This window comes from Actinopolymorpha singaporensis, from assembly GCF_900104745.1.
Classification (GTDB): Bacteria; Actinomycetota; Actinomycetes; order Propionibacteriales; family Actinopolymorphaceae; genus Actinopolymorpha; species Actinopolymorpha singaporensis.
Map to the genome: position 1 here is coordinate 624,808 of NZ_LT629732.1, position 57,671 is coordinate 682,478.

General features: G+C 71.9%; 51 protein-coding genes, 1 tRNA gene and 1 pseudogene (2 of these 53 only partly in view). 33 read left to right on the forward strand and 20 right to left on the reverse strand.

The features are described 5' to 3' along the window. Positions 1-1,204, forward strand: partial view of an RNA degradosome polyphosphate kinase gene (locus tag BLU27_RS02865; RefSeq protein ID WP_092650302.1) — the 3' portion only. The gene continues 953 nt to the left of window position 1, outside the view; the window shows 1,204 of its 2,157 coding nt (coding positions 954-2,157); the start codon falls outside the window, past its left edge; the stop codon is at positions 1,202-1,204. Between the two features lie 53 nt (positions 1,205-1,257). Then, the gene (locus BLU27_RS02870; protein ID WP_092650304.1) at positions 1,258-2,154 is read left to right on the forward strand and encodes an NUDIX hydrolase; all 897 of its coding nucleotides are present in this window, start codon (positions 1,258-1,260) and stop codon (positions 2,152-2,154) included. Between the two features lie 15 nt (positions 2,155-2,169). Here BLU27_RS02870 and BLU27_RS02875 read toward each other — a convergent pair whose 3' ends face one another. Beyond that, a complete protein-coding gene (locus tag BLU27_RS02875) occupies positions 2,170-2,613 on the reverse strand; it encodes a VOC family protein (protein ID WP_092650306.1) in 444 nt (147 codons plus the stop codon). Between the two features lie 358 nt (positions 2,614-2,971). On the opposite strand from BLU27_RS02875, the gene pstS reads away from it, so the two are divergent. Genes pstS through pstB form a run of 4 tightly spaced genes read left to right on the forward strand, consistent with a single transcriptional unit; the run spans position 2,972 to position 6,794 of the window. After that, a complete protein-coding gene (gene pstS / locus BLU27_RS02880; protein WP_092650308.1) occupies positions 2,972-4,087 on the forward strand; it encodes a phosphate ABC transporter substrate-binding protein PstS in 1,116 nt (371 codons plus the stop codon). An 8-nt stretch (positions 4,088-4,095) separates the two neighbouring features. Then, a complete protein-coding gene (gene pstC / locus BLU27_RS02885; protein ID WP_092650310.1) occupies positions 4,096-5,085 on the forward strand; it encodes a phosphate ABC transporter permease subunit PstC in 990 nt (329 codons plus the stop codon). Beyond that, positions 5,082-5,996, forward strand: coding sequence for a phosphate ABC transporter permease PstA (gene pstA, locus BLU27_RS02890; RefSeq protein ID WP_092650312.1), 915 nt, complete (start codon positions 5,082-5,084; stop codon positions 5,994-5,996). The genes pstC and pstA overlap by 4 nt, the downstream gene beginning before the upstream one ends. A 21-nt stretch (positions 5,997-6,017) precedes the next feature. Further along, positions 6,018-6,794, forward strand: coding sequence for a phosphate ABC transporter ATP-binding protein PstB (pstB, locus tag BLU27_RS02895; protein ID WP_092650313.1), 777 nt, complete (start codon positions 6,018-6,020; stop codon positions 6,792-6,794). Between the two features lie 16 nt (positions 6,795-6,810). Here pstB and BLU27_RS02900 read toward each other — a convergent pair whose 3' ends face one another. The 4 genes from BLU27_RS02900 to BLU27_RS02915 all read right to left on the reverse strand — a co-directional run bounded on the left by BLU27_RS02900 (position 6,811) and on the right by BLU27_RS02915 (position 9,334). Then, the gene (locus tag BLU27_RS02900; RefSeq protein WP_092650315.1) at positions 6,811-7,806 is read right to left on the reverse strand and encodes an inorganic phosphate transporter; all 996 of its coding nucleotides are present in this window, start codon (positions 7,804-7,806) and stop codon (positions 6,811-6,813) included. A 44-nt stretch (positions 7,807-7,850) separates the two neighbouring features. Next, a complete protein-coding gene (locus BLU27_RS02905) occupies positions 7,851-8,468 on the reverse strand; it encodes a DUF47 domain-containing protein (RefSeq protein WP_092650316.1) in 618 nt (205 codons plus the stop codon). Between the two features lie 180 nt (positions 8,469-8,648). Next, the gene (locus BLU27_RS02910; protein ID WP_092650318.1) at positions 8,649-8,975 is read right to left on the reverse strand and encodes a DUF202 domain-containing protein; all 327 of its coding nucleotides are present in this window, start codon (positions 8,973-8,975) and stop codon (positions 8,649-8,651) included. Between the two features lie 20 nt (positions 8,976-8,995). Further along, entirely contained in the window at positions 8,996-9,334 is a 339-nt protein-coding gene (locus BLU27_RS02915) for a YidH family protein (protein ID WP_092650320.1), read from the reverse strand. Between the two features lie 149 nt (positions 9,335-9,483). Here BLU27_RS02915 and BLU27_RS02920 point away from each other — a divergent pair, with 149 nt between their 5' ends. The 3 genes from BLU27_RS02920 (at position 9,484) to BLU27_RS02930 (ending at position 14,176) form a co-directional block, all read left to right on the forward strand. Then, on the forward strand, positions 9,484-10,824 hold the full coding sequence (locus BLU27_RS02920; RefSeq protein ID WP_092650322.1) for a C1 family peptidase: 1,341 nt from the start codon (positions 9,484-9,486) through the stop codon (positions 10,822-10,824). A gap of 280 nt (positions 10,825-11,104) precedes the next feature. Continuing rightward, a complete protein-coding gene (fdhA, locus tag BLU27_RS02925) occupies positions 11,105-12,334 on the forward strand; it encodes a formaldehyde dehydrogenase, glutathione-independent (RefSeq protein WP_092650324.1) in 1,230 nt (409 codons plus the stop codon). A 153-nt stretch (positions 12,335-12,487) separates the two neighbouring features. Beyond that, positions 12,488-14,176: a carboxylesterase/lipase family protein gene (locus BLU27_RS02930; RefSeq protein WP_197681647.1), complete on the forward strand. Its 1,689-nt coding sequence runs from the start codon at positions 12,488-12,490 to the stop codon at positions 14,174-14,176. A 1-nt stretch (position 14,177) separates the two neighbouring features. On the opposite strand, the gene BLU27_RS02935 is transcribed toward BLU27_RS02930, so the two are convergent. Beyond that, a complete protein-coding gene (locus BLU27_RS02935; protein WP_157728178.1) occupies positions 14,178-15,224 on the reverse strand; it encodes a phosphotransferase family protein in 1,047 nt (348 codons plus the stop codon). A 113-nt stretch (positions 15,225-15,337) separates the two neighbouring features. On the opposite strand from BLU27_RS02935, the gene BLU27_RS02940 reads away from it, so the two are divergent. From BLU27_RS02940 to BLU27_RS02955, 4 genes are all read left to right on the forward strand, one after another. Continuing rightward, the gene (locus BLU27_RS02940) at positions 15,338-16,660 is read left to right on the forward strand and encodes a sensor histidine kinase (RefSeq protein ID WP_092650328.1); all 1,323 of its coding nucleotides are present in this window, start codon (positions 15,338-15,340) and stop codon (positions 16,658-16,660) included. Between the two features lie 33 nt (positions 16,661-16,693). Further along, on the forward strand, positions 16,694-17,332 hold the full coding sequence (locus BLU27_RS02945; RefSeq protein WP_092650330.1) for a response regulator transcription factor: 639 nt from the start codon (positions 16,694-16,696) through the stop codon (positions 17,330-17,332). Between the two features lie 143 nt (positions 17,333-17,475). Next, on the forward strand, positions 17,476-18,327 hold the full coding sequence (locus BLU27_RS02950; protein WP_241827750.1) for an ATP-binding cassette domain-containing protein: 852 nt from the start codon (positions 17,476-17,478) through the stop codon (positions 18,325-18,327). Next, entirely contained in the window at positions 18,324-19,097 is a 774-nt protein-coding gene (locus tag BLU27_RS02955; protein WP_157728179.1) for an ABC transporter permease subunit, read from the forward strand. The genes BLU27_RS02950 and BLU27_RS02955 overlap by 4 nt, the downstream gene beginning before the upstream one ends. Positions 19,098-19,160: 63 nt before the next feature. Here BLU27_RS02955 and BLU27_RS02960 read toward each other — a convergent pair whose 3' ends face one another. After that, on the reverse strand, positions 19,161-20,249 hold the full coding sequence (locus tag BLU27_RS02960; protein WP_172804852.1) for a zinc-binding dehydrogenase: 1,089 nt from the start codon (positions 20,247-20,249) through the stop codon (positions 19,161-19,163). A gap of 159 nt (positions 20,250-20,408) precedes the next feature. Here BLU27_RS02960 and BLU27_RS02965 point away from each other — a divergent pair, with 159 nt between their 5' ends. Further along, positions 20,409-21,626, forward strand: coding sequence for a GNAT family N-acetyltransferase (locus BLU27_RS02965; RefSeq protein ID WP_157728181.1), 1,218 nt, complete (start codon positions 20,409-20,411; stop codon positions 21,624-21,626). Between the two features lie 4 nt (positions 21,627-21,630). Here the strand turns inward: BLU27_RS02965 and BLU27_RS02970 are convergent, their stop codons facing one another. Beyond that, positions 21,631-22,614, reverse strand: a complete 984-nt coding sequence (locus BLU27_RS02970; protein ID WP_092650337.1) for an alpha/beta fold hydrolase — start codon at positions 22,612-22,614, stop codon at positions 21,631-21,633. 262 nt (positions 22,615-22,876) lie between these two features. Next, complete coding sequence (locus tag BLU27_RS02975) at positions 22,877-23,854, reverse strand: 1,4-dihydroxy-2-naphthoyl-CoA synthase (RefSeq protein ID WP_092657084.1); 978 nt, start codon at positions 23,852-23,854, stop codon at positions 22,877-22,879. Between the two features lie 233 nt (positions 23,855-24,087). On the opposite strand from BLU27_RS02975, the gene BLU27_RS02980 reads away from it, so the two are divergent. Together BLU27_RS02980 and secD are read left to right on the forward strand one after the other, a co-directional pair. After that, positions 24,088-24,660, forward strand: coding sequence for a hypothetical protein (locus BLU27_RS02980; RefSeq protein WP_092650339.1), 573 nt, complete (start codon positions 24,088-24,090; stop codon positions 24,658-24,660). 83 nt (positions 24,661-24,743) lie between these two features. Continuing rightward, positions 24,744-27,155, forward strand: a complete 2,412-nt coding sequence (secD, locus tag BLU27_RS02985; protein WP_092650341.1) for a protein translocase subunit SecD — start codon at positions 24,744-24,746, stop codon at positions 27,153-27,155. Positions 27,156-27,222: 67 nt separating this feature from the next. Here secD and BLU27_RS02990 read toward each other — a convergent pair whose 3' ends face one another. Further along, on the reverse strand, positions 27,223-28,482 hold the full coding sequence (locus BLU27_RS02990; protein WP_241827751.1) for an NADPH:quinone reductase: 1,260 nt from the start codon (positions 28,480-28,482) through the stop codon (positions 27,223-27,225). Between the two features lie 69 nt (positions 28,483-28,551). Then, a complete protein-coding gene (locus BLU27_RS02995) occupies positions 28,552-29,418 on the reverse strand; it encodes an SDR family oxidoreductase (RefSeq protein WP_092650345.1) in 867 nt (288 codons plus the stop codon). A 112-nt stretch (positions 29,419-29,530) separates the two neighbouring features. Here BLU27_RS02995 and BLU27_RS03000 point away from each other — a divergent pair, with 112 nt between their 5' ends. After that, positions 29,531-30,439: an aldose 1-epimerase family protein gene (locus BLU27_RS03000; RefSeq protein WP_197681648.1), complete on the forward strand. Its 909-nt coding sequence runs from the start codon at positions 29,531-29,533 to the stop codon at positions 30,437-30,439. Between the two features lie 130 nt (positions 30,440-30,569). Further along, positions 30,570-31,700: a DNA polymerase III subunit beta gene (gene dnaN / locus BLU27_RS03005; RefSeq protein ID WP_092650349.1), complete on the forward strand. Its 1,131-nt coding sequence runs from the start codon at positions 30,570-30,572 to the stop codon at positions 31,698-31,700. On the opposite strand, the gene BLU27_RS03010 is transcribed toward dnaN, so the two are convergent. After that, a complete protein-coding gene (locus BLU27_RS03010; RefSeq protein WP_241827752.1) occupies positions 31,667-32,269 on the reverse strand; it encodes a TetR/AcrR family transcriptional regulator in 603 nt (200 codons plus the stop codon). The genes dnaN and BLU27_RS03010 overlap by 34 nt on opposite strands. Before the next feature lie 354 nt (positions 32,270-32,623). Here BLU27_RS03010 and BLU27_RS03015 point away from each other — a divergent pair, with 354 nt between their 5' ends. Then, positions 32,624-34,189 (forward strand): MDR family MFS transporter, encoded by a 1,566-nt coding sequence (locus BLU27_RS03015; protein ID WP_092650353.1) that lies wholly within the window; start codon positions 32,624-32,626, stop codon positions 34,187-34,189. On the opposite strand, the gene BLU27_RS03020 is transcribed toward BLU27_RS03015, so the two are convergent. Continuing rightward, positions 34,178-35,041, reverse strand: coding sequence for a protein phosphatase 2C domain-containing protein (locus BLU27_RS03020; protein ID WP_092650355.1), 864 nt, complete (start codon positions 35,039-35,041; stop codon positions 34,178-34,180). The two genes, BLU27_RS03015 and BLU27_RS03020, sit on opposite strands and share 12 nt — an antisense overlap. Before the next feature lie 168 nt (positions 35,042-35,209). Here BLU27_RS03020 and BLU27_RS03025 point away from each other — a divergent pair, with 168 nt between their 5' ends. After that, on the forward strand, positions 35,210-36,007 hold the full coding sequence (locus tag BLU27_RS03025) for a class I SAM-dependent methyltransferase (protein WP_092650357.1): 798 nt from the start codon (positions 35,210-35,212) through the stop codon (positions 36,005-36,007). Here the strand turns inward: BLU27_RS03025 and BLU27_RS03030 are convergent, their stop codons facing one another. Beyond that, a complete protein-coding gene (locus BLU27_RS03030; protein ID WP_092650359.1) occupies positions 36,008-36,661 on the reverse strand; it encodes a DUF1707 SHOCT-like domain-containing protein in 654 nt (217 codons plus the stop codon). It lies immediately after the preceding gene. A 72-nt stretch (positions 36,662-36,733) separates the two neighbouring features. Here BLU27_RS03030 and BLU27_RS03035 point away from each other — a divergent pair, with 72 nt between their 5' ends. Beyond that, positions 36,734-38,137, forward strand: coding sequence for an FAD-binding oxidoreductase (locus BLU27_RS03035; RefSeq protein WP_092650361.1), 1,404 nt, complete (start codon positions 36,734-36,736; stop codon positions 38,135-38,137). Between the two features lie 58 nt (positions 38,138-38,195). On the opposite strand, the gene BLU27_RS03040 is transcribed toward BLU27_RS03035, so the two are convergent. The 3 genes from BLU27_RS03040 to BLU27_RS03050 form a co-directional block, all read right to left on the reverse strand. Beyond that, a complete protein-coding gene (locus BLU27_RS03040) occupies positions 38,196-38,798 on the reverse strand; it encodes a hypothetical protein (RefSeq protein ID WP_092650363.1) in 603 nt (200 codons plus the stop codon). Positions 38,799-38,992: 194 nt separating this feature from the next. After that, positions 38,993-41,152, reverse strand: a complete 2,160-nt coding sequence (locus BLU27_RS03045) for a catalase (protein WP_092650365.1) — start codon at positions 41,150-41,152, stop codon at positions 38,993-38,995. Between the two features lie 115 nt (positions 41,153-41,267). Then, positions 41,268-41,681 carry a DUF3224 domain-containing protein gene (locus BLU27_RS03050; RefSeq protein WP_092650366.1) on the reverse strand — a complete coding sequence of 138 codons (414 nt, stop codon included), beginning with the start codon at positions 41,679-41,681 and terminating at the stop codon, positions 41,268-41,270. 171 nt (positions 41,682-41,852) lie between these two features. Here BLU27_RS03050 and BLU27_RS03055 point away from each other — a divergent pair. The 8 genes and pseudogenes from BLU27_RS03055 to BLU27_RS03090 all read left to right on the forward strand — a co-directional run bounded on the left by BLU27_RS03055 (position 41,853) and on the right by BLU27_RS03090 (position 51,261). After that, a tRNA-Sec gene (locus BLU27_RS03055) sits at positions 41,853-41,947 on the forward strand. A gap of 63 nt (positions 41,948-42,010) precedes the next feature. Beyond that, positions 42,011-43,399 (forward strand): L-seryl-tRNA(Sec) selenium transferase, encoded by a 1,389-nt coding sequence (gene selA / locus BLU27_RS03060; protein WP_092650367.1) that lies wholly within the window; start codon positions 42,011-42,013, stop codon positions 43,397-43,399. A gap of 12 nt (positions 43,400-43,411) precedes the next feature. Next, a complete protein-coding gene (gene selB / locus BLU27_RS03065; protein WP_092650368.1) occupies positions 43,412-45,289 on the forward strand; it encodes a selenocysteine-specific translation elongation factor in 1,878 nt (625 codons plus the stop codon). A 53-nt stretch (positions 45,290-45,342) separates the two neighbouring features. Continuing rightward, a complete protein-coding gene (locus BLU27_RS31380; RefSeq protein ID WP_092650370.1) occupies positions 45,343-45,909 on the forward strand; it encodes a molybdopterin-binding domain-containing protein in 567 nt (188 codons plus the stop codon). 12 nt (positions 45,910-45,921) lie between these two features. Then, positions 45,922-48,657 (forward strand): annotated as a pseudogene (gene fdh / locus BLU27_RS03075) (formate dehydrogenase); the annotation flags it as partial. Further along, positions 48,657-49,604 carry a 4Fe-4S dicluster domain-containing protein gene (locus tag BLU27_RS03080; RefSeq protein WP_172804853.1) on the forward strand — a complete coding sequence of 316 codons (948 nt, stop codon included), beginning with the start codon at positions 48,657-48,659 and terminating at the stop codon, positions 49,602-49,604. The pseudogene fdh and the gene BLU27_RS03080, both read left to right, overlap by 1 nt. Beyond that, complete coding sequence (gene nrfD, locus BLU27_RS03085) at positions 49,601-50,608, forward strand: NrfD/PsrC family molybdoenzyme membrane anchor subunit (RefSeq protein ID WP_092650376.1); 1,008 nt, start codon at positions 49,601-49,603, stop codon at positions 50,606-50,608. The genes BLU27_RS03080 and nrfD overlap by 4 nt, the downstream gene beginning before the upstream one ends. Then, complete coding sequence (locus BLU27_RS03090) at positions 50,608-51,261, forward strand: nucleoside/nucleotide kinase family protein (protein WP_092650378.1); 654 nt, start codon at positions 50,608-50,610, stop codon at positions 51,259-51,261. The genes nrfD and BLU27_RS03090 overlap by 1 nt, the downstream gene beginning before the upstream one ends. Here the strand turns inward: BLU27_RS03090 and BLU27_RS03095 are convergent. From BLU27_RS03095 to BLU27_RS03105, 3 genes are all read right to left on the reverse strand, one after another. Further along, the gene (locus tag BLU27_RS03095; RefSeq protein ID WP_092650380.1) at positions 51,256-52,266 is read right to left on the reverse strand and encodes an MIP/aquaporin family protein; all 1,011 of its coding nucleotides are present in this window, start codon (positions 52,264-52,266) and stop codon (positions 51,256-51,258) included. The two genes, BLU27_RS03090 and BLU27_RS03095, sit on opposite strands and share 6 nt — an antisense overlap. A 72-nt stretch (positions 52,267-52,338) precedes the next feature. Further along, positions 52,339-53,484 carry a cytochrome P450 gene (locus BLU27_RS03100; RefSeq protein ID WP_092650382.1) on the reverse strand — a complete coding sequence of 382 codons (1,146 nt, stop codon included), beginning with the start codon at positions 53,482-53,484 and terminating at the stop codon, positions 52,339-52,341. Beyond that, the gene (locus BLU27_RS03105; RefSeq protein ID WP_092650384.1) at positions 53,481-54,164 is read right to left on the reverse strand and encodes a class I SAM-dependent methyltransferase; all 684 of its coding nucleotides are present in this window, start codon (positions 54,162-54,164) and stop codon (positions 53,481-53,483) included. The genes BLU27_RS03100 and BLU27_RS03105 overlap by 4 nt, the downstream gene beginning before the upstream one ends. Positions 54,165-54,288: 124 nt before the next feature. Between BLU27_RS03105 and BLU27_RS03110 the strand changes: the two genes are divergently transcribed. The 4 genes in view from BLU27_RS03110 to BLU27_RS03125 are tightly spaced (at most 26 nt apart) and all read left to right on the forward strand, a layout consistent with a single transcriptional unit that may run on beyond the window. Further along, positions 54,289-55,866, forward strand: coding sequence for a serine hydrolase domain-containing protein (locus BLU27_RS03110; RefSeq protein ID WP_157728183.1), 1,578 nt, complete (start codon positions 54,289-54,291; stop codon positions 55,864-55,866). 26 nt (positions 55,867-55,892) lie between these two features. Continuing rightward, positions 55,893-56,498 carry a GNAT family N-acetyltransferase gene (locus BLU27_RS03115; RefSeq protein WP_241827754.1) on the forward strand — a complete coding sequence of 202 codons (606 nt, stop codon included), beginning with the start codon at positions 55,893-55,895 and terminating at the stop codon, positions 56,496-56,498. A gap of 1 nt (position 56,499) precedes the next feature. Next, on the forward strand, positions 56,500-57,402 hold the full coding sequence (gene sigJ, locus BLU27_RS03120) for an RNA polymerase sigma factor SigJ (protein ID WP_241827755.1): 903 nt from the start codon (positions 56,500-56,502) through the stop codon (positions 57,400-57,402). Further along, positions 57,399-57,671, forward strand: the 5' portion of a protein-coding gene (locus BLU27_RS03125; protein WP_241827756.1) for a carboxymuconolactone decarboxylase family protein. 213 nt of this gene lie beyond the right edge of the window; only the first 273 of its 486 coding nucleotides appear in the window; its start codon is at positions 57,399-57,401; its stop codon lies off the right edge, out of view. Before sigJ ends, BLU27_RS03125 begins: the two co-directional genes overlap by 4 nt.

A 57,671-nucleotide genomic window follows, 5' to 3' on the forward strand; every position in this document is an offset into this window, starting at 1 on the left:
CGCGATCGCCGACGTGGACCGGGCGGAGCTGAAGTTCCCCGCGTTCGTGCCGGTGACCCACCGGGACCTCGCCGAGGTGGAGAGCTCACATCCGCCGGACGTGTTCTCCGCCGTACGCCAGCGGGAGGTGCTGCTGCACCACCCGTACGACTCGTTCTCCACCAGCGTCCAAAGGTTCATCGAGCAGGCCGCCGCCGACCCGCACGTGCTCGCGATCAAGCAGACCCTCTACCGCACCAACGAGGAGTCGCCGATCGTCGACGCGCTGATCGACGCCGCCGAGGCCGGCAAGCAGGTGCTGGTGGTGGTGGAGATCAAGGCCCGGTTCGACGAGGAGGCCAACATCCGCTGGGCCCGGCAGCTGGAGCAGTCCGGCTGTCACGTCGTGTACGGCCTGATCGGGCTGAAGACCCACTGCAAGCTGGCCCTCGTCGTCCGTGAGGAACCCGACGGGCTGCGCCGCTACGCCCACATCGGCACCGGCAACTACAACCCCAAGACCGCCCGGCTGTACGAGGACCTCGGGCTGCTCAGCAGCGATCCCGTGCTCGCCGCCGACCTGAGCGCGTTGTTCAACACGCTGTCGGGGTACGCCCGCACCACCGAGTACGACCGGCTGCTGGTAGCGCCGCGCTCGGTGCGTACGTCCCTGATCGAGCGGATCCGGCGGGAGGTGGCCCACCACCGCGCCGGCCGGCCCGCCCGCATCCGGTGGAAGGTCAACGCGCTGGTCGACGAGGCGGTGATCGACGCGCTGTACGAGGCGTCCCGGGCAGGCGTCCCGATCGACCTGTGGATCCGCGGAATCTGCGCACTGCGGCCAGGAGTGCCCGGCCTGTCCGAGACGATCCGCGTCCGCAGCGTCCTCGGGAGGTTCCTGGAGCACTCCCGGATCTTCTGGTTCGCCAACGGCGGTGACACCGACGTCTGGATCGGGTCGGCGGACATGATGCACCGCAACCTCGACCGCCGGGTGGAGGCGCTCGCCCGGGTCACCCAGGACGACCACGTGACCGAGTTGACCAGGCTGCTCGACCTGGCGTTCGACGACCGTACGTCGGCGTGGCACCTCGAAGGCGACGGCGACTGGATCCGCCACCACCTCGACGCCGACGGCACACCGCTGCGCGACCTTCAGCAGCACCTCATCTCCGTGAAGCTGCGCCACCGGCTGAAGGTGGCCGGCGGGCAGGGGGCGGCATGAACCTGCCGGTGGGTGGGTCGGTGGGCGGCCCGGCACCTTCGGGGCGCTGACCCGTGGTCCGGGGGAAGACCGAGCCCAGGGACCGGGTGGTCGAGGCGGCCGGCGCGGTGGTGTGGCGGCCGTCGCCGTACGAACGTGCCGAGGTGCTGCTGGTGCACCGGCCGAAGTACGACGACTGGTCGTTCCCCAAGGGCAAGCTGGAGCCGGGCGAACGCGCGCCGGCCGCGGCGGTGCGCGAGGTCGCCGAGGAGACCGGGATCAGGGTGGTCCTCGGGCCGCCGATGCCCCCGGTGCGCTACCCGCTGGCCGGCGGGGCGGTGAAGGTGGTGCGCTACTGGCAGGCCGTGCCCGTCGACGACGGGGCGGACTTCACGCCCGGGCACGAGGTCGACCGGCGGGCCTGGCTGCGGTTCGCCGAGGCCGCCCGCCGGCTCACCCACCCCCGGGACCGCTCGCTGCTCACCACCCTGACGCCGCGGTCGACCCGGCCGCTGGTGCTCGTCCGGCACGGCTCGGCGCTGCCCCGGAGCGGCTGGACCGGCGACGACCTGGAGCGGCCCCTCGGCGACGAGGGCCACACTCAGGCCGCCGAACTCGTCGGAGCGCTCGCGGCGTACGGCATCACCCGGGTGGTCAGCTCACCTGCCCGGCGGTGCGTCGAGACCCTGCTGCCGTACGCCACCTCCGCCGGCGTGCGGATCGAACCCGAGCCTGCGTTCGCCGAGGGGGCCGACCCGGCGCTGGTCGCCGAGCAGGCGATGCGGCTGCTGGACGCGCCGGAGCCGACCGCCGTGTGCACCCACCGGCCGACCCTGCCGGACCTGTGGGCGGGTCTCGGCGTGACCCCGTTGCCGCTGCAGCCCGGCGAGGCGGTCGTACTCCACCTCGCAGGCCGCACACCCGTGGCCGTCGAACGCCACCCGCCCGCCGAAGCCCTCTCCGGCCGCTGACCCGGAGGACCGCGGTCAGGTGCGCTCGACGACGTACAGGTGGTTGCCGTCGGGGTCGCGCAGACCGAACATCGGCGGCACTCCTGGCCAGCGCAGCACCTCGGGGTCGACGTCCACACCGTGGGCCCGCAGGTACGCGTGGTCGGCACCCGCGTCGCGGGTGGCCAGCCGGATGCCGGTGTCCACCCCGGCGGGAGCCTCCTCTCGGGCGCTGACCAGAGCGATCGTCGTACCCCCTGCCGTGCCCCCGGACGGTGGTGCCACCTCCACCCAGCGCTGCCCAGGGCCGAAGGAACCGTCCATAGTCACCTCGAACCCGCACGTACCCGCATAGAACGCGAGCGCGCGGTCGTGGTCGGCCACCGGCACCGCCACCGTCGCCACCCCGGTCACCCGGACGCCCGCCCCCGCCCGTTCGCCGGCCTGCTCCCCCGCCCGTTCGTTCGCCCGTTCGTTCATCGTGGCCTCCTGTCGTCCGCGCTGTCGGATACTCGTGGTGTCGGAAACCAGGACTGCCCCGCCCGGCCGAACTCATCGGCGCGAGGAATCCCGACCCACCAGACATGCTCACGAATCCGACGGCTGCCGCGAACCGGACCCTCCGGGCACAGCCGATGACAAACCGTCCGCAAACCGGCAAAGCCATGACACAGCGTGCTTGTTCACGTGACGTCCGCCACAGCGTCGGGCGGTCTTCGTGTCGCGGCCCGGCGACGTTCACTCCCCGTTCACGTAGGCCCGTCCAGCGCGTCACCTGGCCTCCCTACCGTCCTGGGAGACAAGGGATTTCCGTGAGATCGAAGGGCTGGGAAACGACGTGAAGCACACCCGATTCGCCGCGCTCGCGGTGGCGGCGCTCGGCGGCGCCGTGGCGCTGGCCGGCTGCGGGAGCGACCCGACGCCCGCGGCCGGCAGCAAGGGCGCCGAGCCGACCAAGAGCGGGTCGTGCCCCTCCGGCACCCTCAACGCGGAAGGCTCCTCGGCGCAGAAGAACGCGATCGAGCAGGCCATCGCCGACTACCAGACCAAGTGCCCCGACGTGACCGTCAACTACAACCCGACGGGCTCGGGCGCGGGCATCAAGCAGTTCAACGCCGGACAGGTCGACTTCGCCGGCTCGGACTCCGCGCTGAAGACGGAGCCGAAGGACGGCGTGGTCGAGACCGACGCCGCCAAGAAGCGGTGCCAGAACAACGCCGCCTGGAACCTCCCGATGGCGGTCGGCCCGATCGCCATCGCCTACAACGTGCAGGGCGTCGGCAACCTGGTGCTCGACGGCCCCACCGCCGCGAAGATCTTCGACGGCACCATCAAGACCTGGAACGACCCGGCGATCGCCAGGCTGAACAAGGGCGCCAAGCTGCCGAGTTCGAAGATCGTGGTCTTCTACCGTTCGGACGAGTCCGGTACGACGGAGAACTTCACGAAGTACCTCCAGGCCAGCTCCGGCGGGGCGTGGAAGGCCGAGCCCTCGAAGAGCTGGGAAGGCACCGGCTCGGGCAAGAACAAGTCCGCCGGCGTGGCCGCGGGCGTGAAGGCGACCCCCAACTCGATCACCTACGTCGAGTGGTCCTACGCCCGTGACAACAAGCTCGCCATGGCCAGCATCGACACCGGCTCCGGTCCGGTGAAGCTGACCGGTGAGTCGGCGGGCAAGGCCGTCGCCGCGGCGAAGCCGGACGGCCAGGGCAACGACCTGCGGCTGAAGCTGGACTACGCCACCAAGGCCAAGGGCGCCTACCCGATCGTCCTGGTCACCTACGAGATCGTCTGCTCCAAGGGCCTGGACGCCTCGAAGGCCGGGCTCGTGAAGGGCTTCCTCACCGACTACTCCAGCGAGCAGACCCAGACCGGCCTCGCCGACCTCGGCTACGCGCCGCTGCCCGACAAGGTGCGCACCAAGGTCGAGGCCGCGGTCAAGGCGATCCGCTGACGACATCGATGAGCTCGAACAGTTCCCGCCAGGAACTCCTCGACAGTCGGCCCCAGGGCTTGGACCTGGGGCCGACCGGCCGTGGTGGTGACCGGTTCTTCTCCGGTCTGGCCCGGGGCTCCGGCCTCGTCGTCATCGCGCTGGTCGTCTTCGTCGCCGCGTTCCTGCTCTGGCTCGCCGTCCCCGCGCTGAGGGACAACCAGGCCAGCTTCCTGTTCTCCCGGACTTGGCAGCCGGGACTGACCCCGCCGAAGTTCGGGATCGTCGACCTGCTGTGGACGACGGTGCTCGTCTCGGCGCTCGCGCTGCTGCTGGCCGTGCCCGTCGCGCTCGGGGTGGCGTTGTTCCTCACCCACTACGCGCCGGCGAGGCTGGCCCGGCCGATCACGTACGTCGTCGACCTGCTGGCGGCCGTACCCTCGATCATCTTCGGGCTGTGGGGGATCACCGAACTGGCGCCCAGGCTCGCGCCGGTCGGGAACTTCCTGTCCGCCCACAACCTCGGCATCCCGTTCCTGAAGCCGGGCATCCCCGACACCGGGACGGTGTTCGTCGCCGGCGTCGTGCTGGCCATCATGATCCTGCCGATCATCGCCGCGTTCACCCGCGAGGTCTTCGCACAGACCCCCGCCGAGCACCGGGAGGCCGCTCTCGCCCTGGGTGCGACGAAGTGGGAGATGATCCGGATGACCGTCCTGCCGTACGGCCGGTCTGGGATGGTCAGCGCTGCCATGCTCGGCCTGGGCCGGGCACTCGGCGAGACCATCGCGATCATGATCATCCTGTCCACGCCGAGCCCGGGTGCGCCGTTCAGCGCGAGCCTGTTCGCCGGCGGTGAGACGTTCGCGAGCAAGATCGCCAACAACGCGGCGGAGTTCGACTCCCCCAGCAAGACCGGCGCCTACATCGCCGCCGGCCTGGTGTTGTTCGTCCTCACGTTCGCGGTCAACGCCCTGGCCCGCCTCGTCCTGTTGCACACCGGAAGGAAGCACACGTGAGTGCGCTCAGCTCGGCCCGCCCGAGCGGGTCCCACCTCGACCTGACCGGAAACCGGTCCAGGGGCCGTGCCGTCCGCAACGTGGTGGCGACGGTGCTGGTCGCGGCCTGCTTCGCGCTGGCGCTGGTGCCGCTGGCGTGGATCCTGTGGACGGTCGCGAGCAAGGGCTTCCACCTCCTGCTCGACCCGAACTGGTGGGGCCAGTCCCAGCGCGGGATCACCTCCCGCACGGCCGGCGGCGGCGCCTACCACGCCATCGCGGGCTCGCTGATCACCGCGGTCATGTGCGCACTGGTCTCGGTGCCGATCGGCGTCTTCGGCGCGATCTACCTGGTGGAGTACGGCCGGGGCGGCCCGCTCGCCCGCGCCGTGAGCTTCATGGTGGACATCCTCACCGGTATCCCGTCCATCGTCGCGGCGCTGTTCATCTACGCGCTGTGGGTGACGTTGTTCGGCTTCGGCCGGGTCGGGTTCGCGGTCAGCCTGTCGCTCGTCCTGCTGATGGTGCCGACGGTGCTGCGCCTCACCGAGGAGGTGCTGCGGCTGGTGCCGAACGAGCTGCGCGAGGCCTCCGCCGCGCTCGGCGTACCCCGGTGGAAGACGATCCTGAAGGTCGTCGTACCCACGGCGTTCAGCGGCATCGTCACCGGCGTGATGCTCGGCCTGGCCCGGATCATGGGCGAGACCGCGCCGCTGCTGATCCTCGGGCCCTACACCAGCGGGATCAACTTCAACCCGTTCGCGGGGAACATGGCCGCCCTGCCCACGATGATCAACCAGGACCGTACGGAGTCCCTCCAGCCGGCCGTGGACCGCACCTGGGCCGCGGCCCTGACGCTGGTCCTGCTGGTACTGGTCCTCAACCTTCTCGCGCGGGCCGTCGCCCGGTTCAGCGCCGTACGCAAGCGTTAGAAAGCAGAGGAAGAAGACACCATGGCGAAACGAATCGATGTCTCCGGCCTCGACATCTACTACGGCGCGTTCAAGGCGGTCGAGGGCGTCAACATGACGGTCGAGCCGCGCAACGTCACCGCCTTCATCGGCCCCTCCGGGTGCGGGAAGTCGACGATGCTGCGCACCCTCAACCGGATGCACGAGGTGGTGCCCGGCGCCCGGGTCGAGGGCAAGGTCATGCTGGACGACCAGGACCTCTACAGCTCAGACGTCGACCCGGTGGCGGTGCGCCGCGTGGTCGGCATGGTCTTCCAGCGGCCCAACCCGTTCCCGACCATGTCGATCTACGACAACGTCGCGGCCGGGCTGAAGCTGAACGGCGTACGCCAGAAGAGCGTGCTGGACGACGCGGTGGAGCGCTCCCTGAAAGGTGCGAACCTGTGGAAGGAGGTGCACGACCGGCTGAACCGGCCCGGCGGCTCGCTGTCCGGCGGTCAGCAGCAGCGGTTGTGCATCGCCCGGGCGATCGCCGTGGAGCCGCAGGTGCTGTTGATGGACGAGCCGTGCTCGGCGCTGGACCCGATCTCGACGCTGGCGATCGAGGATCTGATCTCCCAGCTGAAGGAACGCTTCACGATCGTCATCGTCACGCACAACATGCAGCAGGCGGCCCGGGTGTCCGACGCCACGGCGTTCTTCAACCTGTCCGGTCAGGGCAAGCCGGGGCACCTGATCGAGATGGACAGTACGCAGAAGATCTTCTCGAACCCGTCCGAGCAGGCCACCGAGGCCTACATCACCGGCCGGTTCGGCTGACCGGCGAGCCGGCCGGTCAGGGCAGGAAGAGCCGGGCGGCGTAGTAGACGACCGCCGCGACCGCGGCGGCTGCCGGGATGGTGAGCACCCAGGCGGTGACGATGTTGCCGGCCACGCCCCAGCGGACCGCCGACAGGCGCTGCGTCGAACCGACGCCCATGATCGCCGCGCTCACCGTGTGGGTGGTCGAGACGGGTGCGTGGAAGCCGATCGCCATCACGTAGAGCACCGCCGAGGCCGTGCTGTCCGCCGCGATGCCGCGGGCCGGGTCCAGCTTGATCACCCGGCGGCCGAGGGTGCGCATGATCCGCCAGCCGCCGGAGTACGTACCGAGCGCGATCGCGGTGGCCGCGGCCAGCTTCACCCACAACGGCACGTCGGTCCCGGTGTGCAGTCCGGCGGTGACCAGGGCGAGCACGATGACACCCATCGTCTTCTGGGCGTCCTGCAGGCCGTGCCCGAACGCCATCGCCGCCGCCGACACCGACTGCCCGGCACGGAAGCCGCGGTAGGCCCGGTTGGGGTTCGCCTTCCGGAAGATCCACAGCAGGCTGAGCATCACGACATACGCGAGCAGGAACCCGATCAGCGGCGACAAAACCATCGGGAGCACGACCTTCTTCCCGATCGTCGCCCAGTGCACGGTGGCCGACGCCGCCAGGCCGGCGCCGATCAGCCCGCCGATCAGGGCGTGCGAGGAGGACGAGGGCAGGCCGAGCCACCAGGTCAGGAGGTTCCAGCTGATCGCTCCGACGAGGCCGGACAGGACGACCGTCATGCCGTGTGCGTCGGTCTCCGGGGTGATGATGCCGCTGCCGATCGTCTCGGCCACGCCTTCGGAGATCAGCGCACCGGCGAGGTTCATCACCGCGGCCAGCGCCAGGGCGGTGCGCGGGGTGAGCGCTCGGGTGGACACCGACGACGCGATCGCGTTCGCCGCGTCGTGGAAGCCGTTGGTGTAGTCGAATGCCAGGGCGATCAGTACGACCGCGATGACGAGGGCGAGCTCCATCTATCCTCCAGACCCCGGGCGGGAGCCCGCGCGTACCGGCGTACTCACGACTCCTTGACCGCGATCTGCTCGACCGTGTTGGCGACCTTCTCGAACGCGTCGACGGCGAGCTCGACGAGCTCGATCACGTCCTTGACCTTCAGCACGGTCAACGCGTCGTAGGCGCCGCTGAACAGCTTGGCGAGCATCTGCCGGTGGATCTGGTCACCGAGGTTCTCCAGCCGGTTGACCTCGATCCAGTACTCCTCCAGGTCGCGCATCGTGCGCAGCCGCGGCATCGCCTCGGCGGTGAGCGCGGCGGCCCGCTGGAGCACCTCGACCTGCTGTTCGAGCCCTTCTGGGAGCTGGTCCAGCTCATAGAGGACGATCGAGTCGACGGCCGCCTCCATGTAGTCCATGACGTCGTCCAGGCCGGCGGCGAGGCGGTAGATGTCCTCGCGGTCGAACGGCGTGACGAACGTGCTGTTGACCCGGCGGATGATCTCGTGGGTCGCCTCGTCGGCGCGGTGCTCGGCGTCCTTCATCAGCCGGGCACTGGCCTGTCGGTCAGCGTCGTCGGCGAGCATCTCGGCGAACAGCCGAGCGCCGTCGACCAGGATGCTGGCGGACTTGGCGAAGAGGTCGTAGAACGTCGTGTCCACCGGAGTGAATCGGAAGCGCACGGCGAAACTCCTGTCGAACGGTCCCCGTCGGCGAGCAGGCCAGGGCAATGCTAGGGCCTGTCGTCCGGTTCCGGCTCAGCGGCGGGGCGGGAGAGGGTCAACGGGCAGGTCGGCGACCTGACACCGGGGCGGTCGGTCGGCGGTGGGTCAGCGGTGGGTCAGCCATCGGTCAGCCGTCGGTCAGCTATGGGTGATCACCGCCAGCAGGTCGAGGATCCCCACGCCCACGAACACCACGACGGCTACGACAGTGAACATGCCGCGGGTGAGCAGGGCCGCAGTGGGTCCGGCCGACTGACGCCGGTATGCACGATTGGTGACGACCCACGCCGCAAGAGTGACAGAAAGTACGCACAATCCGGCTACTTCGGCCCAGGCGCCGCAGGCGGGCGCACTGCGGACCAACAAGGCTCCGTTGACCGCCAGGACCAGGATGGTGCGGCTCCAGGCGAGCGCGGTGCGTTCGAGCTGGCCCTCCCTGGAGTAGAGCCGCGCCGGTTGGCTCACCGTGCGTACCTCCGCCCCACCTACTGCTGACCGAACGCGACCAGGTAGATCGCCAGAGCAGTCACCACGAACACCGTGAACGCCAGCCCGAGCGGCATCAGCGTGGCCGGAAGCGGCGCGCCGCGGCGCATCGCGGCGGCGGTGCGCCGCCACCGGAGGTAGGCGCCGAGCGTGGTGGCGATGCCCCCGACCGCGAGCACCAGGCCGAACAGCCGCCGAAGCCAGCCCGGCTCGACCGTGGTGAGGAACTGGACGGCGGCCACGCCGGCCGCGCCCAGCGCCAGGCCGGTACGAAGGTAGGCGAGGAAGGTCCGCTCGTTGGCCAGGCTGAAGCGGTAGTCGGGTTCGGTGCCCCCCATGATCACGCTCCGTCGATCTTCGGGCCGAGCTCTCCCTCGGGCCGCCCTTCGGGCTGCCGACAACGCGGCGGCACGAGTCTAGGGTCTGTTGTACGCCGACCCCGCCGACCACATCCCATCACCCGACCACCCTGGAGGGTTCTCCCGTCATGGATGCGTCACTCACCCCCGACGACGTCGCACTCCTGCGCAAGAGCTTCACCCGTAACCCGGCCTACCGGCTCGTCCAGAACGCGTTGACGCAGACCACCCTCGACGACCTCACCCTGGACCGCGAGATCGTCGTCCGCACCGACCACTCGGTCTCCCACCTGCTCGACGACTGGACCGCCACCAACCAGAAGAACAGCGGCCGCTGCTGGATGTTCGCCGGCCTGAACCTGCTGCGGGTCGAGGCCATGCGGCGGATGAACCTCAAGTCGTTCGAGTTCTCCCAGAATTACGTGATGTTCTGGGACAAGCTGGAACGCGCCAACTACTTCCTCGAGGCGATCATCGACACCGCCGACCGGGACCTCGACGACCGCACGGTCGCGTTCCTGCTCCAGGACGTCGCCGGTGACGGCGGCCAGTGGAACATGTTCGCGGCCCTGGTCCGCAAGCACGGGCTGGTCCCCAAGTCCGCGATGCCGGAGACGCAGAGCTCGTCCTCGACCGGCCGGATGAACTCCGTCCTGCGCCAGCTGCTCCGCCAGGGCGCCCGCGACCTGCGGACGCTGGCAGCCGGCGAAGGCGGAGCCGACGCGGCCCGGGCGCACAAGCGGCAGCTGCTGGACGTGGTGCACCGGGCGCTGTGCATGCACCTCGGTACGCCGCCGGAGACGTTCACCTGGCAGTGGACGGACAAGGACCGGGTGTTCCACCGCGACGGCGACCTCACGCCGCTGGAGTTCGCCCAGCGCTACGTCGGCATTCCGATCGACGACTACGTGTGCCTCGTGCACGACCCGCGGGAGACCAGCCCGCGCGGCCGGACGTTCACGGTCGACCGGCTGGGCAACGTGGTCGGGGCCGAGGCGGTCGTCTACCTCAACGTCGACGTGGCGGTGATGAAGCGGCTGGCCCGTGACTCCATCGTGAGCGGGGAGCCGGTGTGGTTCGGCTGCGACGTCGGGAAGATGATGCGCCGCGACATCGGCATCTGGGACGCCGACCTGTACGACGTCGGCTCGGTCTACGACACGACGTTCGACCTGGACAAGGCCGAGCGGCTGCTCTACCACGAGACCGCGATGACGCACGCCATGCTCTTCACCGGAGTCGACGTGGACGGCGAGCTGGTCCGGCGCTGGCGGGTGGAGAACAGCTGGGGCGACAAGGACGCCGACAAGGGCTTCTACACGATGAACGACTCGTGGTTCGACGAGTACGTCTTCGAGATCGCCGTCCACCGCGACGCGCTGCCCGAGGACCTGCGGGCCGCGCTGTCGGAGGAGCCGATCGTCCTGCCGGCCTGGGATCCGATGGGGGCGCTCGCCCGCGCGCAGTAGCCGCGCAGTAGGCGCGCAGTGGTCGCGCAGTGGTCGCCGGCGGCGCGCGGACGATGGTCCTCGCGCCGCCGGGGTCTCTGGGGGACCGCGAAGGTCCCTGACCGGTCGCGAGCGGGATCCGCTCTCCCCTCCACGGGCCGGACCGGGACTACAGTCGAAAGTCCGGAAGCTGTCCCACCGCTGATGGTCCGTGCCGTCGTCCGATCCTTCGACGGCCGGCGCCGTCGACGGTGATCCGCTGGGTGCCACGTCAGTCAGTCGTGCGACCAGGGAGGCAGCCATGCCTGGCAACAAGGCAGTCGAGTACATCGGACCGGGCAAGGTCGAGGTCCGCACCATCGACTATCCGGTGCTGGAACTTCGCCCCGGGCCGGGCGTACCTCCGAAGAACGCCGGGCGGCAGTGCCCGCACGGTGTGATCCTCAAGGTCGTCGCGACCAACATCTGCGGCTCCGACCAGCACATGGTGCGCGGGCGGACGACCGCCCCGGCCGGACTGGTCCTCGGCCACGAGATCACCGGGGAGGTCGTGGAGAAGGGCCGGGACGTGGAGAACATCGACGTCGGCGACCTGGTGTCGGTGCCGTTCAACATCGCCTGCGGGCGGTGCCGCATGTGCAAGCAGGGCAACACCCACGTCTGCCTGAACGTCAACCCCGAACGCCCCGGCGGTGCGTACGGCTACGTCGACATGGGTGGCTGGGTTGGCGGCCAGGCGGAGTACGTCATGTCGCCCTATGCCGACTGGAACCTGCTGAAGTTCCCCGACAAGGACCAGGCGATGGAGAAGATCCTCGACCTGGCGATGCTGGCCGACATCTTCCCCACCGGCTATCACGGCTGCTACACGGCCGGGGTGACCTCGGGGTCGACGGTCTACATCGCCGGCGCCGGGCCGGTGGGGCTCGCCGCGGCATGTGCGGCGTACCTGCTCGGCGCGTCCGTGGCCATCGTCGGCGACATGAACACCCAGCGGCTCGAACAGGCCCGCAGCTTCGGCTGCGAGACGGCCGACCTCACCGAGGACGCCACCCTCGCCGAGCAGATCGAGCAGATCCTCGGTGTGCCCGAGGTGGACGCCGCGGTCGACTGCGTCGGCTTCGAGGCCAAGGGGCGGGGCGACGACGGTCCGACCGAACAACCGGCGACCGTGCTGAACTCGATCATGGAGGTCACCCGGCCGGCCGGCAAACTCGGCATTCCGGGTCTGTACGTCACCGACGACCCGGGCGCGAGCGACGAGGCCGCGAGGCACGGCAGCCTGTCCATCCGGATCGGGCAGGGCTGGGCGAAGGCACACCAGTTCGCCACCGGACAGTGCCCGGTGATGCGCTACAACCGAGGGCTGATGGACGCGATCCTGCACGACCGGGTCCAGATCGCGAAGGCGGTGAACGCGACGGTCATTCCGCTGGATGAGGCGCCGAACGCCTACGAGGACTTCGACCGGGGCGAGGCGAAGAAGTTCGTCCTCGACCCGCACGGGATGCTCACCGGCAAGACTGCGTGAGCCGACCGGCGTACCGGCACAGCACTTTCGTAGGGCTCACCCGCACCCATCGCCGCTGGTGAGGGTGCCGGCCCGCTCGCTGTAATCACTGTGGTCCCGTTCCCGGACCGGGGACGGAACGGCCCAGATCCCTTACAGCGAAGCGAGATGAGCATGCGCAAGCGAATCGGTACGTCGGCGGCGATGGCCGCTGCCGCCGGCCTCACGGTGAGCCTCGCCAGCCTGCTGACCGGCCAGGCCCTCGCCGCCGGTCCCCCCACCGCGGTCGGTCCGCCACCCAGCACGGCCGGTACGCCGGACCGGCCGGTCGTGCGGACCGACCGCGGCCCCGTCGCGGGCACGGCCACCGATCACTACCGCCTCTTCCAGGGAATTCCGTACGCCGCGCCGCCCACCGGCCGGCTGCGGTGGGCGAACCCGCGCCCGGCGGCCCACTGGGACGGCGTCCGGACCGCCACGAACCCGGGCAACCCGTGTCCGCAGGGCCCCGGCGAGGTGCCCGGCGGCAGCACCACCGAGGACTGCCTCTACCTGAACGTCGCCAGCCCGGCGACCGCCGGCCCCACGACCGCCGGCCCGAAGCGCCCGCGTCCGGTCGTGGTGTGGGTGCACGGCGGCGGGTTCACCTCGGGTGCGGGCAGCAGCTACGACGCCCGCCGGCTGGCGGTCCGCGGCGACGTCGTGGTGGTCACCGTCAACTACCGGCTGGGCGTCTTCGGGTACTTCGCCCTGCCCGGCCTGCGCGGCAGCGGTGACTTCGGCCTGCAGGACCAGCTCGCCGCGCTGCGGTGGGTGCGCCGCAACATCGCGGCCTTCGGCGGCGACCCCCACAACGTCACGCTGGCCGGTGAGTCCGCCGGCGGCATGAGCACGTGCGCGTTCCTGACCGCTCCGGCGGCGGCGGGCCTGTTCCAGAAGGGGATCATGCAGAGCGGTTCCTGCCTGCTGGACTGGCCGGAGAACACCTGGTACCCCGGCATGCCCGCGTTCGCGCCGTACGCGCCGCTGGCGCAGGTCGAGGAGTTCGGCAGGGAGACCGCCGCAGACCTGCACTGCGCCGACCCGCAGACCGCCGTCGCGCTCGCCTGCCTGCGGAAGGTCGCGCCGGAACGACTGCTCGCGGTCGACCAGCCCTACAACATGCCGGCGTACGGCACACCGCTCCTCCCCCGAGACCCCGCCGTGGCGCTGCGCGCCGGGCACTTCCGCAAGGTGCCGGTCATCTCCGGCGGCAACCGCGACGAGGGCGCCGGCAACGCGGCCGCCCTGCAGCACAACCAGCCGCTGACCGAGCAGGGCTACCTCGACCTGCTCACCGGCACGTTCGGGGCCGACGCCGGCCGGCAGGTCGCCGCGCACTACCCGGTGGCCGCGTTCGGTACGCCGGCGCAGGCGTGGGCGGCGGTCATCTCCGACCGGCCGTGGGCCTGCCCGACGCTGCGGGGCACCCAGCTGCTGGCGAGGCGGACCACGACGTACGCCTACGAGTTCGCCGACCGGACCGCGCCGAACCTGGGCGCGCCGCCACCGCCGAACTTCCGGCTGGGGGCCAGCCACGCGTTCGACCTGCCGTACGTCTTCGACTTCAGCGCCTACGGCCTGCGCCTCGACCCCGCGCAGCAGCACCTGTCGGACCAGATGGTCGGCTACTGGACGAGGTTCGCCGCCACGGGGAACCCGAACGGGCCCGGGCTGCCGGCCTGGCGGGCGTTCCGGCCCGGCGACACGACAGCACCGGCGCTGGCCACGCCGGCCGACGGCGGTGTGCGGCCGGTCGACCTCGCCGCCCGGCACCAGTGCCGTTTCTGGGCGGGCCTCGCCGCGACCACCGACGCCGGCTGAATCAGGTCCTCGCGGCGTCCTCACCGACGGGAGCGCGCGGGAAGAGATCCGCGACGCCGCCGAGTCCGCCCACCACGGCCCGGGCGCCGAGGGCGGACACGGCGGCGGCCCCCTCCCCGGTGAGGTACGCCGCCGGCGACTTGCCGTGGACGCGGGCGAGCAGGAGCGCGCCGGTGTGCCGGACCACCGCCTCCTCGTCCACGGCCAGGCCGCCGGCCTGCGCGTATGCCGTACGGAACGCCTCCGCGCAGCGCGCCAGCCGCGCGACGACCTCGAGGCCGTCGGGCCGGTCGGCGAGGTGGACGCCCTTCATCACCAGGTGGTGCAGCATGAACGCGACGTCGAACACAGGGTTGCCCGCGTGCGCCACCTCGTGGTCGAGCACCCACAGCCCGCCGGCCGCCCCGGCAGGGTCGACCAGCACGTTCTTCGGGGAGAAGTCGCCGTGCACCAGACAACGCGGCCGGGTGAGGAGCTCGTCCAGGCAGCCGAGCACCGGGGCGGCGAGGTCGGGCCGGCGGGCGGCGACGGTGCGGTGGTAGGGGTCGCCGCGAAGCTCCACGAACATCGTGAGGTCGCCGTACGCCGCGAGCCGTTCGCGTGCTCCCGGCCGGGCGGTGGCGGCGTGCCAGGTGCCCAGCACCCGCCCGAGCGTCGTGCCGGCGGCGACGTCGACCACCCCGGCCAGCAGCGCCTTCCGCCACTCGGTCCACCTGGACGGCGCCGCGGTCATGGTGACGACGTACCCGCCCGGGTCATAGTCGACCAGGCGGGGCAGGTGGGCTGGGGTCAGCTCGCCGTACCAGCGCAGCGCCGCCGCCTCCACCCCGGCGCGTTCGACCCGGGCGGGCCACTCGTCGGCCACCGCGAGGAAGGGCAACGGCTGCTTGACGACGTACGTCCGAACGACGGGCCCGCCTTCGGCGACCACGAGGAACGTCGCCCCGCTCACCCCGCCGGACAGCACCGACGCCGTGGCCGGGGAGTCCGGGGCGAGCACTCCCCGGTCACGCAGGTGCCGCACCACGGTGTCCTCGCTCAGCCGCACGCCGAACCGCCTCCCGACGGGTACAGGATCCTCAGGGGTAGGGACATCCCTACCAGCGAACCAGGAGTCCGCCGGATGGAGAAGTCCGTGCACCGGCCCGTACTGTCCCTGACATGACCAGCACTGTCCCTGACCTGGCCCGCAGGGCGCCGACCGAGATCGGCCGCCGGGGCTACTGGCACCGGCTCGGCATCCGGTCGGTCTACGTCCTGGTGGGATTTCCGCTGGCGATCGTGCGGTTCGTGGTGCTGCTCGTGTTGTTCCTGCTCGGTGTGGGAACGACCGTCACCTTCCTCGGGCTGCCGGTTCTGGCCGGGACGATGAAGGTCGCCCGCGGGTTCGCGGCCGTCGACCGGGCCCGGCTGTCGTGGGTGCAGGGCTGGCCGGCCCGGCGCCCGCCGTACGTCGGCGGCAATCCCCACACCCGGGTGGGCCGGATGCTCGCACCGCTGCGGCAGGCGCAGTCCTGGGCGGACTGGGGTCACGGCCTCCTCGGGATCTTCCCGGCCGTGCTGGGCTTCGGGTTCACGCTGGTCTGGTGGGCGGGCACGCTGGCCGGCCTCACGTCGTTCGTCTACATCTGGATCCTTGACCGGACCATCGGCTACGAGGGGCTCGGCACGCTGCTCCGCCTCGGCGACGCCTGGCAGATCGACGCCGCCCTCAGCACCGCCGCGGGGCTGATCTTCGCGCTCACCCTCCCCGCGGTGGTCCGGGGCTGCGCGGAGATCGACGCCGCGCTGGCCCGGGCCATGCTGACCAGCGACCGGGTGGCCGAACTCCACGGCCAGGTGTCCGACCTGACCGAGAGCCGCGACGCGGCCGTCTCCGCGGAGGCCCAGGCCCTGCGCAGGCTGGAACGCGACATCCACGACGGGCCGCAGCAGCGGCTGGTCCGGCTGGCGATGGACCTGTCCTCGGCGCAGCGCCGGCTGGCCAAGGACCCGGCGACCGTGCAGCCGATGCTGGCCGAGGCGATCACCGCGACCCGGGAGACGCTGGAGGAGCTTCGGGCGCTGTCCCGCGGGATCGCCCCGCCGATCCTCGCCGACCGCGGGCTGCGGGCCGCACTGGCCGCGGTCGCCGGGCGGTCGACGGTGCCGGTCGACCTCGACGTGGACGTGCCCGACGGTGAGCACCTGCCGCTGATGGTGGAGAACACCGCGTACTTCCTGGTCGCCGAGGCGCTCACCAACGTGGCCAAGCACAGTGCCGCGACGCAGTGCACGGTCGAGGTGCGCCGTACCGGCACCCACGTCCGCGTCATCGTCACCGACAACGGCGTCGGCGGTGCACACACCGCCAAGGGGCACGGCCTGGCCGGACTCACCGAGCGCGTACGGGGCGTGGGAGGCTTGCTCGCGGTGACGAGCCCGGTCGGCGGGCCGACAGTTCTCACCGCCGAACTCCCGTGGAAGAACTCACAGAACGCCTGAGTCGAAGGGGACTGTCGTGCGAGGGGATCTGTCGTGCGCGTGGTGATCGCGGAGGACTCCGTACTCCTCCGGGAGGGACTCGTCCGGTTGCTCGAGGAGGCCGACCACACGGTGGTGGCCACCGTGGGCGACGGGCCATCCCTGGTGGACGCCGTGCTCACCCACGAGCCGGACGTGTCCGTGGTCGACGTACGCATGCCGCCGACGCACACCGACGAGGGGCTGCGGGCCGCGATCGAGGTACGCAAGCGGCTGCCGGGCGCGCCGGTGCTGGTCCTGTCGCAGTACGTCGAGGAGTCCTATGCCGCCGACCTGGTGGCCGACCGGGTGGGCGCGGTGGGCTACCTGCTCAAGGACCGCGTGGTCGACGTGGACGAGTTCCTGGACGGGCTCGCCCGGGTCGCGGCCGGCGGCACCGTCCTCGACTCCGATGTGGTGGCGCAGCTGCTGGTCGCCCGGCGCGACCCGCTGGCCTCGCTGACGCCGCGCGAGCGCGAGGTGCTCGCCCTGATGGCCGAGGGCCGTACGAACACCGCGATCTGTCAGCGGCTCGTGGTCAGCGAGGGCGCGGTGGAGAAGCACATCGGCAACATCTTCGCCAAGCTCGGCCTGGCACCGTCGTTGTCCGACCATCGCCGGGTGATGGCCGTCCTCGCCTACCTCCGCCCCTGACCCGGAATCCCCGACTCGGCTTGCCCTTCGTGCTCGGAGGAACGCGCTCGAGGCCGGAGGACTTGATCGAAGAACACGTACGAGAGGCACCTGACGTGATCCGGATAGACGGACTGACGAAGCGTTTCGGCGACAGGGCAGCCGTGGACGATCTGACGTTCGCCGTCGAGCCCGGCCGGGTCACCGGCTTTCTCGGCCCGAACGGAGCGGGAAAGTCGACCACCATGAGAATGATCCTCGGCCTCGACAGGCCGAATGCCGGGACCGTGACGGTCAACGGCCACAGCTACGTGGGCGTGGCCAGACCCATGCGCGAGGTGGGCGCCCTGCTGGACGCCCGCGCGCTGCACAGCAGGCGTACGGCCCGCAACCATCTCCGCTGCCTCGCCCAGACCAACGGCATCGCGGACAAGCGGGTGGACGAGGTGCTGCAGCTGGTCGGGCTGGAATCGGTGGCACGCAAACGGGCCGGATCCTTCTCCCTGGGCATGAGCCAACGGCTCGGAATCGCGGTGGCGCTGCTCGGTGACCCGAAGGTGCTGTTGTTCGACGAACCGGTCAACGGCCTGGATCCCGAGGGCATCAGGTGGATCCGGGAGCTGATGCGCGGACTGGCAGGCGAAGGGCGCACGGTCCTGGTCTCCAGCCATCTGATGAGTGAGATGGCGCAGACCGCCGACCATCTCATCGTCATCGGCAAGGGAAGACTGATCGCGGACATCGGAATCGGCGAGTTCGTCCGGCAGGGCTCCAACGTCCTGGTGCGGGCGGACGACCAGGACCGGCTCGTCCCTCACCTGGTCGAGGCGGGCGGCTCCGTCCAGCAGGGTACCGACGGCTCCTTCGTCGTCACCGGGCTGGAGCCGAGGAGGATCGGCGAGGCCGCGCTTGCCGCCCGGGTCGTGCTCACGGAGCTGACACCACAACGCTCGTTGGAGCAGGCATACATGGATCTGACCCGTGACAGCGTCGAGTTCCAGGCGAGTGCGGTATGAGCGCCATGGCGGGCACCATGCGGTCGGAGTGGACCAAGTTCCGCACGATCCCGTCCAACGTCGCCATCCTGCTGGCGACTGTCGCCGTGATGGTGGGCGCTGGCGCCCTCACCGCCAACGGCGCGAGCAGGGGCTACCGAGGGGCGGGAGCGGCGTTCGACGCCACCTACATCAGCATGTACGGCGGGTTCCTGTTCGTCCAGATCGCCGTGGGCTCGCTCGGCGTGCTGGTGGTGACCTCCGAGTACGCCACCGGAATGATCCGCACGAGCCTGACCGTGGTCCCACGGCGAGGACGGCTGCTGGCCGCCAAGGTCTGGACATTCGGCCTGATCGCCCTTGTGACGGGGGAGATCGCCGCCTTCGGCGCTTTTCTGTTCGGCCAGACCGTGATCAGCGCCGCCGGGGCCCCGCCCGCCGCGCTCGGCCAGGCCGGCGTGCTGCGGGCCGTCGTCGGCATGGGGCTGATCTGGGTCCTGGTGGGCCTCACCGGCGTGGCGTTCGGCTCCCTGCTGCGCGACACGATGGCCGCCACGACCGTGGTGGTGGCGGTCAACTTCGTCATCCCCATCATCGGGCCCAGGCTCATGCCCGACGCCGTCGGAGACTGGGTGACCACGTACTGGCCGATCTCGGCCGGCCTCCAGGTCACCACCACCGTCCCCCACGCGGAACGACTCGCCCCCTGGACAGGGCTGGGCCTGATGGCCGGCTTCACCGCCGTCCTGTTGATGGTGTCCTTCGCGGTGTTCCGCTCCCGGGACGCCTGAGATCCGGAGGTGCCTCAGCCGCGATCCAGCCGGATTCGACCAAGCGGGCCACGACTCCGCCCACTAGGCGCCGACCTGCCCAGGCGCGCCGTGAAGGATCCGGTCCGGCCGGCCGTTGGGGAGCACGACGACCTTCAGGTGGGCGGCGGGTTCGCGGTGCAGGGCGTCGAACCCGTGCGTCACCACCTGGTCCAGGCCGATCCGGTCGGTGATCAGCGGGCGCACGTCGACCTTCCCGGACTCCAGCAGCCCGATCGCCTCCGGGAAGTCGACATCGTAGGTGTGCGACAGCGAGGCGATCAGTTCCTTCTCGCCCAGCAGGAACGACATGAGGTTCAGGTCGAGGGTGTCGCCGCTGACGCCGACCAGGACCGTCCGGCCGCCCTTGCGGGTCCACTGCACGGCACTGCGTACGGCCGCGAGCTTTCCGCCCGCCTCGAACACCACGTCCGGACCCACGCCGTCGGTCAGCTCCTTCAGCGCGTCCTCGGCCTCGTCGGGGCTCACCGCGCGGTCCACACCCAGGCGTTCGGCGAGCGCGCGGCGTTCGGCCACCGGCTCCACCACGACGACGCGTTCGGCGCCGCGCAGCCGGGCGACCTGGGCCACCAGGAGCCCGATCGTTCCGCCGCCGACGACGGCGACCGTCGAGCCGGGTTCCAGCCGCGAACGCCGCACCGCGCGCACCGCGACCGAGGTGGGTTCGGTGACCGCCGCCTCTTCGGGGGTGAGGGCGTCGGAGTACGGCAGGCAGATGCGCGCGGGTGCCAGCATCTCCTCGGCCAGTCCCCCGTCGGCGCCCTGGCCGGTCGACCGCAGGCTCACGCACAGGGCGTAGTCGCCGCGCCGGCACCAGAAGCACTCCCCGCAGAACAGGTGGCCCTCGACCGCGACCCGCCGGCCCACCGGCAGGTCCACTCCGGGCCCGGCCTCCACGACCACCCCGGCGGACTCGTGGCCCATCGTCAGCGGTTCGCGCTCGGCCAGCGGCGGCTCCTCGGACCGGCGGGCGTTCAGGTAGACCTCGAGGTCGGTGCCGCAGATCCCGGCCGCCTCGACCTTCAGCCGGACCCAGCCGGGCGGAGGGCTGCCGAGCGCGGGGACGTCCTCGATCCGCAGGTCCTGCCGGCCGTACATCCTCGCGGCGCGCATCGGTCTCCTTCGCAGGAATTCGGGGGGCTGGGCCGGTTCGGTGCGTTCGTGGGCATCCACGGCGAACCGGCTCTCGTCGCGCATCGTATCCAGCGGATTTTGCCTGGCCGCAACACTGGCCGACCCCGGCCCGAAACATGGCGACCGCATCCTGACGTGGTGACCTTGTGGCAGGTGCGGACCAGAGTCCGCGACATTCCCGGCAAGCTGGCCCAGCTCGCCACGGCGCTCGGCGCCGTGCGCGGCAACGTGGTCGGCATCGACGTCCACGGCTGCGACCTCGAGCACGTGCACGACGACCTGTTCGTCGACGTGCCCGAGGCGATCGAGGCGGGCGACCTCGCGCAGGTGCTCGCGGGTACGGGCGGCGCTGGCGGCACTGACGGCTCTGGCGGTGCGGAGCCGGTACGCGTACGCCGGGCACGGGTGCAGGAACTCGTCGACGGACCGAGTCAGGCCCTCACCCTGGCCGCCCGCCTGGTCGAGGACCCCGCTGCGCTGCCGGCGCTCTTGTGCCGGCTCGTCGGCGCCGACAGTGCGGACCTGTGCGGGCAGCCGCCGCCGGACTCACCGCATCACCTGACCGTCGGGTGGCCGGGCCGGCGCGGTTTCGTCGTCGTTCGCCGGGAGTGGGCGCCGTTCACCTGGGTGGAACGCGCCCGCGTGGACCGGCTGGTGGCCGTGGCCGCCGTCGTCGCCCGCGACCAGGCGAACGCCGGTGGCCGGGTGGTGCTGACGGACGGGTCCCGGCTGCGGATCCGGCTCGGCGGCCCGGAGGACGCCGGTCACGTCGCCGATCTGCTGGCCCGGTGCAGCCGGTCGGCGCGGGAGGCGAGGTTCGTCGCCGACGACGGCGAGCGGCTGCCGGTCCGCTGGCTCGAACGCCTCGCAGCGCCCCCGGAGGGCTTCTCCCTGCTGGCGTTCGCGGAGTCCGGCCAGCTGGTCGGCATGGCCCAGTGCCTGCCACAGGACCCGCCTCACGATCGGGCGGGCGCGCCGGGCGGGGCGCACGAGGTCGGACTGCTGGTGGAGGACGGCTGGCAACGGCGCGGCATCGGCACCCTTCTCGTCCGGGGTCTGGCCCGCCGCGCCCTCGCCGACGGCGTGACCGAACTCGTCGCGGTCAGCACGGCCGACCGGACGGGGCACGCGGGTCCGGCGCGCTCGGCGGGTCCGGGGGGTCCGGGAGGTACGGAACGACTGTTCGCGCGGGCGGGCCTGCCGGTGCTGACGAGGTACGCCGACGGAGTGTGGGAGGCACGGGCCCGATTGAGAACCGGCGCCCGGGGCGAGCCCGTCTCCGCGGCCGACCTGAACAGCGCTGTCCTGCGAGGCGAGGCGGCAGTGCGCGCCTGGGCCCGCTCGACGGCTCGGTGAGTCCCTACGGCCGGGGAGTACGGACCCGCGGCGCCGGATGCCGGGCCGTCAGGAACTCCAGCAGCAGGCGGTTGAACGCCCGCGGGTTGTCCAGGTTGGCGAGGTAGCCGGCCCGCTCCACCACCTCGTACTCCGCACGCGGGTCCCGGTCGAGCCACCGCCGGGCCTGCCGGCCGAGCCGGCTCGTCCGGTCGAACTCACCGCGTACGAGCAGCAGTGGCTGGTTGATCCGGTAGCCGGGTTCGGGGTGAACGGCTGCCACACCCGCGCCCCACACCTGTGTCAACCGCGACTTGTCAAGGCGTTCCATCGCCGTGTAGGCGTGGGTCTGGGTCGCCGCGTCGATCCCCGCCGCACGGGCGGCCCCCTGCCGGATGCGGGCGACCGAACGCGTCGCGAAGGCGACTGCCGCGAGCCCCGCCGACCGGTGCGCCGGCACCGGCCACGACATCGGCCACGGCCGGCGCGGCAGGGTGAGACAGCGCGCCGCGACGACGACCAACCCCGCCACGCGTTCCGGACGCAGGAACGCGGCCTCCTGGGCAACCTGGGCGCCGAAGGAATGGCCGACAAGAACGAGTTGACGGTGCGCGCGGAGCCGATCCACCAACTCCAGCAGGGCTTCCGCCAGCCCGCGTACCGTCAGGTTCTCCTTGACGACAGGCATGGGATACGTGCGTACGTGGTCGATCGGCACCGACTCGACCGGGACGGACACGTCGGGTACGGCGTCGGGCGGACGCTCGGATTCCCTGCGGGTGAAGAGTCCTCGTCCGAAGGTCCGGCGTTCGCACGGCCGCGGCGACGGCAGATCCCAGGTGAGAGTGCGGTATCCCGCTTCCCACAACGCCGGCAGCTGCGGATCCCACATCCGGTGGTCCAGCCAGCGGCCGGCACCCAGGACCACCACGGGGCCGTCTCCCGGGCCCGCCATCCGGTAGCGAAGAGCAGAGCCCGAGCGTTCGAAGACGCCTGCGGCTTCCTGCACAGGGCAGCGCCTCCCCCGGACGGCTCGAGCCCCACACCAGTCACTCCGCGACCACTCCGCAACGGATCCAGGGTGACCTCGTTGTCCGCCCCGGATCCTTACGGATCAGGCTAGGCCGACCGGGGGATCGGCACACCAAAAACACCACGACCGCGGGTTCGGCTAGGCAGATCCCAACGGCACAACGCGGTGGAGGTCACAGAACGGGCCGGCGAAAATCCCCGCCCTGACGAACAGCAGTCGCCGGAAACCCGTTCAGAACTCAGTAATAGAAGGGAAACTCGGACCAGTCGGGCGAACGCTTCTCCAGGAACGCGTCCCGGCCCTCCTGCGCCTCGTCGGTCATGTAGGCGAGCCGGGTCGCCTCACCGGCGAACAACTGCTGGCCCACCAGCCCGTCGTCGACCGCATTGAAGGCATACTTCAGCATCCGCAGCGCGGTGGGGCTCTTGCCGTTGATCTCCCGCGCCCACGCCAGGGCCTCGCGTTCGAGGTCGGCGTGCGCAACGACGGCGTTCACCATGCCCATCCGGTGTGCCTCCTCCGCGTCGTAGGCGCGGCCGGTGAAGAAGATCTCCCGGGCGAACTTCTGCCCGACCTGGCGGGCGAGGTAGGCCGACCCGAACCCGCCGTCGAAGCTGGCCACGTCGGCGTCGGTCTGCTTGAACCGCGCGTGCTCGCGGCTGGCCAGGGTGAGGTCGGCGACCACGTGCAGGCTGTGCCCACCGCCCGCAGCCCAGCCGGGTACGACGCAGACCACGATCTTCGGCATGAACCTGATCAGCCGCTGCACCTCGAGGATGTGCAGCCGGCCGAGCCGCGCCCGGTCGGCCGTCCCCCCGGCGTCGCCGCCGGTGCCGTCGGCGTACTGGTAGCCGGAGCGGCCCCGGATGCGCTGGTCACCACCGGAGCAGAACGCCCAGCCGCCGTCCTTGGGTGAGGGACCGTTGCCGGTCAGGAGCACACACCCCACGTCCGGGGTGGTGCGAGCGTGGTCGAGCGCGCGATGGAGCTCGTCGACGGTGTGCGGGCGGAACGCGTTGCGGACCTCCGGCCGGTGGAACGCGATCCGGACCGTCCCCTGGTCCAGCGCCCGGTGGTAGGTCACGTCGGTGAGGTCGTCGAACCCGTCGACCGGCTTCCACGCCGCCGGGTCGAACAGCTCCGACACCCGGTCACCGCCGGCCGTCGAACCGTCCCCGGCCACCGATCCCGCAGACCCCGCAGACCCCGCCGCCATGCCTACCGCCTCTCGCTCCGCGTCCCTTGCGTCGATCGTGCCACCGCCGCCGAGCGGCTCGGACGCGCGGGGGCGCTCCGCCGGCCGACACATGCCTAGACTGACCACTTCCCGGGGACGCTGGTCCTCACCGGTGCCGAAAGCCGCAGGGCGGCCGAACCACCACGCAGCACCCCAGCAGCACGTACGGCCGACACCCGTACCGCCGACCGAACCGACCGGAGGGACCCGCCGTGGCGCGCACGTCGACCGCCGTGTCCCGTTCGGGGGCGCCCGCGTCGCCGTCCGCCGGCCCCACCTCTCCGGCGAGGCTGGCGCGGACCTGGGCCGTCCTGGTGGGGTTGCTCCTGTCCGGAGCGGTCTGTGCCGGTTTGTTCGCCGGCGGCGCGCCCATGGCCACGACCGCGCACCGGGCGATCAGCACCGCGAGCGGCCAGACCGGCGGGTCGGCGGGCACGGAGCAGCGCCAGCGCGCCCCCTCCCGCCGTACCCAGTCACAGTCGCAGTCGAAGCAGTCGCAGTCCCAACAATCGCAGGCGCGGTCGGCCACCCGAGCGGACCGGACCGTCCAGGCCGCCACCCGGGCCACGCATCTCACCCGGCCCACCCACGGCGCCACCGCCGCCCGCGGGTACACCCACGGCTCAGGCACCGCCCATCCGACGGCGTGGGCCGTCTCCACCGACCGGCCCGACTCGTACGGGCCGGCCGGCCACGCCTCCACCGACCGTGACCGGATCGGTCATGCTCCGGCCGTCCTCGGCGGCACCGGCGTCCGGGCGCCACCGGGACCGCACGCAGCCTGAACCGCGGCCACCGCACCGCCAGCCGGTGCGGCATCGCGCGCAGGCGTCCGCGTCCAGTCCCGCCACACCATCTCGGAGCCACCGTGTCCGGAGATTCCACGCCCGAACGCCCGTCCGCGTCCGCCCGCTCGTCGGCGCGCGCACGCTCGTCCGCGTCCGCCACCAAGTCCAGGAACAGACCAGCGTCCCGGCCACCGGGTTCACGCGCACCGCTCCTCCGCGCCCTGCTGACGTTCGGCGTCCTCGCTCTCGCGTTGTACTTCGCCGTCAGCACCCCGGCCCGGCTCGGCCTGGACCTGCGCGGCGGCACCCAGATCGTCCTGGAGACCCGGGACAGCCCGACCGCCAAGGCGAACGCCGAGTCCACCGACCGTGCCCTGCAGGTCCTCAACCGCCGGGTGGACGCCCTCGGTGTGTCCGAGCCCAACCTCACCCGGTCCGGTGAGCGCCGGATCATCGTCGAGCTTCCGGGCGTGCAGGACCCACGCGAGGCCGAGCAGGCCATCGGCCGTACGGCGCAGTTGACGTTCCACCCGGTCCTCGGCATCGCCCAGCCTGCGGAGAAGGCCAAGGCGGGCGAACGCATCCTCGGGGACGAGAGCGGCCAGCGGCTCCGGCTCGGCCCCTCGGCGCTGACCGGTGAAGGTGTGAAGGACGCGGCCGGAGCGACCGACCCGCAGCAGGGCCTGGGCTGGTTCGTCACCATCGACTTCAACGGCAAGGGCGGCGGCGCGTGGAAGGAACTCACCGCCAAGGCCGCGTGCGCGCAGCCCGGCGACCCGACCCGGCGGATCGCGATCGTGCTGGACAACAAGGTGATCTCCTCACCGCAGGTCGATCCGAGCATCGGCTGCAACGTCGGTATGCCCGGCGACAGCACCCAGATCACCGGCAACTTCGACCAGGCGTCCGCGCAGGAGCTCGCGGTACTGATCAAGGGTGGCGCCCTCCCGGTGCCGGTCGAGATCATCGAGCAGCGCACCGTCGGCCCGACGCTCGGCGCCGAGGCGATCGAGGCGAGCGCCAAGGCCGCGGTGATCGGCCTGGCCCTCACCGGGCTGTTCATCATCGTCGTCTACCGGCTGATGGGCACGCTGGCCACGGTCGCACTGGCCTGCTACGCGCTGATCTCGTACGCCATCCTGGTCGCGCTCGGCGCCACCCTGACGCTGCCCGGCCTGGCCGGGTTCGTGCTCGCCATCGGCATGGCGATCGACGCCAACGTTCTGGTGTTCGAACGCGCCCGGGAGGAGTACGCCGCCAACCCGCAGAAGGGCCTGTCCACCGCGCTGACGCGCGGCTACAAGGGTGCGTGGTCGGCGATCCTGGACTCCAACGTCACCACGCTGCTGGCCGCCGGGCTGTTGTTCTTCCTGGCCTCCGGTCCGGTCCGCGGTTTCGGCGTCACGTTGTCGATCGGTGTGCTCGCCTCGATGGTGTCGGCGCTGGTGGTGGCGCGGCTGTTCACCGACTGGGCCGTCCGGCGTACGTTCGTGCACAACCGCCCGGGCATCACCGGGCTCGGTTCGATCGGGCGGGTCCGCACCTGGCTGATCGAACGCAGTCCCGACCTGATGAAGCGGGGCCGGTTGTGGCTCGCGCTCAGCGCCCTGGTGGTCATCGTGGCCGGTGCCGGGATCGTCGTCCGCGGGCTCGACTACGGCGTGGAGTTCACCGGCGGACGGCTGGTGGAGTACTCCACCAGCAAGCCCGTCGACGTGAACGCCGCCCGGCAGGCGGTCACCGACGCCGGCTTCCCCCGCGCGGTGGTCCAGGAGTCCAACGGGGACAACATCACCGTCCGCACCGGCGAGCTCAGCACCGGACAGGCGCTGGAGATCCAGCGGGCCCTCGGCGAACTCGGCGGCAAGGTCACCAAGCAACGCGACGAACTGATCGGTCCCAGTCTCGGCAACGAGCTTCGGGTCAAGGCGCTGATCGCGCTCGGGGTCGCGCTGCTCGCGCAGATGGTCTATCTCGCGATCCGGTTCCGATGGACGTTCGGCGTCGCGGCGGTGCTCGCGATGCTCCACGACATCGTGATCGTGACCGGGTTGTTCGCCTGGCTGGGAAAGCCGATCGACGGTGTATTCCTCGCCGCCGCGCTCACCATCATCGGCCTGTCGGTCAACGACACGGTGGTGGTGTTCGACCGCGTACGCGAGCTGTGGGCCGGCAACCCGAAGACGCCGTTCGCGCGGAACGCCAACCTCGCGGTCCTGCAGACGGTGCCGCGGACGGTGAACACCGGGCTGGGCGCGATGTTCATCCTGGCGGCCCTCGCCATCCTGGGTGGAGAGTCGCTCACCGACTTCGCGGTCGCGTTGCTGGTCGGGTTGTTCGTCGGTACGTACTCCTCAAGCTTCACCGCGACGCCGCTGGCGGTGGAGTTGCAGGCGAGGAGTGGCACCGGGCCGCCGCGGGTCCGTACGAAGTCGCCGGCGAAGGCGGCGCGGAAGCGGGCGCAGCGGTCGGGTAGGGGCGCCGTCGTGTAGGCGGGCCGTTCCGGTCCCGGTGAGCCGTCGCCTGTGCCGTGACCCTGGTGCCGCGGACCTGGTGTGGTCAGGTCCGCGGCACCAGGATCACCCGGCCGCGTACGCGGTGCTCGACCAGCTGGTGGGCGTGGGCCGCCTGGTCCAGCGGCAGCACCTCGCCGATCCGCACGTCGAGGCGCCCCGCGGCGAGGTGGGCCGAAACGACCCGCGCGGCGTCGGCCAGCTCGGCGGCAGGCGCGGTGGTGATCACGAAGCCGAGCAGCCGCAGCGACTTGAGGTAGAACGGCGAGATCGGCAACGCGGCGGGCTCGGGCCGCCCGGCGACCAGGACCACCGCGCCCCGGTCGGCCAGGACCTCCACCGCGAACTCCAGGTCGATCCGCCCGGACGTGTCGAACCACACCGTCGCGCCGCCGGGTGCCTCCGCGGCCAGCCGGTCGCGCAGGTCCTCGACGCGGAAGTCGACGACGGCGGCCGCGCCGTGGTTTCGGCACCAGGTGGCGTCCTCTGTCCGGGCGAGGGCGATCACCCGGGCACCGGCGAACGCGGCGAGGCGGCTGACGCAGCTTCCGACGTTGCCGGCGGCGCCGCCGACCACCACCGTGTCCCCGGGGCCGACGCCACCGACGTGCCGGAACAGCCCGAGGTACGCGGTGACCGCCGGGTGGAACACCGCCACCGACCGAACCGGATCCAGCCCGTCCGGCAGGGGGTAGAGCCGATCCACGGGGACGACGGCGTACTCGGCCGCCGCGCCCTGCCGTCCGGCGTACCCCAGTCCGTTCGTCCACACCCGCTGCCCCGGCACGAACGCCTCGGCCGCGGCGCCGCACGTCTCGACCACGCCCACCAGGTCGCGGCCGACCACGAACGGGAACCCCGGCAGCGGAGTCCGGTAGCGACCCGAACGGATGTAGGTGTCGACCGGGTTGACCGCCACCGCCTCCACCCGGACCAGCACCTCGTCCGGAGCCGGGGCGGGTACGACGAGTTCGCCCACCCGGATGTTCTCGGCCGGACCGAGCCGGTCGACGTACGCCGCGCGCATCGTGACCGGTACTCCGCCGACGTGCGCGCCGGGTGGGTCGTACCCGGGACCCTCGTACTCCCCCGGCCGGTCGGGCGGATGGGGCGGTCCAGGTGGATCCGGCAGCCGGGGCGGCCCAGGGCGTACAGCATCCGGGCCGACGAGATCCGGACCTACGAGATCCGGACCTACGAGGTCCGGAGGTACTGGGTCGTGGCGCACGGGATCAGGGTGTGCGGGTCCGCTCGGGGCGGGGTCGTCGTCCTCGTCGCCCGGGCCGAGCAGGCTGCGCCCCGTCACCGGGCCCGCCTCCTCGGGCCGAAGCCCGGCCGTAAACCCGCGTACGCACGTCCCATCAGCGCGGTCCCATCAGGGAAGGCCGCCGGTGGCGCGGATGTTCTGCCCGGTCAGCCAGCCGGACTCCGAACGCGCGAGGAAGCCGACGACGTTCGCGATGTCGTCCGGGGTGCCCAGGCGGCCGAGCGCCGTCATCTTCGGGATCGCGGCGAGCGCCTCCGGCGGGTTCGACGCGTGCAGCAGGTCGGTGTCCGTGGCGCCCGGCGAAACGATGTTGACGGTGATCCCACGGCCACCGAGTTCCTTGGACGCGGTGACGGTGAGGAGTTCGATCGCGCCCTTGGCTGCCTGGTAGAGCCCGTTGCCGGCGACCGGAACCTGGGTGTTGAGCGTGGAGATCGTGATGATCCGACCGCCGTCGCGGACCCGCCGGGAAGCCTCCTGCAGTACGACGAACGCGCCGCGGACGTTCGCGGTCACCATCACGTCGAAGTCGTCGTCACTGGTCAGCGCCAGCGTGGTGCGTTCGCTGACCTGGACCGCGACCGCGTTGTGCACAACGATGTCCAGCCTGGTGAGCAGCCGCTCGGCCTCCGCGAACAGCGCCCTGACCTGGGCCGCGTCGACCAGATCCATGCGTACCGCATGGGCGACTCCACCGGCCGCCGCCACCTTCGAGACCACCTCGGTCGCGGCCGCCTCGTCGCTCCGGTAGGTGAACACCACCTCGGCACCGTCGAGGGCCAGGCGCTCGACGATCGCCCGGCCGATGCCGCGTGAGCCGCCGGTGACGATCGCGCCCTTCCCCGTCAGCTCGGCGCCGGTCAGCACGGCGCCGATCAGCTCGGCGTCGGCTTCCACATCCGTGGGCTCCGCCCCCGTGGGTCCGGTTCCTGTCGGCTCGGTTCCTGTCGGCTCGGTTCCTGTCGGCTCGGCCATGCGGTTCAACCTACCCAACTCGCCCGCGCGCCACCCGGAGCCGGAGCCGGGCAAGATCGGCGTAGGGCAGGATGGTTTCGTCCGAAGGACCACGCTGAGGAAGGACCATCACGTGCAGGCGAGCGGCGAACAACACTCCATCAGCGCGGCGGGTTACACGGCGACCGTCACCGAGGTCGGCGCGACGCTGCGCGAGCTGCGGCACGACGGGCGCGACCTGGTCGCCGGGTTCGCCGCCGACGAGGTACGCCCGGTCTTTCGCGGCGCGGTCCTCGCGCCGTGGCCCAACCGCGTCATCGACGGCACCTACGAGTTCGGCGGGCAGAGCTACCAGCTCGCGCTGACCGAACCCGACCGGCACAACGCGCTGCACGGACTGGTGGCCTGGTCGAGCTGGCAGGTCGTCGACCGCACCCCGGAGCGGGTCGAGCTCGCGCACCGGCTGTTCCCGCAGACCGGCTACCCCTTCCTGCTCGACCTGCGGGCGACGTACGAACTCTCGGAGGCGGGCCTGGCCTGCACGGTCGCCGCGGTCAACGCCGGCGACGTCGACGCGCCCTTCGGCTGCGCGCCGCACCCCTACCTCGTGGCCGGGCCTGGCCGGGTCGACGACTGGTCGCTGGAGCTTCCTGCCGGCAGGTACCTCGAGGTCACCGAGGACCGCCTGGTGCCGCGGGGCCTGGCCGAGGTGGCCGGCACCGACTACGACTTCCGTACGCCGAGGACGATCGGGGCGACCTTCCTCGACCACGCCTACACCGCGCTCGCCGCCGAACCGGACGGGGTGGTCCGCGCGCGAGTACGCACGGCCGAGGGGTACGGGGTGGAGCTGCGCTGGGACGCCGGCTGCCCGTGGGTGCAGGTGCACACCGCCGACCGCCCCGAGGCCGAGCTCGACCGGTCCGGGCTGGCGGTGGAGCCGATGACCTGCCCGCCGGACGCGTTCAACTCCGGCACCGACCTGGTGGTCCTCGCCCCGGGCCAGCGGCACGAGGTCGGCTGGACGATCGCCGCGATCTGAGCCGGCAGCGTCACTCCGGCTGTTCCTGTCCGGCCTGTCGGTGGGGACCTCTAGGGTCTGGACACCCTGGACCGACGCCCCAGACCGGCTCGGGCGGGGGAGCCAGCACGGCACACCACGGAGGGACGCCATGAGATTCGTCAGCGAGAGCACCCGGCTCGGGCGGGCCGCCACCTTCGCCGCCCGGCACACGGCGGGCACCGCCGCGCCGATCCCGGCGCTGAGCGGGCTGCGGGTGTCCGCCGACGACGATGCCGTCCGCCTCACCGGCTATGACTACGAGGCGAGCTCCACCGTGCTGTTGCCGGCCGAGGTCGACGAGCCGGGTGAGTTGCTGCTGCCCGGCCGGGTCTTCGCCGAGATCGTGCACGCGCTCCCGCAGGGCCAGGTGCGGGTGCACACCCGCGAGGGCGTGGTGGAGATCAGCGCCGGCGCGACCGAGTTCACCCTGCCGACGCTGCCGCTGGCCGACTATCCCGAGCTGCCGACACCGCCCGCCCCGGTGGGGGCGCTCGACGCCGCACCGTTCGCCCGTGCCGTCGCCCAGATGTCACGCATCGCGATCCGCGGCGACGCCGTACCCGTCCTGTCCGGCACGCTGCTGGAGTTCGACGCGGAGTCGGTCACACTCACCTCCTCCGACCGGTTCCGGGTGGCGATCCACCAGGTGCCGTGGAAGGCGACCGGGCCCGACCTGCCCGCCCGCGCCGTGGTTCCCGCGCGGATGCTCGCCGACGCGACGAGGAGCCTCGGCGCCGGCACCGACCTGCTCACCGTCGGCCTCGGCGGCGAAGGCGAGGCCGTGCTCAGCCTGGGCCTCGACGAGCGGCTCACCACACTCCGGCTGCTCGACGACACCTATCCCGCGCTGCGGACGAAGGTCCCCACCGACTTCGTGGGCACGGTCGTCCTGGCCGTCGAGGAGCTGCGCGCGGCACTGCGACGGGTGTGCATCGTCGCCGACCGGTACGCCGCGGTCGTCCTGACGATCGGCCCCGACGAGGTGGTCGTGGGCGCCGCCGGGGACGTCGACACCCGCGGCCGGGAACGTCTCGCGGGGCACCTCGACGGCGACGGCGGCACGGTCGCCTTCAACGCGGGCTACCTGCTCGACGGCCTGGAGGGCTTCGACTCCGAGTACGTCCGGCTGGGCTTCCAGGAGGGCATCCGTCCCGCCCTGCTCACCGGCTGCGCGGCACCCGACGCCGAGTCCGGACAGGACGTGGTCTACGTCGCCATGCCGCGCCGCCTGCCCGCCTGACCCTCTCCGGCGTTCTCGGCGTTCTCGGCGTTCTCGGCGTTCTCGGCGTCGACCAGGCCGAACGCGACGTCGAGGGCGGCCTGGTTCGCCTCTTCCACGCTCAGCCCCAGGCCCGCGCCGAGGGGCATTCCGGAGTCCCGGCTGAGCGCCGCGGCCATGTGCATGCTGACGACCGCGAGCAACGCCCGGATCCGGTTCTGCGGCGGACCCCCGTCGTAGAGCACCCCGTGCAGCGCGCCCATGCGTTCCTGGAACCGCTCACCCAGCCCCGACTTGTGCATCCCGGCGGGGTTCTGCTGGAAGAACCTCATCGACGGGAACCGGACGCGGACGATGTCGGAGTAGCGGCGCAGCACCTCGTGCCGGGTCCGGGTGGTCCGGGGCTGTTCCTCCGCCCAGGCGACCAGATCGTCGATGTCGGCAAGGAAGTCCTCCACCGTCGCGACGACGATCTCCTCCTTGGAACGGAAGTGGTAGTACAGCGCCGCCTTCGTCACGCCAAGCCGGTCGGCGATCTCCCGCAGCGAGGTGGAGTCGTACCCCTGCTCGGCGAACAGTTCCAGCGCCACCTCCTGGATCCGCCCCCGGGTGTCCGAACGGCCACCCGCGCTGACGTTTTCCGACCGGCCCGTGCGGGGCTCTGCCCGGCTCTCCGAACCGCCCCCAGCGCGGCCGCTCCCGGTGGACCGGGCGCGCCTGGGCTGATCGGACGGCTCGTTCGGGCGTTGCGGCATGTGTCCTCCGTGACCGGGGCGGGGAAGCCTGACTTGACGAGGTATTTACTTGACGGCCGGTTAGCTGGCAACTTACCGTACGGCAAGTAAGCCTACTGGCCGGCCGGTAAGTAGGCCACCGCACATGGCAGCCGCAGTGCCCCGGCAGCCTGGCGACGCAGCCGGCCAGACTCACCCAGCGGAGATCCAGTGACCACCACCGTGACCCCACCGGCTCGACGGGAAGTCCTCGTCGTCCTGCCGGGCCTGCTTCTCGCGATGCTGCTCGCCATGCTCGACCAGATGATCGTCGGCACCGCCATGCCGCGGATCGTGGGCGAGCTGGGCGGCCTGGACCACCTGTCCTGGGTGGTCACCGCCTACGTCCTGATGTCCACCGTCTCCACACCGCTGTACGGCAAGCTCGGTGACCTCTACGGCCGCAAGCGCCTCTTCGTCGGCGCCATCGTGATCTTCCTGGTCGGCTCGGCGCTGTCCGGGATGGCGCAGAGCATGGTCCAGTTGATCGGCTTCCGCGCCCTGCAGGGCCTCGGCGCCGGCGGCCTGATCGTCGGCGTGATGGCGATCATCGGCGACCTCATCCCGCCGCGGGAGCGCGGACGCTACCAGGGCTACATGTCGGCGACGATGGCCGCCGCCACGATCTGCGGGCCGCTGCTCGGCGGCTTCCTCACCGACCACTTCTCCTGGCGCTGGGCGTTCTACGTCAACCTCCCGGTCGGCGTACTCGCCCTCGTCCTCGTGGGCACGACCCTGCACCTGCCGCGGCACCGGATCAGCCACCGCATCGACTACCTGGGCGCCGCGCTGTTGACGGTGGCCGCCACGTCCCTGGTGCTCGTGACCACCTGGGGCGGTACGCAGTACGCCTGGGGATCGGCACAGATCCTCGGGCTGGCTGCCCTCGGCGTGGTGTCGGCGGCCGGGTTCGTGGTCGCCGAACGCCGGGCCGCCGAACCCGTCCTGCCGCTGCGGCTCTTCCGCGACCGGAACTTCACCGCGGCCACCCTGATGGGCTTCCTGGTCGGCTTCGCGATGTTCGGCGCGGTGACCTTCCTGCCGTTGTTCCAGCAGACCGTGCAGGGCGCCTCGGCCACGAACTCCGGCCTTCTGCTGTTGCCGATGATGGCCGCGTCGCTGGTGGTGTCCCTCGTCGTCGGCACCGTGATCACCCGGACCGGCCGCTACCGGGCGTTCCCGATCGCCGGTGGCGCGATGCTGACCGTGGGTGTCTTCGCGTTGTCGCTGATGGACACCGGCACCACCAAGCTCACCCTGTCGGTCTACATGGTGATCCTCGGCATCGGGATGGGCCTGCTGATGCAGGTCACGCTGCTCATCGTGCAGAACAGCGTCGAGGCCAAGGACATGGGCGTGGCCAGCAGCACCTCGACGTTCGCCCGCTCGATCGGCGGGTCGTTCGGGGTGTCGCTGTTCGGGGCGATCTTCGCCAGCCGGCTGACCCACTCCCTCGCCGGCATGCCGGGTGCGGACAGGCTGACCGGCGGTGGCGGGGCGCACATCGACCCGGCCACCCTCCACCAGCTTCCGGCCGCCGCGCGCGACACCGTGCTCACCGCGATCGCCGACGGGATGCACAGCGTCTTCTTGTGGGCGGCGCCGTTCGCGCTGGCGGCGTTCGCGATCGGCTGGGCGATCAAGGCGGTGCCGCTGCGCGGCGGTCCCGGACAGGTGAGCCCGGCCGGTCCGGCGGGCCCGGAGGGTGAGGCGATCCCGGCCGACTCACCCAGTTGACACCACGCCCATGACCACCGAGGCGTCGTCGTGCACCTTGCCCCGGCCTCGCCGCCGCGCCGGTTCCGCGGCGGCGTCGGCGCGCTCGGCCTCCCGGGTCCGGGCGATCCAGGCAGCCGGGCCGTCGGCCTCGATGGCGTCCAGCGCGCCACGCCAGTCGTAACTCCCGAACGTGTCCACGAGCCGGGTCGCGCCGTCGGTGGCCACCGCGAGCCGGCGCAGTCCGGTCGCGTCGACGGTTCCGGACAGTGCTTCGTACGCCGACTCGGGCCGGTCCGCCGCGACCCAGTACCCGCCCGGCCGGTTGCGGTGCGACCGAACTCGGGGCGCCGAGGGAACCTCGCCCTCGGCGCGCAGGCGCCGGCCCACGTCACCGGCCCGGTGGTCGGTGATCACCACGATGCCGTCCTCGGCAGGAAGGGGGTTCAGGCGCTGGTCGCCGAGGTCGAGGAGTACGGCCGAGTCGGCGAGCACGAGGTAGTCGAGGACGTCTCCCCGGAGCCGGACCGCGGCCACCGTCGCCGCGGGACTGTCCGGATGGGCGAGGTCGCACGTCCCGGAGTGCGCGTCCCTGGTCGCGACGATCGCCTCGGCCAGGCAGTCGGCCAGCGGCACCGTGTCCTGGCCGTCGTGCCGGCCGTCGTCCCGGCCCGCCAGGCGAACCAGGTGACCGCCGAGCGTCTGCGCGTACCACGCCACGCCGTGCCGGCAACCCGTGTCGGTGCGGACCATCGGGGTCACGCCGTCGAGCACCACGGCCAGCCGCGGTCCGGCGGACAGGAAGTCCTCGTTGTCGAGGTCGGGGCTGCCGGGTTCGCTGGCGTACGTCACCTGAACGGTGCGATTGACCATCACACCTGTGCAGACTATCCGGCATGTCGCAGAGCCCGGCGAGACGTTCGTACCGCCATCTGGTCTCGGTCAAGGGAGTGTGCTTCCAAGCCGACCGAGTCCTGTTGCTGCGCAACGAGCGCGACGAGTGGGAGCTGCCCGGCGGCACGTCGACTTCGGAGGTAGGCGATGAAGGGGAACACCGCACGTGACGGACGGCTGAACTTCGACCGGGTGGTGGACGCGTACGACGCGGGCCGGCCGCGTATCCCCACCGACGTGGTCGCCCGTGCCGTCGAGCGCACCGGCCTGCAGCCCGGCGACACCGTGCTGGAGATCGGCGCCGCCACCGGGCAACTGACGAAGGAACTACGGGCCCGCCACCTGTCGGTGGTCGCCCTCGAACCCGGGCAGGCGCTCCGGAGCCGGTTGGTCCGCCACCTCGACGAGGACACCGGGTTCGTCGTGCGCGGCGACTTCTTCGAGGAGTACGCCGGGGAGGAGGGGCCCTTCGCCGCGATCTGGTCGGCGAACGCCTTCCACTGGGTCGATCCGGCCGTGTCGTACGAGAAGGCGGCCTCGCTGCTCGCGCCCGCCGGCCACCTCGTGCTGATCTGGACCCACCCGATCCTGCGCGACGACCTGCAGACCGCGATGAACGCGCAGGCGTTCGCCGACGAGCCGGACTTCGCGTTCGACCCGGCGGAGTTCACCGGCTACCTGCACCGCGTGGGCGCCGAGGGCCGGGAGGAGCTCGCCGCGTCAGGGGTGTTCGAGGAGCCGGAGTACGAGTGGACGACCCAGGCGTACGCGCAGGACGTGGACACCTACGTCGCGTACCTCATGTCGTACGGCCACGTCGCAGGCCGGGAGCAGGACGAACGCGACGCGCTGGCGACGAAGGTGCGCACGACACTCGGCACCCTCGGCGTGGACAGGGTCGAACTCACCCTGCACAGCTACGTGTGCGTGGCGCGACGCCGCTGATCAGTGGTCGAAGTGGTGGCGCCTGCGCTTCTTGGTATGGAAGTCGGCCCCGCCTAAGATCGCCACGCCCCTGATCACCACGACCGGTGCGTCCGGCGGCGGGTCGGTGTCGCCGGTCTTCACCGAGATCCCGCCGAGGATGCCGCTGGCCTCGTTGCGCACCACCACGCCCTCCGGGAGGGAGACGTCGACGCCACCGAACATCGCGAACAGCTCGATCACCACCTCCGGCGCGTCGAACGTGGCGTCGCTGAGATCGAGGTCGATGCCGCCGAAGACCGCCACCGCCCGGCTGCGCCGGCGCAGCCGCCAGCGGCCCTTCCGCTCGACCCCGCCGAAGATCGCGACCATCTGGTCGACGTGCTCGGAGGCGCCGGCCGGGTCGACCACGGGGCCGTTCGCGGACCGGTCCGCCGGCCGCGTCTGCGCGTGCGGCTGGGGCGAGGTTGCGGCGAGGTCGTAGGTGATCGGCTCGAGCTCGCCCATCGTCTTGGCCTGGTAGACGGCGTCGAGGCGCTCGGAGTGCTCCTGGACGTCCAACCGCCCGTCGGCCAGCGCTTCCCCCAGCACCTTCACGATCCGCTCCCGATCGGCGTCGGAGGCCCGCAGGTGAGACGCCCCGGAGGGTCGCACTGGTTCAGGCAGGTTTGTCATGGCGGAAGGATAACCGCCCCACCGGCCGACGTAGCGTGTGAGGAAGGGGGCTTCCCCGCCGCTTCCCGACCGATGGTGACCGTGCCCGAGGGCGGTGAGGACATCATGGACAAATCCGCTGTCGACGACCTCCGCGAACGGGTGCACGGCCGCGTGGTGACTCCAGCCGACGTCGAGTACGAACCGGCGCGGCGGGTCTACAACGCGATGATCGACCGCAGACCGCGGGTGGTCGTCCAGGCCACGAACGTCGGTGACGTCCGGGCGACCGTCGACTTCGCCCGGGACGGCGACCTGGACCTCGCCGTACGCGGCGGCGGGCACAGCGTGCCGGGGTACGGCACCTGCGACGACGGAGTGGTGCTCGACCTGTCCGGCATGCGTGGCGTGCGGGTGGATCCGCGGACCGCCACCGCGCGTGCCGAGGGGGGCGCCACCTGGGGCGACCTCGACTCCGCCACCCACGCGTTCGGGCTGGCCACACCGGGCGGGATCGTCTCCACCACGGGCATCGGCGGCCTCACGCTGGGCGGCGGCATCGGCCACCTGGACCGGTCGCTCGGGCTGTCCTGCGACAACCTGCGCAGCGCGGACGTGGTGACCGCCGACGGGAGGTTCCTCGTCGTGGGACCCGACGACGAGGCCGACCTGTTCTGGGCACTTCGCGGTGGCGGCGGCAACTTCGGCGTGGTGACGTCGATGGAGTTCGGGCTGCACCCGGTGTGCGACGTCTACGCCGGGCTGGTCTTCTTCGACCTGGCCCACGCCGCCGACGTCCTCCGCTTCTACCGCGACCTCATCCAGACCGCGGACGAGCGGCTCTCGGTGTTCCCGGCGTTCCAGATCGCCCCGCCGCTGCCGTTCGTCCCGGTCGAACGCCACGGCGAACCACTCGTCGGACTGGTGACCTGCTGGGCCGGCCCGATGCAGGACGCCGAACGGGCCGTCGCGCCGATCCGCGAGGTGGCGCCCCCGGTCGCCGAGCACCTCGGACCGATGCCCTACCCGGCACTCAACTCGATGTTCGACGCGCTGGTGCCACCCGGGATGCAGCACTACTGGAAGACGGCCCTCGCCCGCGAGCTCACCGACGAGGCCATCGCGGCGCACTGCGAGTTCGGGCCGCGCCTGCCCGCCCTCAACTCCACCGTCCACATCTACCCGATCAACGGCGCGGTGCACCGCGTCGACAGCGGCGCCACCGCCTTCGCCAACCGGGACATGACGTTCGCGACCGTCATCGCCGGCATCTGGCCCGATCCCGCCGACAACGAGGCCAACATCCGCTGGGTACGCGACTACTACCAGGCCGTCGCGCCGTATTCGGCAGACGCGGGATACGTCAACTTCATGTCCGGGGACGACCAGCCGAGAACCCCCACCAACTACCGGGACAACTACGACCGGCTGGTCGCGGTGAAGCAGGCGTACGACCCGGACAACCTCTTCCACCTCAACCAGAACATCGTTCCCTGACCGGTGCCCGCCCCGGCACGGTGGAGGTCGTACGCCTGCTCGGACCTTCCGTGCTCGGCTAGTCGATCCGGCGCAGGTAGCGGTGCCGGGCGCGCACCTCGTCGAGGAGCTCGTCCGCGCTCAGCGCGAGGTGGTCGAACCTCGGGTCGACCTCGTGCACCCGGGTGGCGTCGACGAGTTCGGCCTCCGGTGGCAGCTGTTCCCGCACCGAGTTGGCCGCCTCGGCCAGGGCCGAGGACTCCAAGCCGAGACTCTCCACGTGCTTGGACGGGTCGTTCTTCCGGGCCGCCCGCAGGGCGCTGGTCTCGCGCAGGACGACCTCCACCTTCGCCAGCGTCTCCCGCGCGTCGGCGAGAACGGCGTAGGCACCCTCGATCCTGGCCTGCATCTCCTGGCGTTCCAGGACGGCGTGGTTCATCTCGGTCTTGGCGTCGGAAATCCTTCCCTGGTTGAGGGAGAACCCCAGCACCGCTCCCAGCGTCGCCGCAACCACCGCGGCCACACCGGCGTACAGGCTCACGTAGTGGTCCCACGAACGCGCCTGTTCGGACAGGTACGCCACGAACCCGCCGAACCCGATGATCACCAACAGGCCGAAGAACGCCCGCGGGTCACTCCACGTGAAACCGCCGCGCTCACCCCTGGCGTTGTCCCTGCTCATGTTTCCCCCCGCGGACATCGAATCTGTCGGACACACCGCACACGGCCCGAGACTTGTGTTACCGACTCATCATCCTAGGCACGGCCGCCGCCGGTCCGCTGTCAATCCGGGGTGGACAAAAAAACAGAAGGTGGTGCGGAGATCCCTTACGAACAAGGGATTTCCGCACCACCTTAGGAGCGGTCCGGCGTACGTCAGGCCGGAACGGCGTCGGTCTCGCGGTCCCAGTGCCGGTGCAGGCTCACCGCGTCGGCGAACACCCGGCAGAAGTCCTCCAGGCGGTTCTTGTCCGGACCGCGCCCCTGGGTGACCACACCGCGGTCGTTGACCGGCTGGTCGGCGTTGGTGGCCACCATGACCTCGCCGATGGGAGCCCGGGACAGAATCTCGATCCCCTCCGCCACCGCGCCGACGGTCTTGGCGTGTTTGAACGCCTCGGCGACGAAGTGCACCGCCTCGCCGTCGCGGGACAGCGCCTGCGCGGCCTCGGCCCCACCGGGCACGACCACCGCGTCGTACAGCACCGACGCCATCGTGTTCAGCCGGCGGTCGGCCTCGACGGTGGAGCCGTTCGTGGTGGTGATCTTTCCGTCGCGCAGACCGAGCACCTCCGGCAGCAGGCCCATCCCGGAGAGGTTCTCCACCAGGGCGGTCACGTGCACCTCGTCAACGCCGTCGGCAGCGAGCACCGCGACCATCCGGGTGGCGATCGGCGCACCGGGGCGCACCTGACTCAGCGCCGGGGACGACTGCCCGTGGTTGGGGCGGTCCGCCTCGGCCGGCGGCTCCACCCCGATGCCCTGGGCGACGGCGACCGCGAGCTCGTGGTCGATCCGGTTGAGGTGCTCGACGACTCGTTCGCGAATGTACTTGCGCTCGACCTTGCCCAGCTCGAACTGGTACGCCGCGACGATGTGCTCCTTCTCCGGCGCGGACATGCTGTTCCAGAACAACGTGGCCTGGTTGTAGTACTCCTTGAAGCTCTCGCTCCGCTGGCGGATCTTGTGGCCGTCGACGCGTTCCTGATAGTGCCGGAACACCTCGCCGTCGCCGCCCACGGCCGGGCAGCCGCCGCCGATGGTGTTCGGGGAGTAGCTGGACTGCGTGCGGTAGATCTGGTGCTGGTGGTAGCCGTCCCGGTGGTTGTGGGTGACCGGAGCGACCGGCCGGTTGACCGGGATCTGGGCGAAGTTCGGCCCACCCAGCCGGATCAGTTGCGTGTCGAGGTAGGAGAAGTTGCGCGCCTGCAGCAGCGGGTCGTTGGTGAAGTCGATGCCCGGCACGACGTTCGCGGTGTGGAACGCCACCTGCTCGGTCTCGGCGAAGAAGTTGTCCGGGTTGCGGTCGAGCACCATCTTGCCGATCCGGCGGACCGGCACCAGCTCCTCCGGAATGATCTTCGTCGCGTCCAGCAGGTCGAAGTCGAACCTGAACTCGTCCTCCTCCGGCACCAGCTGGACGCCGAGCTCCCACTCGGGATAGCTGCCGGACTCGATCGCCTTCCACAGGTCCCGGCGGTTGAAGTCGGCGTCCTTGCCGGCGATCTTCTGTGTCTCGTCCCACACCAGCGAGTGGACGCCGAGCAGCGGCTTCCAGTGGAACTTGACGAAGGTGCCGCGGCCCTCGGCGTTGACGAACCGGAAGGTGTGGACGCCGAAGCCCTCCATCATCCGGAAGCTGCGCGGAAGCGCGCGGTCCGACATCAGCCACATGATCATGTGGAGCGACTCCGGCTGCAGCCCGACGAAGTCCCAGAACGTGTCGTGGGCGGACGCCGCCTGCGGAATCTCGTTGTGGGGTTCGGGTTTGACCGCGTGCACGAAGTCGGGGAACTTGATGCCGTCCTGGATGAAGAACACCGGCATGTTGTTCCCGACCAGGTCGTAGTTGCCCTGCCTGGTGAAGAACTTCGTCGCGAACCCGCGCACGTCCCGCACGGTGTCGGCCGACCCGCGAGACCCGGCGACGGTGGAGAACCGCACGAACACGGGAGTACGCCGGCCCGCCTCGGCCAGGAAGTCGGCGACGGTGACGTCGGCCATCGACTCGTACGCCTCGAAGTAGCCGTACGCACCCGCGCCCCGGGCGTGCACCACCCGCTCCGGGATCCGCTCGTGGTCGAAGTGGGTGATCTTCTCCCGGAAGTGGAAGTCCTCCAACAGCGTCGGACCGCGCTCGCCGACGGACAGGGAGTCGTCGGTGTGGTCGACGCGCACACCCTGGTCGGTGGTCAGGTGCGTGCCCTCGATGTCCACCCGGGACCCCTCGAGCTGGCGGTCCTTGCTGTCGGCGTCCGCGCGGAGGTGCCCGTCACCGGCTGCCGTCGTCGGGTTGTTCCTGGTCGGGTCGTCCATACCCAGCCCCCTGGGAGTAGTCGCGTTTGCCCTACGTCCCTACCCGGGAGACGAGCCGGTACGCGCCCGATGCTCGCCCGATGCCGCCCTGAACACCTCCGGCCGCCCGCGCGGCCTACCTGGCGAAGTCGTACTCGATGGCGTAGGTGTGGCTGCCGTCCTCGTGCACGGTGATGGCCACCTCACCGCGGATCCAGGTCAGCTCGCCGGTCCCGGTGTCGGGGACCACGGTCACCGTCATGGTGCTGTGCCGCTCGTCGCCGTCGCCCTCCATCGTCGCCGCGTGCCGGACGGCGAAGCTGCCGGTACGGCCGTCCAAGCTGCCGGTCATCCGTTCGACACCGACGTACGCCGCCGACGTGGGCACCCGGCCGGTCACCGTGAGCAGCCTGGCCGTGCTCGTCCCTCTCAGGCCGCCGCGGAACTCCTTGCCGACGAGGACGCTCGCGATGGTCACGCCGCCGTCCTCCTCCTCGGTGGTGGCGTCCCAGCGGGTGATCTCGAAGCTTCCGGTCGCGCGGTGTCCCATCGCGTTCTCTCCCTCTCCCGGCCCGGCCGTTCACCGGGCTGCGAGACGACCGTGCCAGCCAAACCTGTCAGCCAGTGTCAGGAACCGGGAAAAACTCGTGTCGCGGACGACGCGAGCCGGACCACGGCGGGGCCGCCCACCGGCGACTGCCATGATGAGCCGGTGGTCCGTGGAGGCGTCTCCGGCCTGGTGGCCGGCACGGTCTTCAACACCGATGAGCGGCAGGAGCTGTCGCTGGCGGGTTCGATTCCCGTCCGCCTCCGCCACCACGCCCACGGAGGATCCTCCGTCCCACGCCTGGCCAGCTCTCCACCCGGAGTGAGAACGCGATGACCGACGCCCGCCGCCGCGTGCCCCGCACGGACGTCGTCCTCGCCGACCCCCGGCTGGCCGAGCCGGCCCGCACCCTCGGCCGCGCCGCGGTGAAGGCCGCTGTCGTCGCCGCACAGGAACGCGTCCGCGCCGGCCAGGTCGAACCCGAGGCGCTCGTCGACGTCGTACTCGCCGAACTGCCCGCGTCGGCCACCAGCCTGCGCCGCGTGGTGAACGCGACCGGCGTGATCGTGCACACCAACCTCGGCCGCGCACCGCTGTCGGCCGCCGCGCGGGATGCGCTGGACGTCGCCGCCGGGACCACCGACGTGGAGTACGACCTGGCCACCGGCGCCCGCGCCCGGCGCGGACGAGGCGCTTTGGACGCGCTCGCCCGGGCGGTACCCGACGCGGGCGGGGTGCACGTCGTCAACAACAACGCCGCCGCCCTGCTGCTGGTCGCGCTGACCCTGGCGCAGGGCAAGGAGATCGTGCTCAGCCGGGGCGAGTTCGTGGAGATCGGCGACGGCTTCCGCATCCCGGACCTCCTCGCCGCGAGCGGGGCCCGACTGCGCGAGGTGGGTACGACGAACCGGACCACCCGCGCGGACTACGAGGCGGCGATCGGCCCGCAGACCGGGTTCGTCCTGAAGATCCACCCGTCGAACTTCGTCGTGTCCGGCTTCACCGCCGGAGTCGACGTCGCCAGCCTCGCCGACCTGGGCGAGCGCCTCGGCGTACCCGTCGTGGTCGACATCGGCTCCGGCCTGCTGGCCCCGCACCCGCTGCTGCCGGACGAGCCGGACGCCGCGAACGCCCTGCGCGCTGGCGCGACCCTGGTCACCGCGAGCGGCGACAAGCTGCTCGGCGGCCCGCAGGCCGGACTCGTCCTCGGCGTACGCGACGTGGTGGAACGGGCCCGCCGCCACCCGGCGGCACGGGCGATGCGGGTGGACAAGCTCACCCTCGCGGCCCTGGAGGCAACGCTGCGCGGGCCGGCCCCGCCGGTGCGCGCCGCACTGGACGCAGACGCGGCCGGGTTGCGGGGCCGGGCGGACAAACTCGCCGCCGCGCTCGCCGGCGCCGGGATCGACGCCACCGTGGTCGCCTGCCGGTCGGCGGTCGGTGGCGGCGGCGCGCCCGAGGTGGAGCTGGCGAGCTGGGGCGTCGGCGTACCCGCGGCGTGGGCGGTGCCGCTGCGGACCGGCGACCCGCCGGTGGTCGGCCGGGTGCACGAGGGGCGCTGCGTCCTCGACCTGCGCACCGTTGCGGCCGAGGACGACTCCGTGCTCGCCGACGCGGTCGCCCGCGTGGCCGCGGGCCGGGTTCCCGGCTCCGTGGCCTCCACCCTGTCCACCCTGTCCACCCTGTCCACCCCGGCCTCCCCGTCCTCCTCGAGGAACTGAGGGAGGCACGGGATGTACGTCGTCGCCACCGCCGGCCACGTCGACCACGGCAAGTCGACGCTGGTTCGCCGCCTCACCGGCATGGAACCGGACCGCTGGGCCGAGGAACGCCGACGCGGCCTGACCATCGACCTGGGCTTCGCGTGGACGCGGCTGCCCGACGGTCAGGCGCTGGCGTTCGTCGACGTGCCCGGCCACGAACGCTTCGTACCCAACATGCTCGCCGGCGCCGGGCCGGTCGCGGCCGCGATGTTCGTGGTGGCCGCCGACGAGGGGTGGCGGGCGCAGTCGGCCGAGCACCTCGCCGCGCTGGACGCGCTCGGCGTACGCCACGGGCTGCTCGTCGTCACCCGCTCCGACCTCGCCGACCCCGAACCCGCCCGGGCGCACGCCCTGGAGCAACTCGCGGCCAGCACGCTGGGCGCCGGCGGCGCCGGCGGCACCGGCGGCGCCGTGCCCTCGGTCGCCGTCAGTGGCCGCACCGGCGCGGGTCTGGACGACCTGCTGACCGAGTTGGCCGCGCTGACCCACCGGCTGCCCGTGCCCGACCCGGGCGCCGACGTACGGCTCTGGGTGGACCGCTCGTTCAGCGTACGCGGTGCCGGCACCGTCGTGACCGGCACGCTCACCGCCGGAACCATCGCGGTCGGCGACATCCTCGCCGTCGCCGGTCGGGGTGGCGGTCAGGGGGAACGCCGGCTGGTGCGGGTCCGCGGGCTGCAGGCGCTCGGCGAGGACCTGCGGAGCGTGCAGGGGACCGCCCGGGTCGCGGTGAACCTGCGGGGAGTCGACCGTGCGGACCTCGGCCGCGGCGACGCGCTCGTCACCCCGGACGCCTGGCGGGAGACCGAGGTCGTGGACGTGGCGCTCCGGTACGGCGGGGGTGAGCTGCCGGGGACGCTGGTCCTGCACGTCGGCGCGGCCGCGGTGCCGGCGCGGGTCCGCCCGCTCGGCCCGAACGCGGCCCGGCTCACCCTCGACCGGCCGCTCCCGCTGCGCACCGGCGACCGCGGGCTGTTGCGCGACCCCGGACGGCACCAGGTCGCCGCGGGCCTGGCGGTGCTGGACGCCGCACCGCCCGAACTGCACCGTCGGGGCGCGGCCCGGACCAGAGCACGGTCCCTCGCGCCGGCCGTACGGGAGACGAACGGCGCAACCGACCCGGCCGACTCGGCCGGCCTCACCGCGTACGTCGCCGGTCTCCACCTGCGCGAGCACGGCCTGGTCCGCCGCGACGAGCTCCGCGCGCTGGGCCTGCCCGAGCTGCCACCGGACAGCCTCGACGTCGGTGCCGGCTGGTCCGCGGCCGCCGACCACTGGGCGAAGCTGACCGGACGGGCACCGGAGGAGCTGGCCGGCTGGGAACGCGAGCACCCGCTGGCAGCGGGCATGCCGTCCGACGTACTCCGGCAACGCCTCGGCATCCCCGCCGCCCTGCTGCCGGCCGTGGCCGGTGCCGCCGAGCTGCTCCTGCGGGACGGCCAGGTACGCCGGCCGGGCACCGAGGCGACGCTGCCCCCGGCCGTGGAGAAGGCGGTGCGCACGGTGGAGGACGACCTGGCCGCGGAGCCGTTCGCCGCGCCCGAGGCGGCCCGGCTGGCCGAACTCGGCCTCGGCACCCGCGAGCTCGCCGCCGCCGTACGTGCCGGCCGGCTGCTCCGCGTCACCGACACGGTGGTGCTGCTGCCCGACGCCCCCGACCAGGCCCGGCGTACTCTCGGCGCGCTCGACCAGCCGTTCACCCTCAGCCAGGCGCGGATCGCCCTGGGCACCACCCGCCGGGTGGCGGTCCCCCTGCTGGAGCTGCTCGACGAGCGCGGCGTCACCGAGCGCCTGCCCGACAGCAGCCGCCGGCTCGTCCCGCGCGCCTCAACCAGCGAAGGACGCTAGGGTCGATCGCGCACGAGACCTCACGCGAACCACAAGCGAGCAAGGTGGCGGTCATGGGCGTACGACAGTGGATCGAGGGCTGGCCGGTCTATCGCCAGCTCACCGGTCAGGACCCGCTCGGCCGCGGCGCCGCGGTCACCTCCGAGCACACCCGCCAGCTGCGGGCACGCACGGAGCAGGCCGACAAGGTGGTCCGGTCGATCTGCCCGTACTGCGCGGTCGGCTGCGGCCAGAAGGTCTACGTCAAGGACGGCCGGGTCACCCAGATCGAGGGCGACCCCGACTCTCCCATCTCCCGCGGCCGGCTGTGTCCCAAGGGCTCGGCCAGCAAGCAGCTCGTCACCAGCCCGAGCCGGGTCACCACCGTGCTGTACCGGCGGCCGCACGGCACCGACTGGGAACGCATCCCCCTCGATCAGGCGATGGAGATGGTCGCCGACCGGGTGCTCTCGACCCGGCGCGACACCTGGCGGGACGAGGAGGGCGGCCGTCCCACCCGCCGCACCATGGGCATCGCGAGCCTGGGCGGGGCGACGCTGGACAACGAAGAGAACTACTTGATGAAGAAGCTCTACACCGCGATGGGGGCGGTGCAGATCGAGAACCAGGCCCGGATTTGACACTCCGCAACCGTTCCCGGTCTGGGAGCCAGTTTCGGTCGCGGCGGCGCCACGACGTACCAGCAGGACCTGAGCAACGCTGACTGCATCCTCATCGAGGGCTCGAACATGGCCGAGTGCCATCCGGTCGGGTTCCAGTGGGTGATGGAGGCCAAGGCCAAGGGCGCGCGGATCATCCACGTCGACCCGCGGTTCACCCGTACGAGCGCGGTCGCCGACACGCACGTGGCGCTGCGGGCCGGATCGGACATCGCGTTCCTCGGCGGGCTGATCAACCACGTGCTGAGCAACGGTCTGGAGTTCCGGGAGTACGTCACCGCCTACACCAACGCGGGCGCGATCCTGAGGGAGGACTTCCGCGACACCGAGGACCTCGACGGCCTGTTCTCCGGCTTCGACCCCGAGAACATGTCGTACGACACCGAGTCCTGGATGTACGAGGGGGCCGAGACCGCCCCGGCGGCAGGGCAGCGGGACGGGTCCGGCGAGGGCGGGGGCGAAGAGGGCTCCGGCGAGGAGGGCGACACCGGCACCGAGCACGGTGACCTTCGACACCGCGAGACGGCTCGCGCCGACACCTACGGCAGCGGCGGCGCGGCCCTGCGCGCCAAGCCCCGCATCGACCCCACCCTCCAGCACGAGCGCTGCGTCTTCCAGGTGCTCAAACGGCACTTCGCCCGCTACACCCCGGAAGTCGTGGAGGAGACCTGCGGCATCCCGGTCGAGCAGTTCCTCGACGTCGCCCAGGCGGTGACGGAGAACTCCGGCCGCGAGCGCACCACCGCGATCGTCTACTCCGTCGGCTGGACCCAGCACACGGTCGGGGTGCAGTACATCCGCACCGCATCGATCCTGCAGACCCTGCTGGGCAACATCGGCCGGCCCGGCGGCGGCATCATGGCGCTGCGCGGTCACGCCAGCATCCAGGGGTCCACCGACATCCCGACGTTGTTCAACCTGCTGCCGGGCTACCTCCCGATGCCGCACGCGCACCAGCACCAGGACCTCGACTCCTACGTCGCCACCGACGCGGGCCAGACCGGCTTCTGGGGCAACATGCGCAGTTACGCCGTCAGCCTGCTGAAGGCCTGGTGGGGTGATGCGGCCCAGCCGGAGAACGACTTCTGCTTCGACTACATACCGCGGATCACGGGCGAGCACGGCACCTACAAGACGGTGATGGCGCAGATCGCCGGGGAGTGCAAGGGCTACTTCCTCGCGGGCGAGAACCCCGCGGTCGGGTCGGCCAACGCCAAGCTGCAGCGGCTCGGCCTGGCCAACCTCGACTGGCTGGTCGTCCGCGACCTGCAGATGATCGAGAGCGCGACGTTCTGGAAGGACGGGCCGGAGATCCAGACCGGCGAGCTGTCCACGGAGGAGATCGGCACCGAGGTCTTCTTCTTCCCGGCCGCCGCGCACACCGAGAAAGACGGCAGCTTCACCAACACCCAGCGGCTGCTGCAGTGGCACCACAAGGCGGTCGAGCCGCCGGACGACGCGCGCAGCGACCTGTGGTTCTACTACCACCTGGGCCGGATGCTGCGGGCGAGGCTGGCCGGCTCCACCGACGAACGCGACCGGCCGCTGCTGGACCTGACCTGGGACTACCCCACCGAGGGCCCGACCGCCGACCCGTCGGCGGAAGCCGTACTCCGCGAGATCAACGGCGTCGGCCCGGACGGCGCGCTGTCGGCGTACACCGAACTCGCCGACGACGGCTCCACCGCCTGTGGGTGCTGGATCTACTGCGGCGTCTACGCGGGCGAGCACAACCACGCCGCGGACCGCAAGCCGGGCCGGGAGCAGAGCCTGGTCGCGCCGCAGTGGGCCTGGGCATGGCCGGCGAACCGCCGGATCCTGTACAACCGCGCCTCCGCCGACCCCGAGGGACGGCCGTGGAGCGAACGCAAGCGGTACGTCTGGTGGGACGCCGAGCAGGAACGCTGGACCGGCGAGGACGTGCCCGACTTCGAACCCACGAAGCGGCCCGACTACGTGCCACCCGAGGACGCCCGCGCCGAGGACGCGCTCGCCGGGGACGACCCGTTCATCATGCAGGCCGACGGCAAGGCGTGGCTGTTCGCGCCCGCCGGCCTCACCGACGGCCCGCTGCCGGCGCACTACGAGCCGGAGGAGTCCCCGGTCGCCAACCCGCTGTACGGCCAGCAGGCCAACCCGGTCCGGCAACGCTACCCCCGCCGGTACAACCGCTACGCCTCGGGCGAGAACGACCCGGTGTCGGCGGTGTTCCCGTACGTCTTCACCACGTACCGGCTCACCGAGCACCACACCGCCGGCGGGATGAGCCGCACCCTGCCGTACCTCTCCGAGCTGCAGCCGGAGTTCTTCTGCGAGGTGTCGCCGGAGCTGGCGCAGGAGCGGGGCCTCACCCACCTCGGCTGGGCGACCATCGTCTCCGCGCGGACGGCGGTCGAGGCGCGGGTGCTGGTCACCCCGCGGATGAAGCCGATCCGGATGCGGCGCCGGGTCGTCCACCAGGTCGGCCTGCCCTACCACTGGGGGCCGAACGGCCTCAGTGTCGGTGACGCGGCCAACGAGCTCCTGTCGGTCGTGCTCGACCCGAACGTCCACATCCAGGAGTCCAAGGCCGCGACCTGCGACATCCAGCCCGGCCGCAGACCACGCGGGCGCGAACTGCTGGCCATGATGGACCGCTACCAGCTACGGGCAGGTCTGCCGACCGACACCCCGACAGGAGCCGACACCCCGACAGGAGAGGCGACCTGATGAGCAACCGCCTGGCGGGACCCCTCGCCGACCCGGCCGCCGACGCGGGCCACCCGGAGGACCATCCGCCGCGGGTGGGCTTCTTCACCGACACCTCGGTGTGCATCGGCTGCAAGGCCTGCGAGGTCGCCTGCAAGGAGTGGAACGCCCTGCCCGAGGACGGCCTGAACTTCCTCGGTCACTCCTACGACAACACCGGCGCGCTCGGGGCGAGCACCTGGCGGCACGTCGCGTTCGTCGAGCAGGAGGCCCCGTCCGGTCGGCCGCCGGTCGACCTCGGGATGCCCGGTGTCGGTACGCCGGCCCGGCTCGACCCCGCCACCGCGCGCACGGTCGGCGAGGACGCCGGCTCGGGCGACGGAGCCGCCGGCGACGCGGGCGCCCTGCGCTGGCTGATGTCCAGCGACGTCTGCAAGCACTGCACGCACGCGGCCTGCCTGGACGTCTGCCCGACGGGCGCGCTGTTCCGGACCGAGTTCGGCACGGTGGTCGTCCAGGACGACGTGTGCAACGGCTGCGGCTACTGCGTCTCGGCCTGCCCGTACGGCGTCATCGACATCCGCCCCGACAACGGCGGCGCGTTCAAGTGCACCATGTGCTACGACCGGCTCGGCGACGGACTGGAGCCGGCCTGCGCGAAGGCGTGCCCCACGGAGTCGATCCAGTTCGGCCCGCTGGACGAGTTGCGCGAGCGGGCCCGCGAGCGGGTGGCGACGCTGCAGGAGGCCGGGGTGGACACCGCCCGGCTGTACGGCGCGGACCCCGACGACGGAGTGGGCGGCGACGGCGCGTTCTTCCTGCTGCTGGACGAGCCGGAGGTGTACGGCCTGCCGCCGGACCCGGTGGTGACCACCCGCGACCTGCCGGCGATGTGGCGCCAGGCGGGGCTCGCGGCGGCCACCATCGCGGTCGCGGTCGCGGCGTCGTTCCTCGGGAGGCGGCGGTGAGCACCCGCGAGGAACTCCAGGTCCCGCGCGCCGAGTTCCGGTCCTACTACGGGCGGCCCATCCTCAAGGAGCCGACCTGGAAGGTGCCCGACGTACCCCTCTACTTCTTCCTCGGCGGCATGGCCGGCGCCTCGGCGACGATGGCCGCGCTCGCCGACCTCACCGGGCAGGAGGGGCTGGCCCGCACCGGCCGGTACGCCGCGGCGTTCGGGTCGACCGCGAGCGTGGCAGCGCTGGTACACGACCTGCACCGGCCGACCCGGTTCCTGAACATGCTGCGGGTGTTCAAGCCGACCTCGCCGCTGTCGGTGGGTTCGTGGATCCTCGCACCGTTCTCCGGTACGGCCGCCGCCGCAGCGGTGTCCACGGTGACCGGGGTGCTGCCGGCGTGGGGACGCGCGGCGGGGCTCGCCTCGGGTGTGCTCGGCCCGGCGCTGTCCACCTACACCGCGGTGCTGCTGACCGACACCGCGATCCCGGCCTGGCACGAATACCACCGCGAGCTTCCGTTCGTGTTCGCCGGAAGCGCGCTGGCCAGCGGCGCCGGCGCCGCCCTGGTGGCCGCGCCGCCGGCCGAGCTGGCACCGGCCCGGCGGATGGCGGTGCTCGGCGCCGGCATCGAGCTCGCCGCCGCAACCCGGATCGAACGCACCGGCGGCATCGTCGGCGAGCCGTACCGCACCGGCCGCCCGCGCAGGCTGATGGCCGCCGGGCGGATCCTCACCGGTGTCGGCGCGGGGCTGGCGCTGGCCGGCCGGCGCAGCCGCCTGGTGTCGGACCGGAACAGCCGGCTGCTGTCCGCGGCGGCCGGCGTCTCGCTGCTCGCGGGCGGGGTGTGCACGCGGTTCGGCGTGTTCTACGCCGGCCGGGCGTCCGCCGCCGACCCCAAGTACGTCGTCATGCCGCAACGCGACCGCGTCGCCGCCCGAAGCGACGGTGCCGCCGAGGGCACGGCCACGGCGAAGACGGGTGGCGCCACGGGACCCGGCTCCCCGCCGCGGTGATGCGGGTCCGCGCGGTCAGCCCCGACCGGCTGGTCACCGAACTCGCGGACACGATCGCGGACCTTCCGACAAGCACGCGCCCAGGCGCAGGCACGAGCGCCTGGACCCGGGTGGCCGTCGACGGCGCGCCCGCGGCGCACCCGGACCGCTGGGCCGACGCGCTGACCGAACCACTGCGCGAACGCGGCCGAGCCGTGGTGCGGGTCCGGGCCGAGGACTACCTGCGCCCGGCGTCCCTGCGCCTGGAACGCGGCCGGGAGGACCCGGACGTGTTGTACGAGGACTGGCTGGACGACGCCGGCCTGATCCGCGAGGTGCTCGAACCCCTCGACCCCGGCGGCAGCGGCCAGGTGCTGCCCGCGCTGTGGAACGCCGAGACCGACCGGGCCCACCGCGCCGGTTACGTCACCGTCCCGCCCGGCGGGGTGCTCATACTCAGCGGCTCGCTGCTGCTCGGGCGCTGGCTGCCGTTCGACTTCGTTGTGCACCTCGAGCTCTCACCGGCCGCGCTGGCCCGGCAGACGCCGGAGGAGCAGCGGTGGACCCTGCCCGCCTACGACCGGTACGCCGGGGAGGCCGAGCCGGTTCAGGCGGCACAGGTCGTGGTCCGGCTGGACAACCCCGAACGTCCTGCCGTGGTGGAGGGGTCATGACCCCTCGTCGAAGGACCCCCGGTCGGTCCGGCCCTCACCGGCAGCCCCCTCTCCGGCCGCGCCCTCACCGGCCGCGCCCTTACCGGCACGCCCGGCCGGGTGGGTCTCGGCCTGCGCCCGCCGCGCCGCGAGCACGTCGCCGATGAGGTAGTCGTACACGAGTACGCCGATCACGCCGCCGGCGAACGGCCCGACGATGGGTATCCAGAAGTACCAGCTGAACGCGCCTGGTATCGAGCCCGGCAGCGCCACCTCACCCCAGCCGGCGATCCAGGCGAACAGGCGCGGGCCGAAGTCGCGGGCGGGGTTGATGGCGTACCCCGCGTTCGCGCCGAACGACAGGCCGATCGCCCCGACGGCCAGGCCGATGAGCAGTGGCCCGGCGTTGCCCGCGGGGGCCATGTTGCGCCGGTCGATGAGCGCCATGATCAGCAGCAGAAGCAGGCCCGTGCCGACCACCTGGTCGATGAACGGCCCGACCCAGCTGCCGTGGAAGTACGGCGCGGGGAAGGTGGCGAAGATGGAGAAGGTCACCAGCGCCTTGCCCGAACTTCGCGCCGTGTCCTGCGCCGCGTCGGCGGCGTTGATGGCCGAGTTGTAGACCGCGAAGATCACGGCAGCTCCGGCGAACGCCCCGACCACCTGCGCCCCGATGTAGGGGCCGACCTTGTTCCACGGAAACTGCCGGCGCACGGCGAACGCGAGTGTCACCGCGGGATTGATGTGCGCGCCGCTGATGCCGCCCGCGACGTACACGCCGAACATCACCGCGAACGCCCAGCCGAAGACGATCAGCATCCAGTCGCCGGCACCGACGAAGAAGGTGGTGGGCGTCGCCGTGCGGCCCGAACCGGGCAGACCGGCGACCGCCATCGCGACGGCGCCGTCGCCGAACAGGATGAGAACGAAGGTGCCCAGGAACTCCGCGAGGAGCTCTCCCCACGTACCGCCGACGCGCTTCAGCCCGTGCGGACCCCGCCGCAACGCGGGGATCTCTTCGCTCACCCCTCGCCCCTCTCCCCGGACGTTCTCCCTCCTGTTTTGCCTCACGCTGAGGTACTTAACCAACCATGCGGGTCACCAACGGACGGGAAGCTCGGCCCAGCCACCGGTGAGCAGGTGGCTGCGCGGCCGCAGCTGGTCCGCCGCCACCGCCAGCCGCAGCGCCGGGAACCGCCTGAACAGCGTCCCGAACAGCGCCGTCAGCTCGATCCGGGCCAGCGGCGCACCCACGCAGAACCGCGGTCCGTGGCCGAACGTCACGTGCGGGTTGGCGGTCCGCCGTACGTCGAAGTCCGCCGGCTCGGGGAACCGCCCGGTGTCCTGGTTGGCGTCGCGCAGGTCCAGCACCACCAGGTCTCCGGCCGCGATGGTGGTGTCGCCCACCTCGATGTCGGCGTTGGCGTACCGCGGCAGGCCGGCCGCGCCCTCCTGCTCCGAGCCGGGATTCGGCAACCCGAACCGCAGGATCTCCTCCACCACCCGGGACACCGCCTCCGGCCCGCGTTCCAGTTCGGCGATCTGCTCGGGGTGGGTGAGCAGCAGGACGACCCCCGAGTCGATCGCGGTCACCGTCGTCTCGTGCCCGGCGAAGAGCAGCCCGGCGCCGAGCTGTGCAGCGCTGTCGGTGTCGTACGCCGGCCGGCCGTCCACCTGCGCGGTCACCAGGTCGGTGATGACGTCCTCCGCCGGTTCGGCGCGGCGGCGTTCGACCAGTTCGCGCATGTACGCGTGCAGGGCGGCCATTGCCGCGGCGGACCGCTGACCGTCGCTCATGTCGCCGACGTCGTCGGACCAGCGCCGGAAGTCCTCCCGGTCCTCGTACGGGACGCCGAGAAGCTCGCAGATCACCAGTGCCGGCAGGGGAAACGAGATCGCGTCGTGGAAGTCGGCGGGTTGGGGGCGGGCGGCGAGGTCGTCCAGGAGTTCGGCCACCACGGCCTCGACGCGCGGCCGCAACAGGGCGAGCCGCCGGGCCGAGAACGACTTCGCCAGCAACCGGCGCATCAGCCGGTGCTCGGCCACCTCGTCGGGGCGGGCCTCCTCGGGGCGGCCGAGGATCTGCGCGTCGGAGAAGCGGGCCGCCCGGTCGGGCTCGGGGTGCGACCGGCCGAGGCGCGGGTCGGCGAGCAGCCGCTTCACGGTGTCGTAGCCGGTGACCAGCCAGGCCGGGTCGCCTGCGGGGGTGGTCACCTTGCGCACGTCGAGGGTCGTCGGGGTCATCGGGGTCCTCCGGTTCGGGTGGCGGTGCCGAGGATGTGCGGGCTGGTGGGCGAGGGCAGCGGCCCGTCGGGAAACCGGAACCGCTCCAGGCGGTTCACGGCGAACCCGGCCGCCTCGATGCCGGCGAGGGTGTCGCGGGACAGGTGGCAGCCGCCGGCCAGCGCCGGCCACACCGTCGTGTCGAGCACGCGTTGCAGGCCGCGCAGGCCGCGGCTGTCGGCGCGGACGTGTTCGAGGAAGCGGAGCTGGCCGCCCGGTCGGATCACCCGGTGCAGTTCCGCCAGGGCGGCCCGCTGGTCGGGTACGGAACACAGCACCAGCGAGACGACGGCCGCGTCGAAGGCTCCGTCCGCACCCGGTACGTGCTCGGCGCTGCCGTCCACCAGCGCCACCGGCACCGGCGCGCGGGCAGCGTTGCGGACGGCGTACCTGAGCAGGCTCGGCTCCGGTTCGACCGCGAGCACTCCGGCCACCTCGGCCGGGTAGTGGGCGAAGTTCAGGCCGCTGCCGGAACCGATCTCGACCACCCGGCCGGTCAGCCCGGCGAGCAGCCGGGCGCGGCGGCCGGACAGTCCGGCCCGGTCCATCGCCGGCGCGAGCCGTGCGTAGACCCGGGCGAACAGCGGATGCCGGCCCGGTCGCTCGGTCCGCCGCTGCCACCACTTCGGTCGCGCCCCCATCGCTGTCCACTATGGCGCAGTCACCGTCCGTCGTAACCCCTGCGAGGGATCATGGCCGGCTCCTGCGAGGGAACGTCCGGAAATATCGGGCTGGCGCCGTAACCGCCCGCATAGGATCCCGATCGTGATCCGGCGTACCGCAGGCACCCGCGCGGTGTTCGTGTTCGCGGCCCTCGCGATACTCGCGGCGCTGCTCTCGCTCGGCGCGCTCGTCGCCGCCGCCGGGGCCGCCACCTCCACCGCTGGATCCACAACCGAATCCACGACGTCCCACGTCGCAACGCCCGACTTCGCCGCGATCGACCGGTTCGTGAGGGACGAACTGGCCGCGCAGGCCATCCCCGGCGCCGCCCTGGTCGTCACCCACGGGCGCGACGTGGTGCACGTCCGCGGCTTCGGGCACACCTCCGCCGGTACGCCGGTCACGCCGCGCACGCAGTTCCGGCTCGGCTCGGTGAGCAAGTCGTTCACCGCCACGGCCGTCCTGCAACTGGTCGACGCGGGCCGGGTCCGGCTGGACGCCCCGGTCCGCACGTACCTCCCGAACTTCGCGGTCGACGACCCCCGCGGCGCCCGGATCACCGTCCGCCAGCTCCTCAACCACACCAGCGGCCTGAGCGACCAGGGCTACCCCGAGCAGACGCTGCCGGCGCCGCACAGCCTGGCCGAACGGATCACCAGCCTGCACAGCGCGAAGCTGGTCAGCGCGCCGGGCATGCGGTTCCACTACTTCAACGCCAACTACGACGTGGCCGCCCGGGTGGTCGAGGTGGTGAGCGGGCAGCCGTTCGCGACCTACCTGCGGGAGAACGTGTTCGGGCCGCTGCGGATGAACGACACCCTGCTCGCGTACACCAAGCTGATCCCGTCGAACGCACCGCGCCTGTCCCGCGGATACGCGCTCGCCTTCACCCGCACGGTCCCGCGGCCCGAACTCGACGGCTTCCTCGGTGGCGACGGCGCGGTGGTGTCCACCGCCGCCGACCTCGGGCACTGGCTGGCGATGCAGAACTCGCGGGGCCGGTACGCAGGACGGCAGGTCGTGTCCGCACGGAGCCTGGCCACCGAGCACACCCCGCCGACCGGCCTGGACACCACGTACGCCATGGGCTGGACGACCGAGCGGCCCGAGGGCGGACAGTCCCAGCTCACCCACAACGGCGTCCTGTCGACCTACTACGCCGAGCAGGCGCTGGTCCCCGGCACGGGGTACGGCGTGGCGCTGATGTTCAACACCTACAACGGACTCGTGCCCTACCACGCGATCACCGAGGGCGTACTCGCCCAGCTCGAGGGGCGAGAGCCGGCGGCGGTCCAGCCCCCGGTGCGGACGGTGGAGTACGTCCTGGCGGCGCTCACCGTGCTCACCCTGCTGGTCCGCAGCTGGGAGATCCTGCGCGCCCGGGCCTGGGCGCGGCGGCGCCGGACCCGTCCGCTGTGGCGGTTCGTCCCCGGCGTGGTCTGGCTGGTCGTCCCCACGGTGCTGCTGGCGGGACTGCCCTGGCTGGTGGGCACGTTCGCCGGGCGGGTGTTCACCCGGGAGCAGCTGTTCTGGTCGATGGTGACCGTGCACCTGTGGCTCGAGGTGGCCGCGGTCACCGGCCTGGCCCTGATCGCGGTTCGCCTTGCGGCGTTGATCTCTTTCGCCTCTGCCGCCCCTTCTCCCACACCGGAACCATCCCCCACTCCGGAGGCATCATGAACGACGGCGCATGGCAGGCTGACGCGGTGACAACGACCGCCGAGAGGCTCCTCGTCCGACCCGCACGCGCGGAGGACGACGCCGCCCTGCTCGCCGTGGACGGCGCTTCCTGGAGCTCGACGTCCGGTTTCCCTTCCCTGCAAGGCGAAACCCGGACATCGTTCTTCGACGACCACAACACGCCCGACCTGCACCTGGTGGCGGAGTCGGACAGCTCGGTCGCCGGATACGTCCGGATCACCACGATGGTGCCGTTTCCGGAGGGTGCGCACGTCCTGGGGATCTACGGGTTCGCGGTCGTGCCGGCCGCCCGCGGGCAGGGAGTGGGTTCCGCGCTCCTGGTCGCTGCGCAGGAGTACGCCCGCCGGCGCGGTGCGCGCAAGCTCAGCTTGCGGGTGTTCGGCACCAACACGACCGCGCGGCGGCTGTACGAACGGCACGGGTTCGTGGTCGAGGGCGTCCTGCGGGCGGCGTTCCTGATCGACGGCGAGTACGTCGACGACGTGTGGATGTCGAAGTTCCTCGTACCCGTCGAGGCCGACACCGCCGGGACCGCAGACACCACCGAGACCACCGAGACCGGGCCGGCCGCGCCCGGTGTCACACCGGCGAAGGCCCGTTCGTCCTCCTGACGTGGAGTACGACACGTCCCTGCCGGCCGAGGATCTCGCCGCGGAGTTCACTGCCCTGCGGCCGCGCCTGCTCGGCGTCGCGTACAGCCTGCTCGGCAGCCTGGACGAGGCCGAGGACGTGGTGCAGGAGGCCTGGCTGCGGCTGACCCGCACCGGCCTCGAGGGCACCGACGAGATCCGGGACCTCACCGGCTGGCTCGTGGTCACCGTGTCCCGGCTGGGCGTGGACGCACTTCGTTCCGCCCGCAGGCGCCGGGAGGAGTACGTCGGGCCGTGGCTGCCGGAGCCGGTGGTGACCCCGGAGCCGCCGGCGGCCGCGGACCCGGCGGACCGGGTGACCCTGGACGAGTCGATGAGCCTGGCCATGCTGGTCGTCCTGGAGTCGCTGAGTCCGGCCGAGCGCACGGCGTTCGTGCTGCACGACGTGTTCGGCCTCGAGTTCACCGAGGTGGCCCGGGCCGTCGGGCGTACACCGGCCGCCTGCCGGCAACTCGCCGCCCGGGCCAGGAAGCACGTGGCGAGCCGCGCGCCGAGGTTCGAGGTGGACGCGAGGGCGCACCGCAGCGTGGTGGCCGCCTTCGCCCGCGCCTGCGAGGGCATGGACCTGGCGGCACTCGTCGAACTGCTCGACCCCGACGTCGTCCTGCGTACCGACGGCGGCGGCAGGGTGCTCGCGGCCCGGCGGCCGGTCGCCGGCGCCGAGAAGGTGGCCCGCTTCCTGGTCCGTACGGCTCGCAGTCTCGGCCCGGCGCAGCATCGGCACACGCTGGTCAACGGCCGGCCGGGCCTGCTGCGCTCTCGCGCCGGCCGGCTGGACAGCGTCGTCGGCCTGACGGTCGCCGGCGGCCGGATCACCGAGCTCCACATCGTCCGCAATCCCGAGAAGCTGAGGAGCGTCACGTGAAGCGCCGCATCGACATCATGGAGCACTCCGGCGAGGCCGTCCGCGCCATGCGCCAGGTGGCGAAGTACGTCCACGAAAGCGGGTTGCCGCCGGCCGTCTTCGAGCTGGTCAAGATCCGGTCCAGCCAGATCAACGGCTGCAGCTTCTGCCTGGACATGCACATGCGACAGGCGAAGGCGGCCGGCGAGACCGACGAACGGCTGTGGTCGGTGGGCACCTGGCGGCACGCGCCGTACTTCACCGACGCCGAACGCGCGGCGCTCGCGCTG

Excerpts from the sequence above, each read along its gene's own strand:
- BLU27_RS02875 (WP_092650306.1), bottom strand. The coding sequence starts at position 2,613 with ATGAACGAACGGGCGAACGAACGGGCGGGGGAGCAGGCCGGCGAACGG.
- pstC (WP_092650310.1), top strand. The coding sequence starts at position 4,096 with ATGAGCTCGAACAGTTCCCGCCAGGAACTCCTCGACAGTCGGCCCCAG.
- pstB (WP_092650313.1), top strand. The coding sequence starts at position 6,018 with ATGGCGAAACGAATCGATGTCTCCGGCCTCGACATCTACTACGGCGCG.
- BLU27_RS02900 (WP_092650315.1), bottom strand. The coding sequence starts at position 7,806 with ATGGAGCTCGCCCTCGTCATCGCGGTCGTACTGATCGCCCTGGCATTC.
- BLU27_RS02915 (WP_092650320.1), bottom strand. The coding sequence starts at position 9,334 with ATGGGGGGCACCGAACCCGACTACCGCTTCAGCCTGGCCAACGAGCGG.
- BLU27_RS02920 (WP_092650322.1), top strand. The coding sequence starts at position 9,484 with ATGGATGCGTCACTCACCCCCGACGACGTCGCACTCCTGCGCAAGAGC.
- fdhA (WP_092650324.1), top strand. The coding sequence starts at position 11,105 with ATGCCTGGCAACAAGGCAGTCGAGTACATCGGACCGGGCAAGGTCGAG.
- BLU27_RS02930 (WP_197681647.1), top strand. The coding sequence starts at position 12,488 with ATGCGCAAGCGAATCGGTACGTCGGCGGCGATGGCCGCTGCCGCCGGC.
- BLU27_RS02940 (WP_092650328.1), top strand. The coding sequence starts at position 15,338 with ATGACCAGCACTGTCCCTGACCTGGCCCGCAGGGCGCCGACCGAGATC.
- BLU27_RS02955 (WP_157728179.1), top strand. The coding sequence starts at position 18,324 with ATGAGCGCCATGGCGGGCACCATGCGGTCGGAGTGGACCAAGTTCCGC.
- BLU27_RS02960 (WP_172804852.1), bottom strand. The coding sequence starts at position 20,249 with ATGCGCGCCGCGAGGATGTACGGCCGGCAGGACCTGCGGATCGAGGAC.
- BLU27_RS02975 (WP_092657084.1), bottom strand. The coding sequence starts at position 23,854 with ATGGCGGCGGGGTCTGCGGGGTCTGCGGGATCGGTGGCCGGGGACGGT.
- BLU27_RS02995 (WP_092650345.1), bottom strand. The coding sequence starts at position 29,418 with ATGGCCGAGCCGACAGGAACCGAGCCGACAGGAACCGAGCCGACAGGA.
- dnaN (WP_092650349.1), top strand. The coding sequence starts at position 30,570 with ATGAGATTCGTCAGCGAGAGCACCCGGCTCGGGCGGGCCGCCACCTTC.
- BLU27_RS03020 (WP_092650355.1), bottom strand. The coding sequence starts at position 35,041 with ATGGTCAATCGCACCGTTCAGGTGACGTACGCCAGCGAACCCGGCAGC.
- BLU27_RS03025 (WP_092650357.1), top strand. The coding sequence starts at position 35,210 with ATGAAGGGGAACACCGCACGTGACGGACGGCTGAACTTCGACCGGGTG.
- BLU27_RS03030 (WP_092650359.1), bottom strand. The coding sequence starts at position 36,661 with ATGACAAACCTGCCTGAACCAGTGCGACCCTCCGGGGCGTCTCACCTG.
- BLU27_RS03035 (WP_092650361.1), top strand. The coding sequence starts at position 36,734 with ATGGTGACCGTGCCCGAGGGCGGTGAGGACATCATGGACAAATCCGCT.
- BLU27_RS03040 (WP_092650363.1), bottom strand. The coding sequence starts at position 38,798 with ATGAGCAGGGACAACGCCAGGGGTGAGCGCGGCGGTTTCACGTGGAGT.
- BLU27_RS03045 (WP_092650365.1), bottom strand. The coding sequence starts at position 41,152 with ATGGACGACCCGACCAGGAACAACCCGACGACGGCAGCCGGTGACGGG.
- BLU27_RS03050 (WP_092650366.1), bottom strand. The coding sequence starts at position 41,681 with ATGGGACACCGCGCGACCGGAAGCTTCGAGATCACCCGCTGGGACGCC.
- selA (WP_092650367.1), top strand. The coding sequence starts at position 42,011 with ATGACCGACGCCCGCCGCCGCGTGCCCCGCACGGACGTCGTCCTCGCC.
- selB (WP_092650368.1), top strand. The coding sequence starts at position 43,412 with ATGTACGTCGTCGCCACCGCCGGCCACGTCGACCACGGCAAGTCGACG.
- BLU27_RS31380 (WP_092650370.1), top strand. The coding sequence starts at position 45,343 with ATGGGCGTACGACAGTGGATCGAGGGCTGGCCGGTCTATCGCCAGCTC.
- BLU27_RS03080 (WP_172804853.1), top strand. The coding sequence starts at position 48,657 with ATGAGCAACCGCCTGGCGGGACCCCTCGCCGACCCGGCCGCCGACGCG.
- BLU27_RS03090 (WP_092650378.1), top strand. The coding sequence starts at position 50,608 with ATGCGGGTCCGCGCGGTCAGCCCCGACCGGCTGGTCACCGAACTCGCG.
- BLU27_RS03100 (WP_092650382.1), bottom strand. The coding sequence starts at position 53,484 with ATGACCCCGACGACCCTCGACGTGCGCAAGGTGACCACCCCCGCAGGC.
- BLU27_RS03105 (WP_092650384.1), bottom strand. The coding sequence starts at position 54,164 with ATGGGGGCGCGACCGAAGTGGTGGCAGCGGCGGACCGAGCGACCGGGC.